Consider the following 57,538-nt stretch of genomic DNA (forward strand, 5'->3'; position numbering starts at 1 on the left):
GTTCCTACTCGCAATAATGCTTCATTGATTGAAGAGATGGTTTTAGTGCCACCAAAGTGGGCAGAATTTGCCATGCGGAGCAGGCGGGCACTTAACACCTGATCCATCGCGATTTTATTGGTTAACTCGCCAAAATTTACATCATCCTGATTCACCATATCTAACAGCTCTTGCAGTACTTTCTGAATTCTGGGTAATTCGTTTAGACGAGAAATTAAGTCCGGGTGACTCATAATAATCTCCATTCTGATGCTGTGTTTAGGGTCTTAAATATGGGTAAATAAACTATAGGTAGGAAATGAAATTAATACAAAAGCATCAGAAAGGTTAATTGTTTAGCTGGCTATGACGCTGCTAACGTATGATGAATTTGCTGCTCTATCGTGTGGAACCGATTCGGTAATTGACGGTGATTTTTTTGAATCAGATATAAAGCTTCGACGACAGGATCGGTCGGTTGGTGAACGGTTAGATCTGCTTTATCAGAAAAGTTTTCTAGGACACTTTGTGGCAGTACCGTGAATCCTAATCCTTTTGAGATAGGCAATAAGATTTGGCTCAGTTGATTGATATAACTTCGAGTGGGTATCGCATCGACGTCAGTATTCATAAGATTTTCATCACGACACTGTGCAAAATAGCGAGTGAGATAATGGTGGGCGTCGGGATGACGAATAAGCCCAAGTTCTCTCAATTTTTCTGGTGTGATAGCGGTTGCGTTGCAGTGTGGTGGCAAAATCAAGCATAAGGGTTCGTTGGCTAGAAAGACGACTTTCAATCTTGCATCGTCAGGCTTGTGCGTGACGACTCCCATATCCAAACTGCCTTCAATGATCCCCTTGATGATTTTATGATTGGGCGCAGCCTCTAACTCTATGATCAGATTGGGGTATTTACATTGTAAATCCAATAACGGGGCATAGAGTGATAATGCGACGGCGCCAGAACTTGCGAGTTTACACACTCCAGCGAATGGGTCATCAAAGGCAAGCTGGGTAAATAAGGCGTGTTCAGACGCTTCGCACTGCTTGGCGTATTGATAGACTAACTTGCCTTGTTCTGTCAGCTCAAAACGTTTCTTTTCACGCTGAATCAACAGGTGGCCGCAAGCTTGTTCTAGTTTTTGGATATGTTGACTGACGCCTGGCTGCGTCATGTGTAGAGTGTCAGCGGTTTTCGTAAAATGGCCAACATCGATTAGGGTTTTAAATGTGTTAAGCCAGAGTGGATTTAGCATCGGATTTTTGATAACAAAAAATTATTAAAATAAGAATATATGATAATTTCCTGTTTGTTAACGTCTTATCTAACATAAACCTCATTCAAGGGGCAATGTCGCCCGCTTTTGAACGAGGTTAAATATGTCTACAGCATACCCAAGAGCATTTTCCCACATTGGCATTTCGGTGCCGGATTTAGAGGCTGCGGTTAAGTTTTATTCAGAGGTGTTAGGTTGGTACGTGATTATGCAGCCAACAGAAATTACTGAAGACGATTCAGCGATTGGTGAAATGTGCACTGATGTTTTTGGTGCAGGTTGGCAACGTTTTCGAATTGCACACCTTTCTACCGGGGATCGCATTGGTGTGGAGCTTTTTGAATTTAAAAATCAGGAAAACCCAGAGAATAATTTTGAATATTGGAAAACCGGTGTTTTTCATTTCTGTGTTCAAGATCCTGATGTCGAAGGTCTGGCGGAAAAAATTGTAGCTGCAGGGGGTAAAAAGCGCATGAAAGCTCCGCGTTACTATTACCCAGGGGAAAAGCCATATCGCATGATTTATATGGAAGACCCGTTTGGCAATATTCTTGAAATTTATAGCCACAGTTACGAGTTGCATTACGCAGCTGGCGCATACTAAGGGCGAGCTATCTTTGTTAGCATTTTAAAATAGTGTGCCTCTAGCGAGCATTTACTGATACTATCGAGCACGAATAGTCGGGGAGCCAACTGACCATGTCATTGGCTGAGATCGCATTGCGAGACCCGTTGAACCTGATTCAGTTAGCACTGACGTAGGGAACTATTGACGCGACTTTGTGTTGCGAAGTGCTTGTCATTGTTGGCGAGCCATCAGTTCTTTACGTCTTGTTGTAGGAGTAATTATGCTGCCACAAGACATGACCCCCATAGTTCTTACCATTGCCGGATCCGATAGCGGAGGTGGTGCGGGCATTCAAGCCGACATTAAAGCGATTTCTGCCTCTGGAGGGTACGCTTGTTCTGTGATCACCGCCATTACCTCACAAAATACTCAAGGGGTGACGGCGATTCTACCAATTCCTGTTGAGCATGTTGCGAGCCAGTTAGACGCGGTATTTCAAGACTTAAATATCGTTGCTGTGAAAGTGGGCATGTTGGCCGATGCGGATATTATTCGTGTGGTGGCAAACAAAATCACTCAATATCAGCCTCACTTTGTTGTTGTTGACCCGGTGATGGTTGCGACCAGTGGCGATATGTTATTGCATGATTCGGCTATCGACACTTTGAAAAAAGAGTTGTTACCACTGGCTGATCTGATCACGCCGAATTTGCCAGAAGCCGCTGCTTTAACAGGCCTCGCTTTACCTGATAATGAAGAACAAATTGGTGAAATGATTGTGCCGCTTCGCCAACTGGGTGCGAAAGCCATTTTGCTCAAGGGCGGCCACTTTGAGCAAGATGAAAGCAGTAATGATGTGTTGATTGAGGGAGAGGCGATAGACGTACTGCGCTGCAAACGGGTTGCAACCAAAAATACCCACGGAACCGGGTGTACACTCTCTTCCGCCATCGCTTCCTATTTGGCTCAGGGAAACCGGCTACATAAAGCCGTGTATTTGGGTAAGCAGTACATCACACAAGCGATTACGCATGCGGATGAACTGAGAGTAGGGCAGGGACATGGCCCTGTAAACCATTTCTTTACTGGACATATCAATGTTCGTTGATTCAGTTGTAGCGCTGGTTCACAGCGCTATGAAACCTATTCTGATCTTGTTTTGGCAATCGCTTACTCGTTTTACTTATAAGTGTTTTGATCTTTCCGCGAATTGACATCGAGTTGATAATTACCTTAATACCATCCACTACCATTCGCTAATGGTTCTACTGGTGAACGTACAAGTGTAAATTCGGTTGGTGTAACGTGAATACTCTGATTAATAATAAGCGACATGGTCTGATATTACTGGGCTGTTTTCTGACATTGATAGGGCCATTGGCTCTGACTGTCAGCCACATTGATTTGCTCGATCCCGTTTCTGATTCAACCGGTTTTCTTTTTACGCTTCTTACGGATTCGGCGGGCAGTAAAGGCTTTTTGTTGACACTGGTTGTCCTGTGCACACTTTGTTTACGCTTAAACCTAACCAAACGAGAAATCTTAAGTAAGTTACTTCAACTGGGTGTGATTTTAGTGCTGTGTTTTGCGAGCAAAACTGGCCTTAAAATGGCGACGGAGAGCCCACGTCCATACACTCAATTGTTAGTGAACCAGCTCCTTATTCCTCAGGCTTCGCACTTCTACAACCTAAGCTCGGATCAACAGAACGAAGTGATTCAAACGGTGTCGACCAAAGTGAGTCCATGGCGTACTCATCATTGGTTAGGTGAAACGGATTACTCATTCCCATCAGGCCATACGATTTTTGCATCCATTTGCGTGGCTTTCTTCGCGGGACTATTTTTGCAGCATAAACGTTATGCGAGTGCTGGTGTGATCTTGTTGTGGGCATTAGGCGTTGCGTATAGCCGTTTATGGTTAGGGATGCATCGACCGGTTGACCTCGTCGGTTCCGCAATGTTTGTGGCTTTGGTGTATGCGCTAGTGCCGGAATTCAACTTGTTAGCCGACCGAGTCATGCAAAAACTACCCAAAAACTGGTTGCATGGTCTATAAGTAGTATTAATGTCACTTTGAGATAGAATTCGATAATGAAGACAAGAGCTTCCCAAACTGGAATCACAGCCTTTTTCTGCGGGGTTCTTGCGGCATGTGCCCCCGATGTAGAGCAATCGGGACCAAAACATGAGATATGTGAATCATATCAACAGGGTAGGCCCATTGCGATACTGGGACACAGCCCTAAGTTTGATGGTGAATGGTACGCCGACTGGTCTTATCAAATTAACCGCTTCAACCAACGCCACTCTGATATTCCCATCATCCCTGCCAACGAACTTTCCTCACTCGATATCAAAGATTACACCTTAGTTCTTGCTAAGAAAGGTGTGGGAGAATATCGCTTACAAGATAGATTAGAGACGCCATATTATGATTTTGTTATGGCAAAACTTGATGGTGAGCCGATTGAAGGGACGTTGCAGTACTTTACCTTAGAAAAAGAAAATCCCAGCCCCCTTGAAAGATACTGCCGACAGTAGCTTTCAAGGCTGAGCTTTTATCCGGTACATGATCACGTACCGATATTGTTTCCGCTTGCGATTACAAATCGCGTAATAAGGTTTCTAACTCTTCATTTGCTTCGTGGATAAGGTGGCTGAGTTCAAGCGCATCGTGATCGCTGAGCATCACCTCCCACTGAGTCGAATTTCCCTGTCCTCTTAAGCGCGTTTTGTTCGCAATGGATTCAAATTGTAAATCGTCAAAACTAGAGCTGTGATGAACGTGGTTCTCTTTGATTTCGATATCAATGATCCCCACAGGGTTCACGGCAACGTGTGCATGCCAATGCTTGGCATTTTGAAGCAGATAGTTTCTGTGAACGGCTATCATAGCGTCCTCCTGAGTTGCAGCCACTGAAATTCATTTATTAGTGTAGAACAGCCGTATGAAATGCGGCGCGAAATAACAAGGAAGATTGATCTTTATTAATTGTGGTGGTTCTTGTAGACATTTCTTAGATTGAAAGCTTGGTGGAATTGACTTTTATTTTTGCTATATATTCGAAAATTTATTTTTATCCGCTCAAAATACAATGGAACAACACCTTTGCGACATCGCAAGAAGCACAACGAGTAATGTATTGCTAAAAACGATGTTTTAGTCTGAATCGAACTTTGCAATTCAATTTCGTTATTATCTTAATTACACCAATTCATTTCTTTCATTGAACATAAATCGATAAGGTTAAGTTATCCCTTAACGATGATATAAAGGTATGTGATATGAAAAAGACCATCTTAGTGACTCTCCTTACCATCACCTCAATGCAGACAACGGCTGCTGTTAAAGTGACCGATAAGAACTTTGCTCTCGCAGAAACTGATCTGTATTTCAGTCAACAACTAGAGCGTCAGCCAATTAATGTGTTTGACCACAACCGCGATAGTGTTACCGTCGAGAACCAGATGATTATTCGTTCTAATACGGATTTGTTGTACTCAACTGCGGTGGTTGATGTGTCTAAAGGGGCGACTTTCCGTTTGGCAAAAGGTGATGCCTACCAAATTATGCATTTCTTCAATAATAACCATGACAACCACATGGCGATTTATGGTGGCGAAGAGATTTATATCGATTCAAAAATCGCAGGATCGGATTATATCTACATCCTAATGCGAACGGCAACAACTGCAGGTATGGATGAGGCACATCGCTTACAAGATGCAGCTGTGATTGATGCAAAGTCCGCAATTCCATTTAAGCCAGCTGAAGATTGGGACAGTGCTTCACGTGATGAAATTCGAGCAAAATGGGAGAAACAAGTAACAAGCATTAATACCGCAAAAGCTTTTACAACGGGTATTACTGCGAGTTCAGATAACAAGGATTTTATGATAGGTACCGCGTCAGGTTGGGCAGGGTTACCTGCGGATTACGCAATATATGCAACTCGTGCGGGAATAGGCAAAGTCGGGTGTTCTAGTGTTACCTTTAAACAACCATCACTGAGTTATGACAAAGGAGGTTACTGGTCCATTACTGCTTATTCTGGAGAAGGCTGGCTTATGACCAATCAAAACAGCGTAGATTCAACCTCGGTAAGACAAAATAAAGATGGCTCTTACACTATTCATTTTGTACCAGAAGGTGAAATTTGTGGTGCAAAGAGCAATGTAATTGAAGTGAATGATGAAGGCTGGAACTTCGTATTGCGTGCATATCGCCCAATCGACAAGACAAAAGCTGTCGAAGAAATGCAAAACTTTCCAAACGCTATCGCTAAGTAACTGCGTTGAACTAAGCCTCTCTCGATTGAGAGGCTTATTGTTTTTTTTGGAAGGTATCTTGAAATGTGGCAATGATTTTGTGCTTGATCCATTGATGCATCGGGTGCATACGCTTGTTGTGCGACTCAATCAAAACAATATTCTTCAGCTCTTTTGGTGTGTGATTAGGGAAGGAGACAAAATCAAATTCACCACTAAGATAATGAGCAAGCTGCTTAGAGCATGGTAAGATCATATCGCTCTGTTTGATCACATCTAACAAGGTATGCAGGTAGGAACTTCGTGCCTTCACTTTTAGTACTTCATTTGATAAATGCTTAACAATAAATGGTTGAGTATCATTCCAACTTGGTATCACTAAGCTGGCGTATTCAGCAGAATTCACCTCGCTTTTAACCAGCACTTTCCCTGCTAACGGATGGTCTTTTCTTACCAGACCAACAAAATCATCGTTTCCAATTACCTGATGAGTAAACTGTTTACTGGTTTCTATTGGTGAGTAGTTAACGGCTGCTTGAATCTCGCCATCAAGTAACTTTTTGAACGTTTGAGAGCTCCAGTTCACAATGTTGACTTGTGCGTTGGGAGCTTCTTTATTCAAAGCTAAACACAAGCGCGCACCAAGCCAGTTAGAAATAAAACCGTTAATCGCAATGGTGATGTTGCCATGATATTCCGCAGGGTTAAAGCTTGGCGAATCTAGAATTACTTCGTCCAAGCTTTCCATTACTTCGGGGAGTTTCTCACCCAGCTCAAGCGCACGAGGGGTTGGCTTTAAGCCAGAATGAATCCGGGTAAACAGTTCATCATCAAAATAATCGCGTAGTCTTCCTAGTGCCTTACTAACGGCAGGTTGACTTAGTGCCAGTTGCTCACTTGCTATACGGGTGTTTTGGGTTTCTAGTAATACTAGAAAAATACGAAGTAAGTTGAGATCCAATTGTTTCATAACAAGGTGTTGTCTAAATCCGTAGTGCACTTGGCATCTATATAGGAGTTACTGGTGATGTTCATTCAGCCGTTAATAAAGATACAGTTGCCCAAGTGCTTACATTTTCATATGTAATACTGGTTAGGCGTTTCGGTATTACAATAGCATATTTTTTTCGATGGACATGCGAGATCCTATCGTAGAAAGATGCACCAGATATAGCTTCTGTAAGTGGCTATCGTATGAGCCTTGCAAATCATATTTTTCAAAATTCCGCGCTGAATAAAAAATATACTGATAAAACTCACATTTCTGTTTTTATCCGCTTTCTTGTTGATAAATTTACCACTAATATATCTTCAAAATATTGAAGATTAGAATTGTTATGCAATACATCAGCCGTGAAGGCTCTGCTGTGATTAATGTTGCTAAGTACTTACTTTCGGCCAACGTGGGTGAGCGAGTCAAAACCATTGATGCTCTGTCATCGGAGTTTGGGGTTTCGATAGGCTTTATTCAAAAAGCACTGACTACAATTGAGGAGCGTGATGCCGTACGGCTACGTCGTCAGGGGCGCAATGGCACCATTATCGAAGCATTAAATGAACCCAAGTTAGTTCAGTTAGCGGGTATTGCTCATATGGTGTGTGCGATGCCACTACCTTACACCAAGCACTATGAAGGCTTGGCCAGTGGAATTAAGGCGCAGATGAATGACTTTCCTGTTTTCTTTGCCCATATGCGTGGTGCGAATGTGCGTGCTGAGTGCTTGAAATTAGGAACCTATGATGTCGCGATCATGTCGCGGCTGGCTGCTAAAGAATATGCCAATGGGCTGGTTACGGCCTTGGACTTTGGCCCCTATTCTTACTCTAATCCGCATCGGTTGATCTTTCGTCAGGGCGAGTATGAAAAGATACAACGAGTCGGGGTCGACTTTGATTCTCCAGACCAAAAAGTCCTAACCGAGTTAGCGTTTGCTGGAAAAGACATCGAGTTGGTGGAAATCAGCTATAGCGAAGGTATCAACCTACTGCAAAGTAAGGCAATTGATGCAGTGGTTTGGCTTACAGAAGCCACAGATATGCAACGGCTTAAGTTAGAAGAAAAGTCATTGGATGAGTTTGAGCAGTGTGCACAGGCGTCGGAAGCGGTGATGTTAGTGAATAGTGACAGCCCACATATTCGTATTCTTTTGCGCAAGTTACTCAATATTGATGTCCTTCGTCGTCACCAACAAGCGGTGATCGATGGAGAGATCTCCCCAAGTTATTAGGTGCAACAATAATGGAACAACGATTAACCCTCTTGATGCAGAGCAAGGTGATTAGCGAACACAGCTATCAAGCGACGCTAAAAGTACTACCCGTACTGGTATCACGCTTTGGCGTGAATGAAGAAAATCAACAGTACCAGATGTTAGTGACTCACTTGGCACGGGCGGCGGACAGAGTCCTCAACAATGAGCAAATCGAAGCGGGTTTGGATGAAGAGACTTGGTTGGAGATCCAGCAAGAAGAGGGGTTTTCGGAGTTAATGGTACTCAATCGTGAACTATTGGCGCTATATGGCATTGAAGCGGCGAATTCAGCAGAGACCAGTTTTCTGGTGAGTAATTTGTTTTCTTTGCAATGCGCAACCGACAGTGAGGCAGCGTCATGTTGATCGACCCGACCGGCTATACCTATTGCCATGAGCATCTGCACATCGACCTTTCACCTCAGAAAGGGGATGTTGATTGTCGGCTTGATCAATATGCGTTGATTGCCTCGGAAATGCGTGAGTTGGTGGCGTTGGGGGTTTCGAACATTATTGAAGTCACCAATTCTTTTATGGGGAGAAATCCTCAATTTATTGAAGATTTAATAAATGATACCGGGATAAATGTCCTGCTATCAACGGGTCACTACATTGAAGGTTTTTTTCCTCCGGAAGTTGAACGAGACAGCGCAAAGCAATTGGCGGCACAGATGGTGCGTGAATTAGAGCAAGGGCTAGAAGGCAGCAAACTCAAAGCCAGTGTCATTGGTGAAGTTGGCAGCAGTGAGAATACCTTTACAGACCTTGAAAAGAAGGTCTTTGAAGCCGCCATTATTGCGCATAAAGAAACAGGAAGACCGATTTCTACGCATCAATCAATGAGCACGATGGGGCGTGAACAGGTTGCGTTTTTCCGTCGTCATCACGTTGATTTAGAGCGCGTCACTATCGGTCATTGCGATTTGAAAAGTAACTTGCAAGAGATTTTGTGGTTGATCGATCAGGGCTGCTACGTCCAGTTCGATACCATCGGGAAGAACAGCTATTTCCCGGATGAACAACGAATAGCCATGCTGGTGGAACTGTCCCAGCGTGGCCTTCTTGAACGGGTGATGCTCTCTATGGACATTACCCGACGCTCTCACCTCAAAGCCAATGGTGGCCTTGGATTTAGTTATCTGATCACTGACTTTTTACCAAGGCTTCGCAACGCAGGCATCAGTGAGAGAGAAATAGACATCATGATGAAACAAAACCCCTACCAATTATTCAAATAGGCACGGTTATGAAACGAATCGGAATCGCTGGGCTTCAGCGAGAACAAATTAAACAGCAGATTGAACAGACGGCCCCCGGCCAGTTTGAGCTGCATATTCTCAATGATATGGATGCGGCAATGCAGGTCAAAGCGGGGCAGCTCGATTATTACATCGGTTGTTGCAACACCGGGGCTGGTGCAGCGCTTTCGATTGCCATTGCCATCATCGGTTTTGATAAGAGCTGCACCATTGCTAAACCTGCGATTCAAGCGAAGCAAGATGAGGTGACTCGTTTTATCGAAGAAGGTCGAGTGGCCTTTGGTTTGTCGGTGGAGCATGTTGAGCATGCGATCCCAATGCTAACTCAGTCTTTGCTCAGAGCGTAAGGATTTATTATGGACATCATGAACTTAGGATTAGTTGCTGTACTTTGTGCAATGACAGCACTGATAGCCAATATGAGTGCGGCCGTTTTCCACGATGGCATTCGCCCTATTTTACCTCAACTATTTGAGGGCAATATGACCCGCCGCGACGCAGGCTCTGTCGCTTTTGGTCTCTCCATTGGCTTTGTTGCCTCTGTCGGGATCTCATTTACCCTTTCTACCGGCCTGCTGAATCCGTGGTTGTTGTTTTTGCCCACCGACATTATCGGTGTGCTGGTTGGTAGTCGCATACTTGCCGCTGTCGGCGGTGCCATATGGGGTATTCTGGTCGTAACCTCATTGACGGCTGTAAATACGGTGCTGACAGGGCTACCGATTGACGCACTTGGTGCACTTGGTGAACTGGGCACGCCAGTGATGTCTGCCTTTGCTCTGTTTCCTCTGCTGGCTATTTTGTACCAGTTTGGTTGGAGAGCAGGTGCCGTTGCAGCTGCCGTCGTCTTGCTATCACGTCTACTGGTCATCAAATTTACAGGTATTTACCCTGAATCAATCCAGATCTTTGTTGGTATGTTGATGCTGATTCTTATCGCAGTGCGTAAAGATCTCAGTGATCGTAAGAATGGCATTGAGCCACCTGATATGTCAGGCATGCACAGCATTTTTGATGAGCGCACCAAACGAATTGTGAAACACTTGCCATTTTTGGCGGTAACTGGCGCTTTGATTGCCGCTGTTTCTAACGCAGGTATTTTTGCTGGCTCTGAAGTATCGATCTACTCATTGGCAGACGCGTACAAAATGACTGATCCGGCAGAACAAGATGCAGCTCTTCAACAGGTTGCTTTGTCTGAGTTTATGCGTGGCCTTGGCTTTATTCCTTTGATCGCCACTACGGCACTGGCAACCGGTGTTTATGGTGTGGTCGGAATGACGTTTGTATTTGTCGTGGGTTACTTGTCACCAAATATCGCGGTCGCTGCAACATTGGGCGCGGTCACCATTTGTATTGAAGTTATGCTACTGCGTAGCGTGGGTCGTGTGCTGGAGCAATTTCCATCTATTCGTAATGCGTCCGACAACATTCGTAATTCAATGAATACCCTGATGGAGTTTGCTCTGTTGATTGGTGGTGTCTTGGCAGTAATGAAGATGGGTTCAACCACCGGCTTCACCATTTTTGCCATGCTCTACTTCCTCAATGAAGTGATGGGCCGCCCGGTACTTAAGATAGCAGCACCCGCTGTCGCCGCAATTTTGACCGGTATTGTGCTCAATCTACTTCATGTCGTTGGACTGTTCTCCGTTTAGATTTATCTGGCGTCGGCTTCCTCCCCCTAATTTGGAGCTGACGCCCTTTTCATTGGAATGTCGTTATGTTTGTAAACGCTTTACAAAAGCACAATCCAGCCTTGATTGATGCCGCGTTAGCTTTGCACAAGCAAGGTAAAATATTGCCAGACAGTTATGTATTGGATCTGGATGCATTTATTAACAATGCCAGAGCCATTAAAGCCAAAGCTGACAAGCACGGCATTGCGCTTTATGCCATGACCAAACAGATTGGACGAAACCCATATCTGGGACGCTTGTTGGTCGATGAGCTTGGCTATGAAGGCATTGTTTGTGTGGATTTTAAAGAAGTGCGATTGTTTGCGCGTCACGGAATTAAAATCGTCCACGTTGGTCACTTAGTGCAGCCACCGCAGGCAATGCTGGACCAACTGATGAATGAAGTCCAACCTGACGTAGTAACGGTCGTAAGCATAGAAAAAGCTCAGGCACTCTCGCAAACGGCGCAAAAGGTCGGCCGAGTTCAGAATATCTTACTGAAATTTTATGCTCCGGGAGACATGCTTTATACCAATCAGGAAACAGGCTTTCCCCTAGATGATATTGAGTCAGTAGTTGCAACCATTCAAGCCTTACCGGGGGTGAAGATCACCGGTTTAACCCATTTCCCTTGCTTGCTGGCGGAGTATGATCAAGTTGTGCCCACATCCAATGCTCATACGGTGGCAAATGCGGCAAAACAATGTGAAGCATTGGGAATTGACCTGCAGCAGATTAACCTGCCGTCACTGACTTGTAGTGCATCGATGGCGACGTTGGCTCAACTCGGCGCAACCCATGTGGAGCCGGGCCACGCGCTCACAGGAACAACGCCACTGCATCAGTTTGAAACCGCCCAGCCAGAGCGTATCGCGATGCTCTATCTAAGTGAGATCTCCCATCACTATGAAGGGCAAAGCTATTGCTTTGGTGGTGGCTACTATCGGCGTGGTCATGCTGAGCACGCATTGATATGGCCAAAGTCCGGAGCTCCAGCTCAGAAATGCCATGTGCGAAATGATGAGCAGGCCAGTATTGACTACCACTTGCGCTTGACTGCACTGGCACCGGTTGGTTCGCCAGTCATCATGGCGTTTCGGACTCAGGTGTTTGTTACTCGCAGCGATATTGCCATTGTCGCGGGTATTCAAACTGGCCAGCCGCATTTAGTTGGGGTTTGGGATGCATTAGGTAACGAGGTGTAGCATGGCAAGGTTCATTGTAGTGGTTCTCGATGGTTTTGGTGTTGGAGAAATGCCAGATGTGGCGATGGTTCGTCCACAAGACCGTGGTGCCCATACCGCAGCTAAACTGCTGGAACATTTCCCGCTGAAACGGCTGCCAACGTTAGAGCGTTTAGGGTTAATGAACCTGGTACCCGGTACCAGCAATAAGATGCAACCTAACCCAAATGCCAATATCGGTATGGCGCAGTTAGCCCATCATGGTGGTGATACCTTCATGGGGCATCAAGAGATCATGGGAACTCGTCCTGAAAAACCACTTGAAATGCCGTTTCAACAAGCGATTGAGCCTATTGAAGAGGCGCTGACGCGAGCAGGATTTATCCATCAACGTGTATGGCGTGATGGCTTAGCAGCATTGATGGTGCAAGAAGCTGCAGTTATTGGTGATAACCTTGAAGCCGATCTAGGGCAAGTTTTTAATCTGTGCGCCAATTTTGACCAACTCAGCTTTGATAAGGTTAAACAGATCGGTGCAGTCGTACGCGGTGCCAATCCTGTTGGGCGTAATATCGTCTTTGGTGGCCATATCGGTGGTGTTGAACCTATTCTCAATGCTCTGGAAACCCGCTGTGACGCGAGCGGGAACCCCGCTTTTATTGGTACCAATACGCCGGATACCGGTGTGTATGAGAATGGGTTTGAAGTGGTACACCTTGGATATGGGGTCGATCGCCTAACGCAGGTGCCGTATCTGCTCAAGCAACAGAATGTGGACACTTGGTTGTATGGCAAGGTGGCTGATATCGTGCAAAACCCAGATGGCACATCATATTGTTCATTGGTGGATACCAACACCTTGTTTGATTTGCTGACTCAGGATTTAGCCAAACATCAACATGGATTTTTTTGTCTCAATGTACAAGAGACCGATCTCTCAGGGCACCAACAAGACCCAAGGCAGTATTGGAAAGTCTTGGAACGTGCAGATGCAAGGTTGGCTCAAGTGCTGGAGCAAATGAATCAAGAGGATGTTCTGGTGGTGATGGCTGACCACGGGAATGACCCATTTATTGGTCACACGCGTCATACTCGTGAACAGGTGCCCTTGTTGGTAGCTCGTCATGGCCTTAATGGGCGACGTTTAGGCCTTCGGTCAACGTTGTCGGATGTCGGTGCCAGCGTCGCTGATTTCTTTGGTACCAAATCCCCACAAAATGGCCAGTCATTTATGCAACAGATCATGCCATAGCATAGGTTTAGTTGCGCGAATCTGCTTGCGATGGATACAAAAATTTAACCTTTGGTACTTCTGGCTATAGGCTGAGCTGGTTAAAAATGCCACTATGTTTCTTTTACGGAGGGCCAGTGGATGACGAAACCTGTTCAAAGTTTTCTTGCACCAGAAATTCCTAACGCATCGTTTGTCGATAGCTTTTATCGCGTGATGGAATTACCAGAAAAGGTAGAAGCGGTGGATGTGTACTTGCAATTGATGATTCGAACACCTGAGTGGGTTGAAACACTGATGTCTTGGCGTAATAGCATCGTGTCGAAGATAGGGTTAAAGCACTTAGGGAACTTGAGCGATTTTACGCCAGATTTGACCAAGTCAGAGTATCAAACTGGCGATAAAATGGGCATCTTCACCCTGCGTCACATCGCCCCTCAAGAAGTAGTGGTCGAAGACAGAGATAAGCATTTGAACGTGTCGATATCACTTTATCTTGAACCACTTTTAGATGGAAAAACTCGCATTTACGTGACGACAGTGGTGCAGGTGAACAACTTGCTGGGTCACATTTACATGTTATTTGTCGCACCAATGCATAAATTGATTGTGCCAGCTTCACTGCGGCAACTGCCTTATTTTCCATTGCCCTAAGAGTACTTTGTTAAACATAGACTTATAAGTATGGATCGACATTGAGCTGAGAAGCTTTATGAATAGACAATATTACGATTAGTCGCTTATCGGTGTGTTGGGCCGCTAAACAATCTCTCTCTGTGTAGCGGCATGTCGGCTGAGTTTGGCTATGATAATACTTCTTCAAATAACACTTGTATCAGCTTTCTACCATTGTGGCTGTTCCAGTCTTGTGCAAGCTCTGCAATTAACTGATTCGTAGAGGTTAATGTAACGCCATGACTTTCCATTCGTCTTAGCGCTGTTTCATCCGCTAACGTTGTTGGAGAACCAGAGCCATCGACAACAACTTGTACGTTGTAGCCGTTCTGTACCGCTGTAATTGCAGGATAAACCACACATACGTCAGTGGTGATACCTGCTATGATGAGGTTTTTTCGACCAGTGGCCTGAACCGCTTGTGCAAAGTTGTGGTCTTTCATGCTATCGACAATACCAGCACGAAGAATTCGGTTCTCATACGCTTCTGGCACAGCTTGAATTAATTCATCAAACAAAGGTCCTTGAGCTTGGTCTTCCATGCTTGAGGTCAAAATCAACGGCATTTCTGTCGCCTGAGCTGCACGCGCCAAAGCAACGGTGTTTTTTTTAATAGCTTCAAGGCTTGTCGAGCCAACCCAGCCCATCGTTCCTATTTGGTGGTCGATTAATAGCATGGCTGAGTTTTCTGGAGTAAAGGTCGTTGTATTCATAATTAACTTCTCTTTTAAGGGTGAGTGGTTTGTACTTTTTGCAAGTGCAGTTGCTTAATTCTTTGAACACCTGCGATTAAGTTCTTTGTACTGCTGTGAATGGAAGAGCCATTGCTGACGAATGCTTGTTGTAACGGTGTGCCAGAGATAAAGAGGAACTCCGCTTTTTGCTGTGTTGCTTTGATATCGATTGGTTCCATATTTTTTTCGAAAATACCGAGTTCACCTGCTGATATTTGTTTATTGCCTATTTCTATAGAGCCATGGCGTACAAAAACAAATGCAGTCGTTTGTGAACTGTTTTCGCTATGTTGCCATGTGTCTTCTTCATCAATGTTGATGTGTAAATACGTCATATCGACAGGCGCTTGAGCGGTACTGTGTACCCCGTTATGTGTTCCAACTAATACCTTGGTCGTGGAAGTTGGTGTTTCAACAATAGGGATGCCATTTTGGGGTAGCGTCGAATAAGTCACTGGCCCCATCTCTTGTTTTTCTGCTGGCAGAGCAACCCAAAGCTGAAATGCGTCAGCTACATGGTGAGTGGGATGAATGATCTCTTTATGGAGTACGCCTACACCAGCCGACATAATTTGAATTCCCCCCGCTTCTAGAAAGCCAGAGTGCCCCCCTGTATCTTCATGGGCAATCCCCCCCTTTTGTGGATAGCTGATGGTTGCTACCCCTGAATGACCGTGAAAACCGAAGCCAGTAGCTTGTTCAATATGCGGAATATAGAAATGATCCCAAAGGACGAAAGGGTTGAGATCTGCAACATTAGCGGAGGTCATATAACTATGTACGGGGCCATGCTTAAGCCCACCTCTTATTGCTTGGATTTGTCTACTCATATCATACATTCAGAATTTAAATATCTTAGATGCATGGTATGACAGAGCCTATTATTTGATTAGATGGTATATTTAATTTTCTTAATCCCATTTTTGTAAGCAATAAAATGAACTTGAATGACATTAAGGTGTTTATCTATGTTGTTGAAGCCGGTAGTTTTGCCGCTGCTAGTAAAACTTTGGAGATGCCCTCGACAACAGTAAGCCGAAAGGTACAGATGCTTGAAGCTGCACTCGGTGTAAAACTGCTCCATAGAAGTACTCGAAAGCTATCATTGACTGAAGAGGGGCTGCTTTACTTTCAGCGTTGCCGCCAACATCTTGCTGCGTTAGAAGAGGCGAATGAATGGATACAAGAAACTCAACAGGAGCCTAAAGGAAAAATTCGTATCACATCGCCAGTGGATTTTGCCATCAAATATGTTCATCCGTGGATTGTCGATTTTATTGATAGGTATCCGAATGTCGCTGTTGAGCTGGATACATCGGATGAATATGTAAACATGATTGAGGATCGAGTAGATATTGCATTTCGTTCGGGAACACTGTCTGACTCATCACTAATTGCGCGAAGACTTGGACCAAAACAAAATGTGTGTTGTGCAAGTCCGGAATTTCTAAAAACGATAGGAAACATTGTTGTACCAGAAGATCTTGAGCAGGTTGGCTGTATCGTTTACGGAAAGTCTTTAGCTCAGGCTCGCTGGCATTTCATCAAAGGTGGGCAATCCATTCATATACCAGTATCAGGTAAGTATGCGACGAATAGTATGAAATTAGTGGTAGAAGCTGCGTTAGAAGGGGTGGGGATAGCTTACGTACCGATTACATTAATAAATGCTTATCTGAAAAGTGGTCAATTAGTTCAGGTGCTAGCAGATTACGATACACCTAAATCCAACATGTTTATTATTTATCAATCCCATCGATATATGGCTAAACCAGTTCGGCTCTTCATTGACCATGTAATGAATAAAGTTACTCAAGCAGACTTTATGGAATTACCAAATTCATAGTGAATATTCTTCATGATGTTTGATTGGAGATTGTCATTACTGGAAAACAAAAAGAGCGCATCATAGTGATGCGCTCTTTTTGTTAGTTAAGCGAATGTGGTTTAGCCGAAGATAAAGCTATACAAGAAACCAGCACCAATCGCCATGCTCAGGATGACAGTGACAAAAGCAATGATCATTTGGTTTTTGAAAATTGACTTCAACAAAATGACTTCCGTTAAGCTCGCGCCAGCACTACCAATGATGAGCGCCATGACAGAGCCAAGTGCCATGCCTTTTTTCACCAATGCCGCACTCAGTGGGATCACTGCTTCTGCACGAATATACAGAGGAATACCAATCACCGCGGCCACTGGAATGGCATACCACTTACCTGCGCCTGCGTATTGAGCAATGAGGTCCGTAGGGACAAAACCGTAGATAAAGGCACCAATTGCAATACCCAGCATGAGATATGGGAATACTTGTTTAAAATCTTTCCATGTAGATAGCCAGATCTTCATCCAACGAGAAGGTGCTTTTGGTGTTGCGACCAAGGTGGCCTCCCCAGCCGTTGAGCAACAAGATACTTCAACTGTCGGCTCTGGTTTTGCTGAGCAGCAACTGGTTTGAGGCGCAGGTTTAGTGTCGCCACAGCTGGTTGGCGCGCAAGAAGATGTTTGTTTTGGTTTGCTGTCACCGCATGATGATGTGCCGCAACTGCTGGCGGAAGCCGCTTCATAGGCTTCTGGTTTAACGTAGCGTTCAAAGCCCAGCTTTTCTAGCAAGATTCCCGCAGAAATAGAAACGCCTAGTGCAACCAAGAAGTAGAATAGGGCGACTTGCCAGCCAAATGTGACCACAAAGAGCCCGATGATCACCGGGTTGAGTAGTGGGCTGGCAAACAAAAACACCATCATTGGGCCAAAGCCAGCTCTGGCACGCAATAGTCCTTTAAGGAATGGAATCGTTGAGCAAGAACAAAATGGCGTAATTGACCCCAAAAGTGCAGCCACGAAATAGCCTTTGCCGTTACGCGAGCTCAGGATAGATTGGATTTTCTCAGCGGTCAGAAACTCCTGCAATACGCCCACAATATAGCTAATGGCTAAAAACAAAATGATCAGCTCAGTGGCAAGGAATGCGAACATGCCTGCCGCTTCTTTTGCCATCAGAATAAATTCGTTACTCATAACATAACTCCAAAACTTGAGGTTCAGAATGAGCATGTTGCTCATTTCTATTATTCTCGAATTATAGAAATTATAAGATAATGATCAACTGATATTTCGATTTTTTTCGAAATGATTTTGTTTTTATATAAGTTTCAAATAGTTAACTATGATTAAAGTGGCAATTGAAAATATATTATATTTCCACTACTATCGAATTATTCTTTGTTGAGGATTTTCACTATGGAATTAGAAGCCGTTGCAAAAGCGCTGAAAGAGTTAGGGCACCCAACCCGGCTCTCCATTTATAAAAGTGTGGTGAAGGCAGGTTATCAAGGTATTGCTGTGGGGGGGTTACAAGATAGCCTTAGCATTCCAGGGTCTACGCTATCACATCATATTTCGAGCTTGGCATCGGCGGGTTTGATCACCCAGCGTCGTGAAGGGCGAACCTTATATTGTGTTGCTGAATATCAGTGTCTCGATAACGTGATTGGTTTCCTACAAGATGAGTGTTGTAGCGATGAAAAATGTCAATGAATCTGTCGATTTTGATTCGATCTGGAAACAATATCAGAACAACCTAAAACGATTTCTTCATTCTAAAGTCAGTAATAGCAGTGATGTGGATGATCTGTTTCAAGACATCATGCTCAAAACCCACCAGAACTTGGTAACGGTGAAAGACACAACCAGCATCAAACCTTGGCTGTACCAGATCGCCAACCGTACCATTATTGATTTTTACCGTAAGAACGCGAGGCAACAGCGTCTTGCAGATGTTGATGCATCAGAGCTGTGGTTTGAGCAAGAGCCCGAAAGCATAGAACAAGCGATGTCAGAATGTGTTGCGCCGTTTGTTCAGGCATTACCGACCCAAAGCCGTGAGTTAATGAAAGCCATAGAACTGAAAGGGCAGAGTCAAAAGCAGCTGGCAGACAGCCAAGGTATTCGCTATTCCACATTGAAATCACGGGTACAAAAAAGCCGCAATGAACTTAAGCAACTGTTTGAGGATTGCTGCTCGTTCTCGTTTGATCGCCAAGGAAATATGATTGAATGTAACGAAAAATCAAAGGGTTGCTCAAAGTGCTAAATTTATTTTTAAAAAAGTGATGCTTTTTTTCGTCTTTCTTTTTTGTTGTTCGTCTTAAGTGATGTAACCAAGGTAAAGTTGCCGAGCGGCCTTTACTGTATTCACAGAATAACAATGAGAAACCGTCATGATTAAAATTGTAAGTTTTAAAATTTGCCCATTCGTCCAACGCGTTACTGCTGCATTAGAAAGCAAACAGATCCCGTATGAAATCGAATACATTAGCCTGAGCGATAAACCGCAATGGTTCCTTGATGTGTCACCCAATGGGCAAGTGCCTCTGCTACTGACGGAGTCTGGACAAGCGCTTTTCGAATCCGATGCCATTATTGAATACATTGATGATGAATTTGGACCGCTAGAGCAGCTCAGTAACGAGCAAAAAGCGTTGGATAGAGCTTGGGCTTACTTGGGTGCTAAGCAGTATATGCCTCAATGTGGCACCATGCGTTCTAAAACCAAAGACACATTGACTGAAAAGGTCGCCAATCTTGGTAAAGCTTTTGCGAAAGCCGAAGCTCAATTAACAACTGGCCCTTTCTTTAAAGGTGAGCAGTTAAGTAAAGTGGATATCGCTTGGTTACCTGTACTACACCGCGCACACATTATTAAAGCGCATACTTGTTTTGACATGTTAGCGGGTTTCCCTAAGGTGCAGGCGTGGCAACAAGCGTTACTTGCAACTGGACTTGTTGAGAAGTCGGTAGCAGACGATTTTGAAGCGGCGTTTACGGGTTTTTATTTGTCAGATGAAACCTACCTAGGCAAAGGTGAGGACTGCAAAGAAAATCAAAGCTGTGGCACCAACTGCTGCTAATCCCCTCTTTTGCAACCAACTGATTTTATCGAGAAGTCAGTTGGTTGTTCTCGTGTGTTGTTATCATAAGTTCAAAACCCGCCAGCCCATTGATCAAATGCGCAGATATTATCAAGCTCTTGCTGGCTTCTTGGTGCCGGGTAGTACGGCAGCCTCAATAACTCGTCACTTGGCAGCAATTGCCAGTCTGGGCTAATTTTCATTCGTTTTAGTTTGTTGTCGATCTTTAAATACATATAGTAGCCATCAGTGTTGGTGTTGGCGTAGCTTGCAATAGTTGCAGTGTTGCCACAAGGCAGTTTTACACGACGCCCTAGCGGAAAAAGTTGATGGAGGGCGAAGCTGACTTGTGCATCTTCCAATAAGCCTTGTTTGAATCTTGCCAACCCAATTGCGGTTGAGGTCGCTCTTGGTGACCAACCCGTTATGGCTAACCCTTTTAGTGAATCTTGAAACGGCTTCCCTTTGGCAACACCTTCATTGCTAATGAATTGGACGGTGACAATATCGTCAGTTTGTTGAAGGATTTGCAAAAATTGTTCGCCAGTTTTGTCAGCCAGTAGACGCATAATAAGAGTATGAATTATCTGATGGGGGGTGTAGTGAAACGGATTTTTATACTAAGGGGATTGATCTTCGTTAACTTGCCCTGAGATCGCAGAATCAATATTAGGTCAATCGCAACAATGAATCACTTACATTCATAGATGTCTCACTAAAACTTGCAGTCGAATTGTGAGCGAATCACATTTTGACAACTTACTCAGAATCCATGCTGTGGTGGGCTAGCGGATAGTTCATTGGCTGCTAGATTGAAACAATAACGTTTGTTGGAGCAAATCAAAGGAAGGATTTGTGAGTCAGTGATGACGTTCGGGTAAGGAGAATACAATGAATGATTTCTTTAAACAGGCACGCGGTAAGCGAAAGAAGCATCAACAACAAGAAAAACCAATCAATCTTCAGCTACAAGCGGATTGCCAAGAGCTTGATTCAACATTTGAGGCCACTCTAACAGGGCGACGGCTTGAGAAAGAGCTAAAAACCAAACGGCGTCAAATTGAACAACTTAAACAGAGCCACCAAGAGCGAGAGCAAAAGTATTTTAAGTAGTGGCAATAAAAAAGGGGCTGCTCGGACAGCCCCATTGGGTAACACCTATAGGGGGTTGGTGTTAAAAACTAAAGCTTGCCTTCACTGCCACACATATTGATTTTGTCGATCACCACTTGTTTCATCGCGGCTTTTCCTGGCGTGATGTACTTACGTGGGTCGTTGGCACTTGGGTGCTCGGCAAAGTGTTGCTTCACCGCATCAGAAAATGCGATTTTGAGCTCGGTGGCGACATTCACTTTACACACACCCAAATCAATACAACGTTTGACCATGTCATCGGGAACGCCGGATGCTCCGTGCAACACCAATGGAATATCAACCACCTGACGAATTTTTTCTAAACGATCAAAGTCGAGCCTTGGTTCTGCTTTGTAGAGCCCATGCGCAGTACCAATAGCAACAGCAAGTGAATCAATGTTGGTGCGACGAACAAACTCAGCCGCCGAGGCTGGGTCTGTCAAAAGTGCATCGGCAGCGTCGACAATCAAATCATCCTCTTGCCCGCCGAGGCGACCTAACTCAGCTTCAACGCTCACATCAAAACGATGACAGAAGTCCGTCACAGAGCGAACGATTTCAATATTTTGCTCAAAGGCATGATGTGAGCCATCAATCATGACTGAGCGAATGCCGTGCTCTACCTTATTTTGAATATCGCTAAGTTCTTCGTGGTGATCTAAATGCAGCACTAGCGGCATGGAATGTTTGTGAGCCGCCTCTTTACAGATACTGACCAGATAGTCAGTGCCGGCATAGTCGTAAGTGCCCGGTGTGCCAGCCAAAATGACAGGAGAGCCCATTTCAGATGCGGTTTCGACAATAACTTGAACCGTTTCAAGATTATGGATGTTAAAAGCAGGAACAGCGTAACCGCCTACCTGAGCACGTTTAAGCATTTCACGAGAAGAAATCAGATACATACAGCCTCCTGGCTTAGCGTATGGTCAGCGTCGAATACAAGATTGCCGCCCACCCAAGTTTTTAAAACAGAAAATTCAGAATTCAAGGCCACCATGGAAGCGTGTTTACCCACTTCCAAAGTACCGTATTGATGCTCTAGCCCAAGAGATTGAGCCGGTGTCAACGATGCCAGCAACCATGCATCTTTAAGCGATAAACGCAGCCAGTCACGAACATTGGTCACTGCGTTGTTTAGGGTAAGGGTGCTGCCTGCTAGGCTACCCGTGTCAGTCCGGGCAATACCGTCGTGTACCTTGACCATATATTCGCCGAGAGGGTACTCGCCATCAGGCATATGAGTGGCACACATGGAATCGGTAATGAGCGTTAAGCGGTCTTGGCAGCAGCGATAAGCCACGTCGATTGCCGCTGGATGGACGTGATGACCGTCCGCAATCATTTCGACGTAACTATTGGGGTGGCATAATCCCGCGCCCACCACTCCGGGATCTCGATGGTGTAATCCGCGCATGCCGTTATAGCAATGCACAATGCCATCGGCGCCAGCATCCAGTGCTTGCGTGACTTGGTTGTAGCTGGCATCACTGTGGCCGAGCATGACCTTAATACCGCGTTGCTTGAGGTGCGAAATAGCTTCGAGCGCTCCAGGTTTTTCTGGAGCGAGTGCGACAGTAAGCAATTGGTCATCACAATAAGAAATCCAGTTATCCAGCTCTTCTGTGGACAGCTCTCTAAACCATTCTGTTGGATGTGCGCCACGATTTTTTTCGGTGAAGTAAGGGCCTTCTAAGTAAGCGCCGAGTAACTCAGCGCCATCAACGCCCTCTGCTTTGCTTTTCGCTACTTGTTGAAGTGCCGCTTTGATCTTCGCAACCGGTGCGGTAACGGTTGTTGCAACAAACGCTGTTACTCCTCGGGTTGCAAAAAAGCACGACATGGCATTGAGGCTTTGATGGCTGGCGTCCATCACATCACAACCGACAGCACCGTGGACGTGGGTATCAATCATACCGGGTAGTAGTGATACGTCGCCAAGATCAATGATGTGTTGGTGACGAGAAGTACAATAGGGCTCTATCGCAGCGATGATGCCATTACTTCCCACACTCAAGATGGCATCTTGCAACCAGCGCCTACCATGTAAGATGCGAGAAGCCCGATAGTGTTTCATGTTAGATGCCATCGTCGCAGGTTTCCTGTGTCTTGCTTTGCTGCAATTCGTCGGCGAGCGAGGTCATCCCTCGGTGGCCACATTCGAGGGCTTGTTGACGAAACTCAAGTAAGTTGAGCTCATCTCGTTCAAGCAGCATTTCAGCAACCATTTGTAAATTTGTACCAGTCACGACTTCGATGTCATTTCGCTCTTGGCTGAGCAAAGAAGCGGTGCGAAAAGGCGTACCACCGAGCAGATCGGTTAAAAATACGATTCCTTCACCGTTATCATGCAATGAAATGGCATCACGCATTGCACTTTCTAACTGTGGTGTGGTCATGTCGACCGGAAAATCGATGGCCTGAAATTGCGGTTGCTCACCGATGACTTGATGAATTGCCTTTTCGATGCCAGATGCAAACCCACCGTGGCCTGAAAGAATGACTGCAATCATATGTTTTCTCCCAAATACGGGGCCGACATTCCGGCCCCAGAATCTTGCTGTTTAATTAGGCGTTAAAGAAAGCCAGCAAAGCGGCCAACAATGCCTAACGCCACAGTGATACCGATGAGACGAAGTGGGCTCCAGCCACGCTTAACTAGTGCATACATGCACAAGGTGTAAACCAGTGGTAAGAAGGCTGGCATCAGCTTGTCGATCACGTCAGCTTGCAACTTAACCACGGCATCACCTGCGGTGATTTCAGCGGTGGTGGATAGGCGAACATAGGTCGCGACCAAAGCGCCAATGACAGTCATACCTACCATTGAAGCGGCATGGCCGACTTTTTTGGTATTGGCTTTAATGACAGGGATGGCAGCCACACCCATACGGTAGGCGTAATGGGCTAAACCAAAACGCAAACCAAAGTGCACCACGTTAAACAGCACAATAAAGAACACTGCGCCCATGATGGAGCCTTGTAAGGCGAGGTCAGCACCAATACCACCACAAATCGGCAGCAGCGTGAGCCAGAACATCGCGTCACCAATACCACCCATTGGGGCACCAACGGCGATTTTGGTACTCTGGATACTGTTGATGTTCTGTTTAGAACGCTCCATCGCCAATACGATACCCATGACGAAAGTTACCAAGAATGGGTGGGTATTGAAGAAGCCCATGTGGCCCTGCATCGCTTTGGAAAGGTCCGCTTTATTGGTATGGATCTTTTTCAGTGCCGGTAGTAGGCCGTACAGCCAACCGGAAGCCTGCATACGCTCAAAGTTAAAAGAGGCTTGCAGTAACAGTGAGCGCCACGCCATGCGGTTGATGTCTGATTTAGTGAGCTCAGCACCAATCTCTTTATTTTCATATTCGTCTGCGGCTACACCTGGCGCTGGTTTTACCGTTGCGTCGTTGGCCGATACTTTTAGTGCATTACTTACATTAGATTCCATCTTCTAAGTCCTCTGCTTGAGTGGCCGCTGGGGTTGGTTCTGATTTACGCATAAAGTCGATGATTGCCATGGCAGTTGCTGCTGCCGCAATCGCAAGGATTGGAAGTTCTATCCATGCCGCTGCGACAAAGCCAAGGATGAAATATGGGATGTAGGCATTCTTCATCATGATTTTCATCAGCACAGCGAAACCGATAGCAGGCATAATGCCGCCGGCAACGCCAAGGCCATCAATCAACTCTTTTGGTAGCGCTGCCACCATGGTGCCGGCGTGCTCGGCACCCAGATAAATTGGGAGGAAAGCGCAAAGGAAGTAGAAAGTGCCGAGTACTGCCAATGCCATGTAGTTCACGCGTTCAATACCATTGGTATCGGCGGCTTGTGCATACTCGTCACACTTAGACATGACCGCAGACATCAAGGAGAACAATAGGGTGATGCCCATTTGTACGGCAACGGCAAACGGAACGGCGACCCCGACCGCCACATTCGGCTCAACCTTGGTGGTGATGGCGAACGTGGTACCAACGATGGTTCCGATGATCACGTTTGGTGGCTGAGCACCTGCCAGCGGTGCCAGACCCATCCAGATGAGTTCAAGCGTACCACCGACCAAAATGCCGGTTTCTAGATCGCCCAGTATCAGTCCGACTAACGGACCCAATACCACCGGACGGTGGAAGTGGGTCAGACCGTTAAACAGATCTAAACCAGCGAAGAAGGCAAGGATGCCAAGCATTAATGCTTGTAATAGTCCTATTTCCATAGCGGTTGTCCTTATAAATTAAATGAGTGTATAGAGGTCAGTTGCACTTTCTGTTGGCACGCCCTGAACAGAACAAGTCACGCCGAGTGCTTTTAGTTTTTCAAATTCCGCCACGTCTTCGTTGTCGACCGAAACGGTTTTGGAAATTTGCTTTTTGCCGTCTGTGTAGTGCATGTTGCCAACGTTAATCTTGTCGATTGGCACGCCTGCTTCTACCAGCTTGCGAAAGTCTTCTGGGGTGCGTGCAACCAACAAGATGCGTTGTCGGTCTGCCGCCTTATGAATAGTGTCGATGGTTTTTTGTACTGACCAAAAACGGATCGCTATCCCATCAGCCAAAACCATTTCCATTAGGTGTTGTTGCATGTCGTCTTCGGCGACTTCATCGTTCACCACCACAATGATGTTGGCATCGGCAAAGCCGACCCATTGCACACCAACTTGGCCGTGAACAAGACGCTCATCAATTCGACTCAGTACAATATTTGGCATAATCGTGTTCCTTCAATTCATTCTGAAATTTGTAATGGTTATGGTTGATAAGGGTGAATGGTGACGCCTTGCACCACGCGGTTAACTTCGCCCGTAGGGCAGGGGTTATCTGGCCCGAGTCCAAGTACTAGCGATTTTTCAAAGGCCAGCATTTGGCTAAATAAGATGTATGGGAAGCACAACCAAGAATCGCCTAAATTCAGTTGGCTGAGTTCAAAGACCAATTCGCCTTCCATCGCCCCTTCGCTTAAAGCGACGTGCTGAAGGGCTTGGTTGTCGCGGCGAATTTCGTGGTATAAATCGAGATCATATTGACGGGTATAGGCTTCACTCGACAGATACTGGACAACCAAAGCTCGGTTGTTGATGGCGAATTTTGGTCCATGACGAAACCCTAATGAGGAATCAAAACTGGTCATGACTTGTCCAGCGCTGAGTTCCAGAGATTTCAAGGAAGCCTCGCGAGCCAGCCCCGCAAACCCACCACTTCCTAGTGTGATTAAGCGTGAATAGGGCATTTGAGCCAGTTGCTTGGTGGCTTCATTCCATGGCAGTAACTTCTCTTCACAAAGCGCAGCAATGGTTTCAATGCTGTGTGTTGCTTCTCGGATGGATGTCTTGCTAAACAACACCAAGGTAGACATCAGCATGCAGGTAAAGCTGGATGTCATTGCAAAGCTCTTGTCATTAGACTCGGTTGGCATCAATTGGCAAAACGCGTTTTCTGCCACGTTGGCATGTTGAGATAATGCGCCTTCACCATTGCAGGTTAAAAATAGGTGGTAGTTCTCATCAACCAATTGATCGACCAGCTCCACGGCAGCCACACTTTCTGGGCTATTTCCTGAACGTGCAAAAGAGACGAGTAAGGTTGGTTGTCCCGGATAAAGGAATTGCGATGGATTAGAGACCAAATCCGTTGTTGGAATTGACTCGACGCGAAAGCCGCTGTCAATTTGGATAAAGGGTTTGGCAGCATCACCGACAAATGCAGATGTGCCTGCGCCAGTGAGAATAATGCGAAGATTACGTTTATTCAGTAATGGTGCTAAAAAGGCATTCAAATCAGATTCTGCTGAGGCCAGAATATTCGCCAGTTCGCGCCAAAGCTTCGGCTGACGTGAAATTTCTTGCGCGGTATGAATTGCATTGTGCTCTTCAAGCCAAGAGAGGGTATAGCCAAGAAATGTGCTCATTTGGTGGGCTCCTTAGAGGCAACGGTATTATTGGAATAACAGGCATGGGCATAGACGTCCGTCACTTCCATCACTTTGTGGATCACAATGTCAGTTGGAGTATTACGAATCTCTTGTTGTGTGATTGCTTTTGCTTGGTTGGGCAAAAACTGACTGAGGATGGTCACAGGGACGGGTTGGTCTCGTAAATTATCAAAGAGTGTCTGTTGGGCTCGTTGTACTTCAGGGTGAGTCCAGTAGTAGCGGATGCGATCGCTTAAGCTGTATGCGCAATCAAGATAGTGCTGGTGGCCACGACTTAGATAATGTTTTTGCCAATGCTCTGGTTCTTCGTGCATGATTTGCTCAATCGTGCCGCGAAGGTGGGAAGAATGGTGTGAGCCAAGCCATTCAAGTTCTGCACGGTCAAGTCCAAATAATGCTTCACGCAGGGCAAAGGTTAAGGCTGGGCCAACCTTTAAGATGGCGAAATGATCGCGTACTAGCTCATGATATGCGTTGTTTTTTTGGTAATCGGTTGAGTGGGCTTCAAATACCAAATAAGGTTGCATCTCGACCATTTTGGCAAGGGGTTGAGCCAACTCACTCTGATAATGATGAATTGTGTGGTGATCAAACTCGACACCGGGTTGAACAACCAGACCGATGACACGCTCCCAAACGTACCCGAGTCCCATGTCACTAAAGGCTAAATGATGGGCGTTCAATGTTTCCTGTGCTTGGCTTGGGGTTGTGACCTCAACGCCTTCTTCTTCCAAGGATTCCAGTGCGCCGCCCGGAGTCGGTACTTCTGTGCCTATTACGTATACTGGCGCTTCACCACCGATGTCTTTCCATGTCGTTTCTGCAATGGCGCATAGGCGTGCAGCACGTTCAGCCATCAGAGTTTCACTCAAAGGTAGCTCATCATCGGCACATGGCATGGAGCAATCGAGGTGAATTTTCTTAAATCCAGCAGCGACATAATCCATGATGAGACGTTCAGACAGTTGCATCGCTTCTTCTGCTGAGAACTGTTGCCAGCAGTTTGGACCTAAATGATCACCACCAAGCACCACGTTTTGTTGTGGAAAGTCATGCTTGTCTGCCAGTTTAAAAACTTGTTCTGCAAAGCGCTCTGGCGTCATTCCGGTATAGCCACCAAACTGATTGACCTGATTGGATGTGGCTTCAATCAGCACGAGTTGCTGGTCTTTTTTTGCTTGAAGAATCGCTGCTTCCAGTACGATTGGGTGTGCAGAACAAACGGAGTAAATCCCGACGTTCTGTCCTTGTTTATGGGCTTGAATAAGAGAAAGTAACAAATTCATTTTGTTGTCCTAGTTAATGATCTGATCAGCCAGCACCACGTCAACACCAAGCGATAGAAGTGCTTGATGGATATGATGGGGAATGTGGCTGTCGGTAATTAGGGTGTTGATCTGGCTGGCAGCACGGATCATGCAAAAACTTTTACGGCCAAACTTACTTGAGTCGGTTACCGCAATGATCTGACGAGAAACGTCGCACATAACTCGGTTAATCTGCGCTTCATTTGGATCGGGTGTCGTGATCCCCGCTTCTAGATCGAAACCATCAACACCAAGGAACACTTTGTCGAATAGGTAAGCGCGTAGTTGGCCCTCGCCATGTGAGCCGGTAAGTGAACAGGAAGCGGCGCGTAAACGCCCTCCGAGTACATGCAGGTCAATGTTATCCAGTAGGCTCAATTGATAGGCGGTGTTGAGTGCATTGGTCATCACCACCAAATTGCGTTTGTCTGCAAGGTATTCAGGCATTGCGGTAATGGTGGAACCGGAGTCCAGCAAAATGGCTTCGCCATCGTTAATCATGCTGGCGGCAACTTGAGCAATACTTTGCTTGATATCTCGATTGAGCTGGCCTTTACAGTGTAAAGGCTGATCGAAAGCGAAGTTTGGGTTCAGGGTTGCGCCGCCGTAACAGCGAAAAACACACCCTTGTTTCTCCAGTATATTGAGGTCGTGACGAATGGTGACGGCCGATACGTTAAACCACTTGGCAAACTCATCAACCTTACCCATCTGTTTTTGGCGTATGTGAGTCATGATCATTTGTCTACGCTCTGAACTGGTCATAAAACCCTCGCTTTAACTACAAGAAAGTTTTCTTTCGTTTTCTTTCTTTTGTTGGTTGGAGGTATTTAATCAGGCGGAGAAAAATAAAAATGAAAGGCAGATCACGGAAGGTCGACTTTCGCTTTTAAGGCCAAAAACCTTTCACTTTGAGAAAAGTGAAAGGTTTTACAGCGAGTTTTATCAAGAGAAATGACAATAATGTCCCGTAGCAAAAGTAATTTCATCTTTGAAAGTGAAAGATTGAATAAAAACGCTGTGAAAGGTAGCTTTTGCTTTTGATGTTGATAAAGATCACAAAAATAAAAGTTGCCTGCACAAAGCGATATAAAGCGAAAGACAAGGAGAAGCAGATTAAGAGAGGGAAATAACAATTAGCGATCCATCCATCTGGATGAATCGCAAATAAACGGGAGTTTGAAGGGGGTTAGGTGTTCACACTAAGATGACAGGAATTCCAAGCTTCTTTAAGCCCTGTAAATAGTTATCGGGAATGCCACTGTCTGTAATGAGTTTGTCGATACGAGAGGACTCGATGATTTTGTGCAAGCTGACTTTGCCGAACTTGGATGAGTCAGTCACCACGATGATTTCATCGGCTATTTCACACATTTTACGGTTTAACCGAGCTTCTTTCTCATTGTGTGTGGTAATGCCTCGCTCTAGGTTAAAGCCGTCGACACCGAGGAATAGCTTATTAAAGTGGTAGTTGTCTAATAAGGTTTCAGCTTGAGCACCAAAGAAAGACATCGATTTACGCCTTAACTCACCACCGACTAACATGACTTCGACCCCTTCTGCTGGGAACAGTGTATTGGCAATATTTAAGCCATTGGTCATAACCACCAGATCGGTAAAGTCTTGCATCGCCTCGGCTATCTGGCAGGTTGTGGTGCCAGAATCGAGGATCACCGTATCACCACTGTCGATAAACTCGATCGCTGCCTGAGCAATTTTTTGCTTGATGTTTTGGTGGTGCAGATTTTTGTCAGTAACAGAATGTTCGGTAGGTCGGACAACGTTGTCTTGTAAATAAGCCCCCCCGTATGCACGGGTGACAATACCCTGCTTTTCAAGGGCAGCTAAGTCGTTTCGAATCGTCACGGCAGATACAGAAAAGCGCTGTGACAAATCGCTGACTTGGACACTACCATGGCTTTTTAGCAAAGCGATAGTTTGCTCACGTCTTTCACTAGTGTTTTTCACGCATTACAGTCTCTCGTTCTTTTATCTTGTTGAATTATATCGTTATAAATAATAAATGAAAGTTAATTTCTTTCGTTACGTTTTGAAATGCTGTTTCTTTTTATATTTTAGCTATTCTTTATTTACGATTGCTTTCTGTTTTGTTCTGCGTCTGGTCGTTTATGAAGCATTTGGTACTTACATTTCGTTATTATTGGTACTTTTCATTCGAATAAATGTATGTTCAGAATCTATTATTACCACTACTTGAATCATAATTAAGTATCATTGTTGGTTTTTTTTAGTTTTCTTTTGCTTTATTTTTAATCAGTTTGGTTTTGTTGTGTGATCTTTGTGCTTCCTTGTTCTTTCGTTTCGTTTTATTTGTGTTTTTGTACTCACAAAATACAACGGAGTGAAACCGTGAAACAAAAAATACATAAACCCTTACTACTAGCTTCTTTGATCTCAGCGGCTTTATTCAGTGGCTCGATATCCGCAGCACCGTTGGCGGCTTTGGATGTTGCTTCCTTAGAGCATGAGGGAAAGCAGTTACGAATGGTGACTGAGAGTGGTCAGCATGTCCGAATTGATATGGTTAGTTCGGCAGTATTTCGTATTCAGGCCAGTAATAATGATCAGTTCCAAAGTATCAAAGTTGATGCCCTGAGAGATCAGTGCCACAAACATGCCTTCCACTGTGATGCGAAAGGTGAGCCACAAAACTTACCCGATATTGTTATTGGGGATGAACAAGGGGATATTGACTATACCGTAAGCAACCAGGGTGATTACCACTTAATACAAACCAGTAAGTTAGCGCTGCGTATTTATCATTCTCCGCTGACTTTTGCACTCTACAAGGCTGACAATCAGACCCAACTATGGCAGGAGGTGAAACCGATTGAGATTGGTGCTGCTGTCGATGGATTTGAACGTGGAGAGCTAAAACTTACTGAAGACGATAAAAAAACAGTTCAGACACTAACCAGTGATCCTAAAGAACATTTCTATGGTGGTGGCCAGCAAAATGGTGAGTTTGAGTTTAACGGAAAAATACTCAAAGCTTCTTACTCGGGCGGTTGGGAAGAATTTGATCGACCAAGCCCAGCACCGTTTTATATGTCAGATAAAGGTTATGGTGTTATGCACCATACTTGGCGTAATGGTGCTCATGACTTTCGAGCCCTTGATCAACTGGTTTCCAGTTACAATGAAGACCGTTTCGATGCCTATTACTTCGTCGGTGATTCCTTGGGTGACATCGTCAACGAATACACTAAACTTACTGGACGACCACACTTGCTCTCTCGTTGGGCTTACTACCTTGGTGATGCCGACTGTTACGAAAATAAAGTGGGTTCATACCCTGAAGGGTGGCCTGCCGACCCGGGCAGCACCATTGATGTAGTGAAGCAAGTGGGGGTTCCATATAAAACTCACGATATGCCGGTAGGTTGGATTTTGCCAAATGATGGCTACGGCTGTGGTTACTCCGACTTAAAAGGCACAATTGACGAGCTAGACGAGCTTGGAATTAAAACGGGCTTATGGACTGAAAAGTCACTAAATAAAATAGATCAAGAAGTCACTGATGGTATCGGTGTTTATAAGTTGGACGTGGCATGGACTGGCTCTGGAAAATTATATGCCCTAGCCGCCAATGATAGTGCTCATGACGGTTTAATGAGGAACTCCGAGACTCGCGGTATGATTTGGACCGTAAGGGGCTGGGCTGGGATTCAACGCTATGCCGTGACTTGGACTGGTGACCAGGCCGCGAGTTGGGATTACATTCGTTGGCATATTCCAACCTTTATTGGCTCGGGCTTATCTGGGCAAGCCTATGCGTCTTCCGATGTGAACGGTATCTTTGGCCATGGGGTAGAAACTTTCACTCGTGATGTTCAGTTCAAAGCCTTTACCCCGGTGCTGATCTCGATGTCGGGTTGGGCGAAAGAAGAGCGTAAGCATGCCTGGTGGCACGATGGGGAATATAACGGTAAAAAGTATCGTGATATCAACCGTAAGTTTCTTATGCTGAAATCACAGTTGATGCCTTATATGTACACCTACGCTTATGAAGCAGACCAGACAGGTGCACCATTGATGCGCGCGATGATTTGGGAGTTCCCTGATGACCCACGCCTAAAGAGCGAAGAGTTCAAGTATCAGTATATGTATGGTGAGTCGCTGTTGGTGGCACCTGTGTATCAACCGATGGCTCAAAATAATGGCTGGTATAAAGGACTTTATTTACCAGAAGGTGAATGGGTCGATTTCTGGGATGGTACTCGTACAACTTCACCTGAAGGCGGTATGGAGTTAGCGCATTACCCAATTACCATTGATAAAATTCCAGTATTGGTCAGAGCGGGAGCGATTATCCCAATGTACCAAGGGGCTCGCTCTGATGCGCTGCAAGCGAAAGATCATCTGATTGTTCAGCTTTATCCTCACGGCGAATCTTCATTTACCCTATTTGAAGATGATGGTGAAACCCGTGCCTACAAAGAGAATAATGCCTACGCTGAAACACAAATTACTGCAACTGCTCCAGTGACTGGTGAAAATGGTGACATTTCTATCACCATAAACCCAGCCACAGTTCACAAAGATTATGATGGGTTAGTGACAGAGCGCAGCTATCACTTCCAAGTGTTCTCTTTAGTAAAACCGTTGGGCGTTGATGCGGGAGGTGCGACGTTAACAGAGCTTGACTCATTGGAAGCATTAGAATCAGCGCAAGAAGGCTGGTATTTCGATGCCACCGACCGTCATGGTCTAGTGCACGTTAAAGTGGGTAAGCAATCGGTTTATCAAACCTATTCAGTCACGCTTGATATTGATGAAGGCGCTGATGTTCCACAGACTGCTGGGTACCCAGAACCAAGCTATGTGACGGAGTTTGATAAGAGCCAAGTGACGGTAGTGAAGCCGTTACCTGAGCAGGAAAATCATGAGTTTACTCATGCATTGGATGGCGATGTTGAGAGCTTATACCACTCACCTTGGGAGCAAGAAGGTGATGAAGATAAAGTTCCAATGGATTTTGTTCTTCAATTAGGCGGGTCATTTAATGTTAGTGGGCTGACTTACTTACCACGTGAAAATGCAGGTAATGGCACCATCACCGAATATCGTGTTTACCTCTCTTCTACCAATGGTGATTGGGGAGAGCCAGTTGCTGAAGGTGAGTGGCAGAAGAATAAAGAGCTCAAAATTGCCCAGTTTGCTGAGCAGGAAGCGAGCTTCGTCAAATTTGAGGTGGTCAAAGCGGTTGGCGATTTTGTGTCTGCCAGAGAATTTGACCTCATTGCGACTAAGAAAAGAACACCAACCAAAAAAGTGGTGCTGACAGAGGACAGAGTTAATACTCAAGGCGATGTGGTCGTCGGGAGCGCTGTCAATGGCGGTGAGATGACCATGAATGGTGTGACATTCGAGTCCGGTATTGGTATGGAAGCGCCAGCTACGGCTGAGTTTAGCCTTGATGGATCTTGGACTCGATTAAACGCGGACGTTGGCATTGATGATAGCTGTAAGGTTGCTGACAACAAGGTCAAGGCTCTTATTTACGCTGATGGTGCAAAAATTTGGGAGTTTGAACTAAGTGGCCCTGCGGTGGTGAAACCAGATATTGACCTATTTAATATCAGAAAAGTGTCGTTACAGGTTGTAAATAGCGATGACAGTGATGTTGGGGATTGTGTCAACTGGGCCAACTTAAAACTCACTGGGCCAGAAACTGCATCATTCAATGATTTTGATCGCTACCTGATTACATTTGTTGAAAAACCAAAAGCACAGCCGAGTGAGGAAATAGAAAAAGCCTTTGATGGTGATGTGAATACTATGTATCACTCTCCTTGGAAGCCTAAAGATGATTCTGAAAAGGCGCCGCAACACTTTGTCATTGAACTTGGCCAGGACTACATGGTGAATGGTTTTACCTATCAAGCACGACCTGGAGCTGGTAATGGTGCTATTGGTGACTACCGTTTATCGCTTTCTGAAGACGGTGATAATTTCAGTGAAGTCGCTTCGGGCGAGTTTGAAAAACGTGATGGTGTACAAGCAGTTCAATTTGAAAAGACTAAAGCACGCTACCTGAAATTTGAAGCACTAAATGGTACGGGTGGTTTTATTTCCGCTGCTGAGTTTGGAGTGATTGCTGAGCGTGTTATATCAGTTGAGCCGGATCTTCCAACCAACCCTGAAACTCCAACCAACCCAGATGCGCCAAGCGCGCCGGTACCTCCAGTGAAACCAATCAGTGGGGATACCAGTACCACAACACAAGCAGATGGCGGTAGTGCGGGTGGCTTTGGCATTCTTGCATTGGCAGTGATGGGATGGTTGCGTCGTCGTCGTTAAACATGCTTCACTCATACTTGGCGCCCGCAAGGGCGTCCTTTTTAACTTAGAGCTAAGCCCACCGCAAACAGCGGTGGGCTTGTTCGTTATTAAGGAATTACAGTGAGATATTGGTGAGGCGAGGTTGGATTCTGCTATCGCTCTCTTCACCTGCTGCTTTCACCGTCAGGACTTCACCGTTGGCAGGCACGTTCATCACGTATTTGGTTTTGCTGCCATCTTGATAGCGGCTGACCAGTTTGTCACCTTCCCAGAACCACTTCTGGTTCAGTGACTGGTTACATGATTCGACCGCAACGATCAGATCGTCACGCACTGCCATACACTGGTTGGGACCAACACGGCTACGGTAACGCTCGTCGGTGTCTAACCCCCAAATCTGTGACCAGTTTCGTTCTAGGCATCCTTGCGCCGTGACGGTAGGACCGCTTGCTGTTGCACAGGTGTTGTTGGCGTCAAGCGACTGAAGAACCACGTGTGCTTGTGCTTCAAAAGAAGGGTGCGACCAATCGATTTCAACATTTTCGACAAAGCGATAGGGTATCCAGCGTTGGCCATTTGCCATCCCAGCTTGCAGTAAACCTGGTGGGATCACTTTTCCGTACAATACTTGTGGTTCAAACGCGGCTTCGAGTTTGAAAACAGTGGTTCCTGTTTGCTCTACTGGTGCTTCATACAGCGCTTCACCATTGGGTGTAAAGTTGGCGTAGGCAATCGGGTTGATCTTTTGTTTGTCATACACAAAACTGTTGCCCCAAAGTGCATCGTTCCAACCACAGCCATAGACGCCAGAAGCACCAGTTCCCGAGTTACAAGGATTGCGATCAAACTCAAAGGAAACGTCGAAATCTGGACCAGAAGTTCGGTTCACGATCTTGTAGTCTTTTGTGTCATACACCAGAGTACGAGAACGGGTATAAGTATAGGAAGCACTGACTTCTGCTTTTCCCTTTGGCCCTTTGTCTCCACTCTCAACACCCGCTGTGCCGGAGACACCAATATCAAATCCATCGGTATCTCGGTGTTGGTATTCACGGTTTTCGTTGTGCGGCAAGTTACGTAGCATCACAGGTTTATACCCAGCGATGGGTGAGATTTTAATTTGATAGCTTCTGGCAAAACCACCTAAATAATCGTAACGATTTGCCCAGCTTTGGAACCAGGAATGCCCTTGTTTAAGGTTATCGCTTATGTGAAAACCTGCACCGGGCTGGTCGTTGTCTATTGTAAAGTGAACGTATTTTTTGTTTCCGGTAACTTTGCCGCCAGATGAGGACGGAACGGAACGCATCTGAGCCAGATTAAAACGAATATCAACGGAACCTTTACCATCGCAAAAATCGAGTTTTTCTGAATCTTCTTCGTATGCTTTTTGGATATTACAGGTTAAACCTGATCGGGTAATATAAATGCCTTTGGTGACGATAGGAACATACTGTTCGGCGACAGCTTGAGAGGTGATCAAAGCTAAGGCTAATGGGAGTAGTGTTGTTTTCATGATTATTTATCTCCAAAACCAAAACGTTTGAGTACATAGATAAACGAACGAAGCGTACTTTCTTTGATCTGTTCTTCACCCATATTTTCGCTTTCCACTTGGGTTAAAATGACATTCACGACGGATTCGCCATTTAACTGACCAGAAACTAAATATTCTGACGTCATACCCACTCCGGTAAGCTGTTTGCTCAATTCAGTTCGTTGTTCCTCTGCCGGAATTGAAGATAAATCAAGTACGGCCAGTTTGTTTGTTACGAGTGCTTGTCGAAGCGTGGCGATGTCGTCATCATTCATTAAGCCGATATTGGCGTAAATGAGATCACCCGGATTAGATTGTTCTCTGTAAACCTCAATATCCTGATTTAAATAAGTGGCAAGTTCAGTAGAAATTGTATTTTCACCACCCATAATTAATATTTGAGAATGAACAGACATAGAGAATAAACATAGTCCAATAGAGATGGTTTTTATTGTTTTAGGAAAATGTAAAAATTGACTTTTATTAAAAATATGCATAAGGGTACCTTCCCAACTGATAGGTTATTTTTAGAATAAATAAACCCTATAAGTAATATGAGAATATAAATGTTAAATTGTTTTTAATATAAAACTCACCTTGATATACAGGGAGCCTGACGTTTAATAACAAGGATCTATTTGAGTTGCGATTCCTTCTAGTTGGTTGATTTGAAAGCAGTCTATCGGATTGGATAATAATGAATTGAGATGTGTGTCACATAAAAATGTCGCATAAGCTATTGGTTAAACAATAAAATTTAATTTAGATCTTGTTAATATTTCATGAAGCATTGCTACTCTTAGATAAATCTCTGTATTTTTATTTTCTTAGACAAAAATAAATTTATTAAATAGTTTCTATTTCTTGGACTAAGTTCAACTTTTTAGTCTTAGATATATCCTTATATATATTAAGTATTTAATTGAAGGTTCATAACAAGCTAACGCTAATATTAGCTGCTATTAACTAGGCCATTATTTTAGATTTAAAGTGGCTGGATTATATTCTAGATTATGGTTGGCTATTGATTTGGGGGAAGTGAACGAGGAATGATTACGTGGGATTGGGAGGAAGCGCTGAGTGCCTAACACTCAGCACGAGTCATGTGGTTAAGCCCTTTGTTCAAAGTAACGCTTAGCATTGTTGAAACAGATATTTTCAATCAGCGGACCGAGAAGAGACATATCATTGGGGACTTCTCCATTTTCAGCCCAATGACCGACCATATCACACAGAATACGGCGGAAATATTCATGACGGGTGTAAGACAAGAAGCTTCTAGAGTCGGTCAACATGCCGATAAATTGGCTCAGTAATCCTAACTGAGAAAGCTGTAGTAACTGTCGTTGCATGCCGTCTTTCTGATCGTTAAACCACCAACCCGATCCGAATTGGATTTTACCTGCGATTCCACCACCTTGAAAATTACCAATCATGGTCGCGATCATCTCATTATCACTAGGATTCAGGCAGTAAAGGATAGTACGAGGCAGTTGGTTGGACTGATCCATTTCATCGAGCAGGTGGGCAAGCTCAAAGGCAAACGAGCGGTCATCAATTGAATCAAATCCGGTGTTGGGTCCTATGAGCTGGTGCATGCGAGTGTTGTTATCTCGTAGCGCACCAATATGTAGCTGCATCACCCATCCAAGCTGAGCATAACGCTGACCTAACCACACTTGTACAGCCGTTGAAAACTGGGCTTGTTCATATTCTGTGAGCGGTTGATGGTTTAAACGGCGGGAGAGAATCGCATAAATCTTCGTCTGAGGGAATGGGTGCGTAGCGCACGACTTCAATACCGTGGTCTGCACAGCGGCAACCATGTAGATTGAAGTGCAGGAGGCGTTTGTCTAAGGCCTGCCGTAAATCGTCAAACTGACGGATCTCAATATCAGCGAGTTCACCAAGCTTGTGTAGGTACTCGACAAAGCCAGCTAACTCTATTTTAAACGCGTTATCGGGCCGCCAACTTGGCAATACTTGTATGTCAAAGGTGTCATCTTGAGCAATGGCACGATGATGTTCGAGTGAGTCCAATGGATCATCGGTTGTACCAGCCATCACCACATTCATCTGCTGCATGATGCCGCGCGCACCAAATTCTGATGTGGCGAGTTGTTCATTGCACTGGTGCCAAATGTGCTCGGCAGTTTGTGGATTGAGCAAGGTGTTTGTGATGCCAAACGGTCTGCGCAGCTCTAGGTGTGTCCAGTGGTATAGCGGATTTCCTAATGTCTGAGGGACGGTTTTCGCCCACGCGCAGAACTTGTCGTAATCACTTGCTTGGCCTGTTATGAAATGTTCCTCAATCCCGGCAGAGCGCATACCACGCCATTTATAGTGATCCCCTTCGAGCCAGATCTGTGTCAGGTTGCCAAATTGGCGATTTTGCGCCACATCAGCAGGGTTTAGATGGCAATGGTAGTCGTAAATGGGTTGGTGACTGGCATGCTCATGATATAAGCGTTGAGCTGTTTTCGTTGAAAGCAAAAAATCTTCGCATAAAAACCGTTTCATTCTATTTTCCTTATGCCTGTGCCAAACAAAGCGTGTCGTTTTGATGGATGTATTCAGTGCTTATTGTTAGCCATATGCCAAGTTAGGGAGGAATAGCACCACATCTGGCAGGAGGATCAGCACCAGAATCAGTAAGAAAATGGCTAATAAGAAAGGCACAGACTCTTTGATATAGCTTTTTGTCGGGCAATCTAAAATTGAACAGGCGGTAAACATGGCCACACCGACTGGCGGAGTCATGCCACCAAGCGTGACGATGGTCATCATCAGAATGCCGAAATGCACCGGATCGACTCCCACACCCTGAACGATTGGCAGGAAAATTGGCGTTAGAAGTAATACGTTGACGGTGGCTTCCATAAACATGCCGATGATCGCTAAGAAGGTTAATATCACGATCAGGAGAAAATACTTGTGTGTGGTGATACTTAAGATTTCTTGCGACAGATATTGGGGTATTTGATTGTTGACGATGATGTAGCCGAAAATGCCAGAAAAGGAAATGATCAACATGATCACGGCATTGTCGACAACGGTTTGTTGCAGCACTTCAACGATTTTTTGGTAATTCAGTTCCTTGTAAACAAATAACCCAATGAAAAAGGCGTAAAAAACAGCAAAAGAGCCAGCTTCTGACGGTGTGAAAATGCCAAAACGAATCGTGATGATCAGTAAGACAGGAAAGAGCAGCGCCCAGAAGCATTGAATGAAGGTTTCGAAGATTTTTTTCGGTGGTGTTCTTTCTTCCTGCTCACGGGCGTAGCCTCGTTTGTTCGCCACAATACTCACGGTGACCATCAGAAAGAGTGTCATCAGAATGCCGGGAACAATGCCAGCTAAAAATAGACGGCCAATGGAGACTTCTCCGACAAACCCATACAGAATGAGTCCAATACTTGGGGGAATGGTTGCGGTGATAAGGCCACTTAGGCCGATGGATGCCGCAACAAACCCTTTTGAGTATTTGCGCTTGAGCATGGCGGGGCCAAGGATTTTGGATTGCATCGCGACGTCAGCAACGGCTGAGCCGGACACGCCACCCATGATGGCACTCAACAATACCGTGACATGGGCAAGTCCACCAACAAGGTGAGCGGTGAGTGTGGAGCAAAACGCAATAAGGCGTCGGGTAATGCCTGCCGCATTCATTAAGTTACCGGCTAACACAAAAAATGGCACGGCGAGTAACGCAGGGTTTTGCGAAGCCAGTACCATCTTTTGTACCGGGATGATCAATGATGAACGGCCATCCATCACGAAAAACAGCAGGCTGGCAATCGCAATGGCAAATGCCAATGGCATTCTGAGGATCAGAAATAACGCAAAGCTGATAATCAAGGCTCCCATAGGAGAGATGATTGAGCTGATGAAATCCATCATTGTTTGTTACTCCACTTAGCGATCATATGGGTCAGTTCAGTTCGAATCATCAATAGGCAACCGACAGGAACGGAGGCGATTAAAAAGGCATAACTTAACGGCTCTGACGTTCTGCTTAGCTCTACGTTAAGTAAGGTAAAAATAAATATGAGGATGATGAAGAGTGCTAAAGTCAGATAAGTCCAAATATGTTGTTTGCCGTGACGAAGAAAATCAAACAGGATGAATAGAAGTGCCGCTAGGGTTAGGCCGATAGTGAGGTTGAATTCGCTGACGATGAGGGAATCAAATTCTCTTCGGCTTCGCTGCATTAAATACCAACCATAGTAGGTAATGAAGCCTAAAAACCCGACGATGACCACTGACCAAATGTCGGCGATAGCACGTCGCCAAGTATCCGGTAATTTCTCTTCAAAAAATTCGACGCCAATGTGACGTTTGTAACTGAGCGCTAAATCGCTACCCAGAAAAATAACCCAGCCAAATAGCAGTTGGCTTAAATCGGACATCCACGCCTGTGGATGCCCGACAACACGTAATAACGCAGCAGAGAAGACTAGGAAGGCAATCAAGAACAGCGCCAGACAAGCAATGTTTCCCTCCCATCTCAGTACTTTCTGATTGAGTTTTTTTAGATACCACATACTTCCTAACCTTCTACTGGTACTACTTCAGTGCTTCTTGAAGCTGCTGATACTCTTTTTCATAGCCTAGTTTTTTAAACACGGACTTTGCGTTGTTGATAAATGGTGTTTTGTCCACGGCAATGAACTTCACTTTGTAGTCTTGTTGCAGTGTGCGTTTGTAGTTTTCAATCTGTTCATTAACCATGTTCGAAGCGTAAGCGCCGGCTTTGACAGACTCTTCTTTTAAGATCATTTGGTAGTCTTTTGGCAGCGATTTGTACCACTCTTCACTGACTACAAGGGCCGTCATCAACTGAAAGTGTTCGGTTTCAGCGACATACTTAATGGTTTCTTGCAGGCTGCTAGAAATCACCGCAGGTAACTGCGCTTCGAAACCATCTACCGTACCTTGCTGCATGGCTGGGTAGGTTTCTGCCCATGGTAATGCCGTCGGAGTGGCGCCGAGTGAGCGAATGGATTCTGACCAAACAGCTGCACCGGGAGTTCGGATGAGTAGGCCATTTAGGTCTTCAGGTTTGTTCACTTCCTTATTAGTAAAGAAGCTGCGGCTGCCTTGGAACCAGTTAAATGAAAGAACGTGTAGTCCTTCTTTTTCCAGTTTCTTTTCCCAGCTCTTGAAGAGATCTGTTTCAACAATGCGCTTCATTTGTTCATAGTCTTTGGCGGCATAAGCAATACCAATGACGCCAATTTCCTTAGAAAAGACACTTAAACGACCGCTATCTGTAATAGCCGCAACGTTTTCACCGAACATAGCCTGTTCTTGAACGTCTTCCATCGAACCAAGCTGACCACTTGGGTAAATTTCAATTTTGAGCTTGCCATCGGTTCTGGATTCAACGGCTTTTTTGAGTTCGACGCTTCCAGCGTAAAGGGGATCTTTTTCACCCACTGACATCGAAATTTTTAACGTATAGTCTTTTGCCATCGTGGAGAATGGCATAGCGGCAGCAAGCAAAAAGATGCCGAGTTTCTTATTTAATCTCATGGTCCAATACCCTTTGTTTCACTTTTATTTGTGGAGCTCTGCTCATTGAGCCTACCCATGAGCCAAATGACTTCTGGGATGTACCGAATGCAGAACGTTTCCATTAGTTCTGAATTGATTGAAAACACCGCAGGCGGTGACTAGCCTTTCGATGCTTGATAGAGCCAAGGTGCTTCAACCAACTCATTCACTCTTTAGTCTTCTTATAATGAGTTGGTGATATTTTAATCAGAGTGTTGGTTTGGTTCTAAGATCGAGATCTCATACCAAAAAATAATATTGGTATGGTCAATTTTTTGTGAAAGAGAATAATTGGTGTGAATCGAAACAAGATGCTGTTCTTAAATAAGGTGAATACTCGTTTGTTTTATGTTTTTTGTCTTTAAAATCAATTTATTACTATTGATTTGTTATGAGGGTTTGAAGGTTTTACACTAGATATATCGGTGTTATTGAAAGGAATGGTGTTGAATTTTGGCTGTGATGAAGCACTCTCTACATATCTACTAATTTATCAGTAGTGATGTTTGCTGAGTTGCAAAATGAATTGGATATCAAATTGGTCTGTACAATATTTGCGGTTAAGCATCAACTAAATGGATGTCGATGCCTGCTTGTGTTAACGCGTGATAGTAATCTTGAGGAATGCCACTGTCGGTGATCAGAATGTCGATTTCCTGAGTGCCAGCAATGACGCAAAAGCTTTGACGATTGAATTTTGATGAGTCGGTAACGGCAATTACCTGTTGCGCAGCTTGTACCATTTTCCGGTTGATTGCGGCTTCACTGGCATGTGGTGTCGTGATGCCTGCAAGTTTGTCAAAACCATCCACGCCAAGAAACAGTTTCTGATAGCGGTAGTTACCGAGGAAGTGCTCACCTGTTTGGCCATTTAAGGAGTACGAGTTTTCACGAATGGTGCCGCCGGAAACCATGACTTGTATATCTGGTTGATTGGCAAGTTGATAAGCAATGTGGATACCATTGGTCATCACAATCAGATTCTTTTTCCCTTTTAGATTTAAAGCAATTTGTTCTGTGGTTGAGCCTGAATCGAGAATAAGGGCGTCACCCGTTTCAATGAGGCTGGCTGCGTAGCGGCCAATGGCAGCTTTAATATCTGTGTTTAATTGTTTCTTATCTTTAAGTGGTTGTTCAAAGGCAAATTTATGATTGAGCCTTGCCCCTCCGTAGCAGCGCGTGACGCAGCCTTGCTTTTCTAGATGGTTGAGATCACTGCGAATGGTCACCGCTGAGATCTGAAACTCTCTGGCAAACGCTGTTACTTCGCCAACACCGTGCGTTTGGATGTATTTGAGAATGGCGGCACGGCGTTGTTTGGTCGGGTTCATGATGACAACTCTGAATCGTGATAGATAACTGAACTAATAATTACTTATAAAATAGACTGATTTTATAAGATGAAAAGCGGTTCTGGTTGAAAATCATGGTGTGGTAACAAAAGGATTAATCGGTAGACCAAACATTGCGGATGTCGGGCCAACCCCAGTTAGTGAGGGCGACATCTTTCAGCACATCGTGAAAGCGTAGGGTCTGACGGTGATGAAACAGTGGAATTAACCAATGATGGCTAACCATGGCTGTTGCGATGGGCTCTAGAGTGTCTAAATACTGTTCGAGTTCGGTCGTGCTGCGTAGCTGCTCTAAGCTTTTACGTAGCCATCGATGTGCCGATGCGCCAATACAATGATGGAGCACTGGGTTATTGTACAAACTATTAAATGCAGAAGCCTGCCGAGTATCGTCTAGATTGATATTGGTGATCACCAAGTCCTGTTCCAACTCGCCATTTCTTGCGAGTTCGGTGAGCTCTCGGTAGCTGTAATTGTGGATAGTAACGGAGACACCTAAGCCCTGCAGAAGTGCTTGAATCGCAGTGGCGCAATGTACCAGTGCTGAATAGTCATACACTGCAATTGAAAGCTCAGCGGGTAATGGCACGGGTTCAATATCCGGCATTCTAATGGGGCTCCAACCAGGTAGTAGGTTATTGGCATCGACACAACTAAACAGGTTTTGTTGTTTTGTTAGCAACACGCGCACGTTACTGGGGGACAGTAGCTGAGTCATCGAGTGGCGCTGACTGGCCGTTAATGCGTTAGTTTTGCTTTGGTTAAATAGCGCAAACAGGCATCCTTCCTCAACACGACATTGCTGGATGGCACTATTGGGATTGTCGCCCCCTGATTGTGACAAGTAATAATTGCACTCATTGCTGGGTTGGCCATGTGGATGATTAGTTTCGATCTTTTTTGACAGTGAATCGGGTTGTTGTAAGTGCCAGATGGTGACTTTGTCGGTGAGTGCGCGGCAAGCGTAGTATCGTTCAAAAGCCTGTAGACACAAACGCGCTTCGGAGTGCTCAATCACTTCAAACACACCGCTGCCGATAACATTGTGATCGCTGTCTTGCTCAATGACTTGGGTGCTGGGTTGAATGGAGTATTTTACGCTCGTGAGCAGCCCGCCAAATCCTTTGTCTGGCATTGATAAGTGAAATACCACTTGATTAGGGCTAGGAGCACTGATTGTGGCTAAATGGGCCAGCTCATCACAATAGTTGGGTAAATCTTTCAGTTTATTAAATAGTGCGACGATGCTTTGAGCGTCTATCAAAGTGCCGTCGTGAAAGGTGAGCCCCGGCCTGAGATAAAAGCTCCATTGCCAGTTTTCGTTATCGTAAAACCAATGGTGCGCCAATTCTGGTTGTAATTGCCCCTGTTCATTGCAGCTGATGAGGCAACAGTAGACTTGACGCAGTAAGTAACGCTCACTGGAGCGGTGCCATAAGTGCGGTACCAAACGTTCAAATGGGCGTTTATAAGTGAGCTGTATATGCAGCTGTCCTTCTCGTATTGATGCACCTGATGTGCTTTGCAGCAGACGGCCAAAAATGCGTTTGTCTTGATCAAGGAGAGTCAGTGCTTTCTCATATTGCCCCGCGCGAATTCGTTCGGAAGCTAACTGCTCTTTTAAACGAGCCAGCTCAACATGCAATACCAATGTGGAGCGTTGATTTCGGCCTACTTTGGGTTGCCAGCTCAACCAGTTAAGGTACTGCATTTCATGTAACAGGTTTCGTGCGTGGCGTGGGCTGGTAAATAATGTCTCGGCTAATTCAGATAGCGCGGTTTTGATCTCTTGGTCTACGCCTAATGGACTGAGTCTGGCGTAGTAACGCAGCAGTTTGAGATCAGACATATCAGGGCTCCATAAACGGTCAATCTTTGATTTTATAATAAGTCATGAAGCGTAACGGAGAAAAATGTTATAAATTTTGTTCCTGTTTTACTGGATTTTATGCATATATCGGTGCTATTTGGATAAGAACAGCTTAAATAGGGTTAAGAACTGTAAAAATCTGACTGTTTTTCGCTTCCGGTTTTGACGAGATACTATGACTACCAGCTCTTAAAATGCATTTTGATTTGATATTGAAGTGGTTGTTTTAAGAATGGTGCTAAGACAGCAGCATCTTTCTGGTTCATGCTCCATAACACCCCCGCGAACATTCCTGTTAGATGCTGCTTTTCAAACAAAAAAAAGCCAACCCGAAGGTTGGCAAAAGTAACTATGTAGCAAGTATTGTACAAAGTTAAGGACTAATTTATTTACGCTCGGTTCGTTGCCACACTGGATGGCCATCTTTAATGGTTGTCATGACCTGAATATTTTTAATTTCCATCGGGTCAACTTTCAGTGGATTTCTATTAAGAATGACCAAATCAGCATCTTTTCCTGTGGATATACTGCCTTTATGGTTTTCTTCAAAATTTTGGTATGCCGCATTGGTGGTGATCGCTTGTAACGCCTGATAAGGCGTAACTTTTTGTTCTTCGCCAATGGTTTTGCCATTGCGAGTCACTCGGTTTACACCAGCCCAAACCGTCATCATCATATCGGGGATAACAACAGGCGAATCTGTATGGAACGTAAATGGCATTTGACGACGTGCCGCTGAGCCTGCTGGGTTATTGCGTTCGCCTCGCGCTTTACCCAATACCGAGCCGATGTAATAGTCACCAAACAGGTATGGGTGTGTCATTTCAAACGATGGAATGACATTGAGCTTTTTCATCTCATCTAATTGATCTTCACGAACTGTTTGCGCGTGGATCATCACTGGGCGCCAGTCTTTAGAAGAGATATCGCCAAGTTGCTCAATCGCATTCAACATCTGATCGCCTGCGGCATCACCGTTACAATGCACAAGCAACTGCCAGTCGTTCTCCCATGCCACTTGAACCAAGTGGTTGACGGTTTTATCGTCAAATGCTGGGTATCCAGTAAACTTGCTGTCATGACCGTGAGGCGGCACATAGTAATGCTCTGAAAGGTGCGCCGTTTTCCCGGGTAATGAACCGTCTAAGCTTAGTTTTACCCCACCAATACGTAGGTGGTTCTGGTAACGACTGTATTGCTCAAATTTAGGTAGCCACTCACGGTTAACCATTTCAATTGCAGGGTAGGCGACTACATCGAGATACAAACGCTCATTTTCCTGCGCAAGGTGCAGTAACTCAAAGTCCATCGGCGTGGTACGGCCATCCTGAGTTGTAGTAACTCCGAAACTAGCGTAAGAGCGCTGGGCCTCGTCTAACTGCTTCAGGCGTTCCATATTGTCTGGTTGTGGCAATTTAAGCATGACTGGCCACATAGCTGACTCTTCCAAAACGCCGTTTGGTTCGCCGCGAACACCACGTTGAATTACGCCGCCTTTAGGATTTTTACTGGCGTTAGTAATGCCAGCTAATGCCATCGCTTTCGAGTTAACGACACCAATATGACCCGAAGAATGAATGATCAAAATTGGGTTTTCAGTCGAGACTTCATCCAACAATTCTTTATGTGGATGGTTAGGCAAAATCGAGGTGTCATAACCTGTGCCGACCACCCATTCACCCGGTTTGATGTGGTTGTTTTTGATGTAGTCTTTGAGTGTTTGTTTTAAGTTTTCAAAAGTGTCAGACGTACCATAAGGTGGCGCAGCAAGGTTAGCGTTTGATAATGACACCGCTAACTGCGAGATATGTCCGTGTGCGTCAATGAACCCTGGCATCAGGGTCTGACCTTTTAAGTTGACCAGGTTTGTTTGGCCAAATTTATAAGGCATGACGTCATCTTTCGAACCAGCAAAGAGGATCTTGCCATTTAAGGTGGCTACCGCTTCAACATAGTTTGGAGTTTCTCCATCCATGGTTAAAATATCACCACCGAAGTAAATGGTATCGGCTGCCGTTACCTGTGCAGGCGCTGCTATCGGTTTTACTGGTGGCTCGGCGTTACATCCAGCCAACAAGCCGGTAGCAATGCTTAATGCAATGATTTTTTTGTGCATTGGGTATGGCTCCTCTCTACTTTCGGGAGGCATACTTTAGGAAACAGGATGTAATTTCACCTAGTTCAAAAGTGAGACACCTTCTGGCTCAGACATAAATCTGACAATACTGACGTTGTTCGGACGGTTTGTAGGACAGCGACTACAATAACTGTTAAGTTGCTTTAGATATTATAAAAATTATCACGGAAACCGATATGGAAAGAGTCATTGATTTGAACCGTTGGCAAAGGGAACACGTAAAGAGTGAGCAAGAGCTACAACAAGTCTTTTTCGATGTTCGTTCACTGTACTATTCAGAACCATATTCAGATTATTCCTCACGGGTAAAACGTCTCAATCGATTGAAAAAGGCATTACTGGAGTATCAAGATGATCTGGTGGAGGCGCTGACGTTAGATTACGGTTTCCGTAGTGAGTTTGACTCGCTGATTTGCGATATTCTTCCTGCCGTTAGCCACATTAACTACACCCTCAAACATTTGCGGAAGTGGATGAAGCCAAACCGTCGCCATGCCGGGTTACTGCTTGCACCATCACGCGTCAAGGTAGAGTTCCAGCCACTGGGGGTCGTTGGGGTGATTGTCCCATGGAATTTTCCCATCGTGCTGAGTATTGCTCCGGTTGTGACGGCGATTGCGGCAGGTAACCGAGTCATGGTGAAGTTAAGTGAGTACACTCCTCGGACAAACCAAGTATTAAGTCAGATCTTTAAAGTGATTGAGCAGCATGTTCATACCATTGAAGGAGAAACTGAAATTGCGGAGTATTTTAGTCGACTGCCGTTCAATCACCTTATTTTTACAGGGTCGACCAAAGTCGGGCGTTTGGTTGCCCAAGCCGCCGCAAATAACCTAACTCCAGTCACCTTAGAATTAGGTGGTAAATCTCCCGTTATTGTCGGGAATGATGCGGAAATTGATAAAGCCGTGGATGCTGTGATGCTCGGTAAAGCGGTAAATGCAGGGCAGATTTGTGTGGCGCCGGATTACGTGATGGTGCCCCAAGGTAAAGAACTGACTTTTATTCATTCTTACTTGCGCCGCTATAAGGAGCACTTTGTTAAACACGACAAAGCTCATGGTGTTACCCATATCATCAATGATATCCAGTGGGCTCGGCTGCAAAACTTATTGCAAGATGCCAGAAGCAAAGGCGCCAGTATTCATACCTTGGATGATGTGATTGTTGAAGGGCGCCAAATGATGCCTCACCTTGTCACTGGCGTAACAGAAGACATGTTAGTGATGCAGGAAGAAATATTCGGCCCAATTTTGCCTGTGATGGGATATCGACAGCTAAATGAGGCGTACAACTACATCAATTTACGTCCGCATCCTTTGGCGCTTTACCTGATCAGTGATGACAAAATTACTCAGCGCCAAATCATCGAGCAAACGCACAGTGGCGGCGTGGCGATCAATGACACCTTGCTGCAGGTGGCGGCAGAAGACGCTCCGTTTGGTGGGGTCGGTGAATCGGGTATTGGTCGTTACCATGGCATTGAGGGTTTCCAAACCTTTTCTCATGCAAAGACGGTGCTGGTGACACCAAGTTGGTTGCCCCGTTCAAAATGGCTGCTGCGCTTTAAAGAGTGGGCAGTTAAGGCACTCGATATCTTTTTTATTCGTTAATGCCTTGCATAAATAGCCAGAGAGTCGCTCCTCTGGCTATTTTTTTGTGAGCTCGTTTAAATATCTGGCAAATGGTTGTTTGAAGTCAGATGAAGCACTAGCGTTATCTATTCATCTTTACAGCAAGGTTACGCCATAAAAATCAAATCGTGATCGTCTTGAAGTTGAGAGCGAGCAGCAAGGAACACCGGTTGTAACGGCAAAGCGAAAGCGCAGTATTGCGCCAGTCGATAATCATTCAGGGTGTGAATCTATGATGAGGGATTGGTTAAATATGCATGACGACGTTATGTGATCATCTGCGCAACAGCTGATAGACGCTTTGGTTAACCTCTTGATGTTACTTAGGTATGGTCAATTTGACAGAAAGGAAGCCTTATGAAAACACGATTTACCTTAACGCCTTTAGCTCTCATCACTCTCAGTCTTTCTGGATGTGGTGCATTGCAACTCTCCGACTCCAATCATGAACGGCTGTATGGCTTGTTTGACTCTTATCAACAAGAGCTCAGTACGCTTGATGGCAGCGAGTTTGGTTTGATTAATGATCAAATGGCGCTGGCGATCCAAACGCTTGATCGTGTTTATCTTGGCAAATTGGAAGAGATTAATCGCAATGCTTTGAATGATGAAGAAAAAGTGTATTACGATATTTTCCGCTTTGATCGTAAATTAGGCATCCAGGGCGCAGCTTTCCCCAATGCACGTTTCGGCAATTTTGATGTTCCGGTGACGCATTTCTATAACTACTTGGAATGGAACGCAGAAGAGGCAGGGAAGAAAATTGAGCCTAAAGAAGGTGAAGAACGAAGTCTTGCTGAGCTATATCAGTCGCAGTTGGACATTGTGCAAGAATATACGTCTTGGACGCGTAACTTACATACCCAGTACATGCAAGGGGCGCAAGAGGGGATCGAGCTGCCGAAAGTACTCATTGCTCGTTTTGTCGATAGCAGCCGAGATACTATTGCAGCAAATGATTATGCGCTGCTAAAACAAGGGTTGAAGGACGTTCAGTCACACGCGGATCTTCCTGCTCAATTGGTGACCGATTACCAACAAGCGGTAGAGCAAGCGCAAGCTGCAACGCAATCGTTGCTCGAATATGTTGCAGGTGCGTACATGAAAACGGCCCGAGGTAGCGGTGAAAAAGGACAATTGGCCGATACCCACATTGGTTGGGGAGATTTACCCAATGGCAAAAACTGGTACCAATGGCACCTTGACCGAAACAGCACCACAGGCAAGTCTGCGGCAGAGCTCAGTGCAATGGGCGAGCAATTAGTGGCAGATGCGAAAGCGGAGATGATCCGTGTGGCAGAGCTGGTGGTTAGCAAGCGTGGCTCTACAGTCACTGCGGATTATCGCGATCCTGTGACACGTAAAGTTGCGCCGCGCACATTCAAACTAACCCATGTGAATGGCAATATTAATCTCAATGAGTTTTTTGCTTTCCTCAATAGTGAAGCCTTCTTCTATGGCCGCGATGGGGCAAACATAACCGGAACTCAATATGAAGAGACGTGCAAAGCGGCGTCGAATCCTTCTGCCTGCGAGGCGGCACTTGGTGATTACTACTTGTTTAAAGACAATGCGAATCAGGTTGTTGGGCAATACTTTAAAGCCATAAAAACAGATTACCGCATTGAGCCATCGCCAGCAGGGAGGGAAAAATACGATGGGGTAGCGTCCTATGATGACAACGTCTTCACACTCAATACCCATCCAGATTACAGCCTACAGAAATGGAATGTCTCCACGTTACTCTTGCACGAAGCGGCTCCGGGCCATCATTTCCAAAATGCCTACGCATTAGAGTACCCACCAGAGAACAAGCCAGCTTACATCGAAGATGTATGGTACACCGCTTATGGAGAAGGCTGGGCACTGTATACAGAATGGCTTGGTAATGAGATGGGGATTTATGGTGAATTAGATGCTCATGGTCGCCCAACCTTTAAGCAAGGCACGGGCATGTGTCTAGAAAGTAATGATTACCATACGTTTCAAGGTGGGATCTACATGGATGCAGAAGAATGTAATGCCTTACAGTACTTTGGTAGTCTGAATGAAGCGCAGCTAAGGAACATGCGTTTGGCGGTTGATACGGGCATTCATGCCAAAGGTTGGAGTATTCAGCAAGCGCGTGATTACATGAAAGCCAACTCCGCGTTAGGTGAAGGAGACATCGAGTCTGAAAGCTATCGTTACGCGGCCCATGTCGGGCAGGCGGTGTCTTATAAATCAGGCTATCTGGTGATTAAAGAGATGCTGCACAAAGCGCAACAAGAACTGGGTGATGACTTTGACTATGCGGAATTTCATGATCAACTACTGAAATATGGCCAGCAACCGATGGAAGTAGTGCGAGAAAACGTCAGTAATTGGATTGCATCGAAGCAATCGTAACCTAACCCATCCATCTTTTTTCAGGATAAGGAGGAGCGCTTGCTCCTCCTTTGTCATTAGAAAGCGACTGCTTTTGCACTTGGCAAGCCGACAGGCCACCACTCCCGTGGCTCAGTCATGGTGGATACGCCTTCGTGATCCGTTTTAAACAAGGTGATTTTGTTTTTGTAATGACAAACAAATCGATATTGATGGCCGAGTATAAAGTGTTTTCTATCCTGATATACCTTGTGTTTGATGCCGCAACAATCACATGGGACGATAAAAATATAATATAGCATTCCTAATTAACCATTTAATAAATAAAGGGAAATCCTATTGGCTACATTTAGTGAAAATGTCACGAAATCATCATAAGACGATTGGTTAAGTTAGTTTGAGAGTAGTTTGGCATTATTTATTGCTTTTATACTTAACTTTCACTGTAATTCATTCTGTTTATAGTAAATGTAATTGAGTGAGTTTTGACTTGGTCGGTGAAGTCTCTAACAAGTTTCAAAGTTCTGGATAAAAATGATGGCAAACCGATCGTATTAAATACAAACTGTTATCATTAACAATAAGGAGAAATAATGAAAACAGTCGTTATTTGGGGAGCTGCGAGCGGGCTAGGTGCGGCGATGGTTGAGCATTTTTACTCCTGTGGTTTTAACGTGATTGGCGTTGCTCGAAATCCAGATATTAACCCACGTTTGAAAGCGTTAGGGATTGAAACATTGAGTTGTGATGCGACCAACTTAGTGCAAGTTAACCAAGTGGTTCAGTCGCTATCCACGGAGTCTTATGTGATATCGACAATGGGCAGCTATCAAGCCGATGTGCCTGTTGATTATATTGGTCATCGTTATCTCATTGATGCGCTTGAAGCGCGCAATATAAAACGCTTTTTACTCGTGACGTCATTGGGGTGTGGTGATTCATGGCAGTACCTTTCACCACGTGCCAAGCAAGGGTTTGGTGCAGCGGTAAGAGAAAAGTCTCTTGCGGAAACTTGGCTTCAAAGCAGTACGTTAGATTACACTATTTTGCGTCCTGGAGGTTTGAAGGATGGTGAAGTAACTCAGCAAGGTGAGCTCTCCCAGCACAAGGAAGTTCATGGGCTGATTTATCGTGAGGAAGTTGCTCGGCTTGCCTATGAATTGTTGCAAGATGAAGCTTCTATTGGTCAGGTTTTTCAGTGTGTTGATCCATCAATAAATTATTAGGGTTTGTTGATCTTTCGCGGTTAAATTTTGTTCGAATTCTATGTCTTTTAATCGCGACGCAAGGTGTGATGCCTAGTCATTCTAAGCAAATACCTTGCAACAAAGAGTAAAAGGCATAGAAACGAACCCTTTGGGCAGCATTTGTGGCTTATTTCTACTGCGTTATCGCTCATTGATGTAGAGCGACTACACCGAATAAGCTCTGCCTTGCATAAAGAACCCACAAATTGCTGCAAAAATCATCTCGAAAGATCAACAGACCCTAGTGTCCGTATAAAGCAATAAACCCAGCGTTGGCTGGGTTTATTGCTACTAGTCTGACTCTGGTTAATCAGGCTATCGAAACGGTAACCAATCTGGTTAAACCACCAGTTTGTCTTCGTCTTGTGAGGCGTTCTCTTTCGGATTTGCGCCGTACTCATTCGCACCAGGCACGCTGTCTTGAACAGTAAAGTAAAGCAGCACAAGGATCCCAATAAGTGGGATCAAGCCAATTAGGATCCACCAACCAGAACGTCCGGTATCGTGTAATCGTCTTGCGAGCACTGCCAAGCTTGGGATCAGTATGGCAAGGCTGTAAAGGAAGCCAATAAAAGCGGTGCCGAGTAAGCCATCGATGATCCCGAGAACAAAAGAGATGATCAGGTTAACTAGGAAGAACATCCAATATTCCTGACGTCGTGCTCGGCCAGAAAATACCGCGTATTGTTTCAAGACCGCTAAATACCACTCCATATATTTTTCCTTCTAATATTTATTTAGGTAAATGATGATTATCGTAATTGCGTGAGTTTGTTGTGATCAAGCTCGGGTTTATAGTCAATAGCACAATCCTATTTAGTCTATTACCTGCTTACGAGCGCTAGTGAGATAAACCTCTAGGGACATCACAGTCTTGATACACAAAAAAAGAGAGACAAAACATAGGGGGCGTTTTGTCTCTCTGGCAGCGCACGAAGGTGCGAAACTGATTAGTTTTTTGTTGTGGCGTCGATAAACCAGCGAGTGGCAACTTCTAAACGAGTCAATGCGGAACCGACAGTCACACACAGAGCACCACAGTCGATGGCTTCTTTGCACAGCTGTGGTGTATTAAATCGTCCCTCTGCCATGGTGTTGAAACCTAGATTGACAAAGGCTTTGAGCAATGAGAAGTCGGGTTCAATTGGAGTCTCGGCACTGGTATAACCGGACAGTGTTGTTCCAATCAACTCAATACCATGGTGGTTAGCCCAAATTCCATCTTCTAAGGTGGCGCAGTCTGCCATGCCAATGCATCGAGAGTTTTTGATTGCGTGAGCGATAGCATTGCGTTCTTCTGGCCGAACTCTGTCTGTTGCGTCGAAGGCAATGATGGTAGCACCTGCCTCTTCAAGTGCTTGGACATCTTTGACATAAGGAGTGATCCTGACGGGGCTGTCTTCTAGGTCGCGTTTTACAATACCGATAACGGGAATACATACTGCTTGGCACACTTTGGTTACGCGTTCTATACCTTCTATACGTAGAGCAGGTGCTCCTGCATTTTCTGCCGCTTTTGCCATAGCGACGATGATGTTGTCGTCATCAAGCGGGCTTCCTACCACAGGTTGTATGGAAACGACGATGTTATTTGCCAACTGTTTTTTGAGCTCAGAAAGATCCCACTTTTTCATGTTTCGCCTCTATACGCTATACACGTTATTAGATGTTTTTATCTCTGAGGCTAGTTATACATATAAAAATTAACTTCATCTATTTTGAAAATAATTTTTTAGTCATTGATCACAGATTTTCTCCATCTGATTTGAAGGAAATTTTTATTTGTGGTGATAATTAAATCAACAAAGGGACGTATTCATCTGTGAATGCAAATTAACACTATAAAAAACATAAGGTTATAGGGGGATACATGAACGGTATCTTTTCTGTGTTACAAAAAATTGGGCGCGCGTTTATGTTGCCAATCGCCGTCCTTCCAATGGCTGGTATTTTGCTCGGTGTAGGCGGAGCTTTTACCAGTGGACCATTAATTGAGACGTACAATCTCACCTTCCTTGCTCCGGGGACTCTCGCTAATCAATTTTTAATTCTCTGTTTTAAAGCGGGTCTGTTTGTTTTCTTGAACTTGCCGTTGCTGTTTGCCGTCGGGGTGGCGATTGGTATGGCAAACCAAAATAAAGAAACCGCAGCACTTTCGGCAGTACTGGGCTTTTTGCTGTTTCATACCGTGATTGGCGCAGTGTTGGGCTTTCAAGGACTTACGCCAGATACAACAACAGTAGAGGCGTTGATTGCTGCGGGCGCGCAAGCCGATGAAGCGGTTGGTTTAGCTTCCTTATACACCAAAGAATTGGGTATCTTTACCCTGCAAACTGGGGTATTTGGTGGTATCGCTTGTGGTTTGTTGTCTGCATTTGTGACCAACCGTTATTCCAATGTTCAGTTGCCTGACTACTTAGCGTTCTTTAGTGGTAACCGCCTAGTTCCTGTGATGACGATGCTATTCTTCATCCCACTGGCGTTTGCATTTCCATTCTTCTGGCCACCGGTATTCAAATCGATTGTATTTGCAGGTGAAGCTTTCTCTGCAATGGGCTACATCGGTACGTTTTTCTATGGCTCTTTGATGCGCTTGCTGAACGTTTTCGGTCTGCACCATGCGATTTATCCGCTATTCTGGTACACCGAGTTGGGTGGTGTTCAGGAAGTGGCTGGGCAAATGGTGTCTGGTGGACAAAAAATCTTCTTTGCTCAACTGGCGGATCCAACAACAACACACTTCAGTTCTGAAGCAACACGTACCATGACGGGTGGCTTCTTACCTATGATGTTTGGCTTACCTGCGGCGGCGTTGGCGATGTATCGCTGTGCAGATGACAAGAACAAGGCGAAAGTGAAAGGGATTCTATTCTCGGCAGCATTGACCTCTTTCTTAACAGGGATCACGGAACCGCTAGAGTTTACTTTCCTATTTGTTGCTCCTGTCTTGTACGCGATTCATGCAGTCCTTGAAGGTGTTGCTTATATGCTGATGCATATGTTGGATGTGGCAGTTGGGATCACGTTCTCACGCGGTATTATCGACTTTACATTCTTCGGTTTACTGCAAGGAACTGCGAAAACGTCGTATCAATGGATTCTGATTCTAGGTCCTGTTTATGCAGTGGTGTACTACTTCGTATTCAGCTTTATGATCCGCAAGTTTAACTACTCAACACCGGGTCGAAATGATGCTGAAAGCAAACTGTACACACGTAAGGATTACGACGGAAAAGAAAATCCATTAATCGATGAGATTGTGCAGAACTTAGGTGGTAAAGAGAACATCGCTTCGATTGATGCCTGTATTACTCGCCTAAGAATTACCGTAGTTGATGAGGCAAAACCAGCAGCAGATGACGTTTGGAAGTCACTGGGAGCCAAAGGCGTGATTCGCTCTGGTACGGGGATTCAGCTTATCTACGGTACACAAGCTGAAATTTACAAAAATCAGATTATAGAAAAATATCAATTGTAGTTAGGGTACTTGTATCACTCTTCTGTTTGGGGCCTGTCCGGCCCCTTTTTTACATTGTAAATTAAGGGCTGTTGATCTTTATCGGTTGAATTTTGTTCGAATTTAAGCTCTGCCTTGTATAAAGAGCCCACAAATGGCTACAAAAATCATCTCGAAAGATCAACAGACCCTAGTCAATGCTTGAGCACTTTTCCGCTTGATTTTGACGGAAAAGCGTCTCTGTTTTGGTTTTACGTATCACTGACTTCGGATTTTAGCTGACGTAAGTAGTGATACATAAAATCAGTGCGATGGTCTGCTTCTTCGCGCGCCGATTTCGTATTCATGGCTAACGCAAGTTTAAGTAGCTTGGTGTACATATGGTCGAGAATAAATGTGCTGTCATCGGGCTCGCGCTCGGCGCAGAAGGTATCCTCCGTGTTGTACAGAGCGCGGTTTAGGGTTGCACCTACTTGAATACAGCGTGCAATACCTATGGCACCTAAAGCATCAAGCCGATCAGCGTCTTGTACGATTTTAGCTTCCAAGGTGCGTGTCGGGACCTGTGCGCTGTAGCTGTGGGCAACAATCGCATGACGAATACCATCGAGGTACTCTTCTGGGTAGTTGATTTTTTGCAAAAACTGAATGGCTTTATTTGCGGCGATAGTTGAACTTTGGTTTCTTTCTGGATGATCTTTTTCATAGGAAAAGCAGTCATGAAGATAAGCGGCTGGCACTACGACTTCCTCAATTGCGCCTTCTTTTTCGCAGAGCATTTTAGCGGCTTTAACCACTCTCAGTACATGGTTGATGTCATGGGCTAAATCTTGAGCCATCTCGGCTTGAATGAATTCGATAAATTGGGCTTCAAACTGTTCAGTTATTTTCACTCGCATCTCCTCAGGGGGTTGCCGTTTTGAACATCTTTTACTTGATACTACTGAGGCAAATCAGGCGCTTCAATGCCTAAAATCAGGGGATGTGGATACATTCAAAATTTGAAAAATAAACGATGACTCATGCTATATGTTGGTTTTCTTAACCAAAAAGATCATGGTTTAGTGTTGAGTTATATTGGCTTGGATAGTGATAATTTGTGAGTTTTTGATGTTATCGAATTCAACCAGAAGTCGCTATCCAGTGAAGTCGTCATCAGGCGCTTTAGCTATCTGGTTTGTGGCATTTTCCTGCGATAAACCTTTTTAAGTTAGCTTAATCTCAATTCAATAGATCTTGCCTCTTGTCAGCAAGAGAGAGGTTCAATATGGATGGCTTTTCAAGTCGTCATTGGGCTATTTTCCAAGATTATTGGAAAAGGAATACAAGTTTGAATGGGGAAAGTGACTGCATTAATGAATGTAGTTCGCTTGGCAGGTAGTGGCTAGTTAAGTCTTGAACCAGAGCTGTTTTGTGATGTGTCAGCCAGTTGAGAGTAGAGGCGTTATTACCGTTCTTGATTTAACTGACGAGTTAAGGGCTTTGCTTTAACTTGTTGTAAATAATGGGTATTTTTCTTTTGTTGTGGATGGTTATCTTACTGTGGACGGTGTTTGGATAATAGCGCTTGGCTTTATCTTTGCGGTTAGAGCTTTGCCAGTATCGATTTCCGCAATTGGCGCTTAGCAAATATGATCGCTTGTCTAGATTTGTCCGAACTTAACAAGGAGCCAAGGTTG

Annotated in this window: 53 protein-coding genes, 1 pseudogene and 1 riboswitch (1 of these 55 running past the window's edge); of the genes and pseudogenes, 23 read left to right on the forward strand and 31 right to left on the reverse strand. The window is 44.9% G+C overall.

The features are described 5' to 3' along the window. Both ACQEXS_RS08020 and ACQEXS_RS08025 read right to left on the reverse strand, forming a co-directional pair. A protein-coding gene (locus ACQEXS_RS08020) for an HDOD domain-containing protein (protein WP_427013437.1) crosses the window boundary here: on the reverse strand, positions 1 to 233 show its start. Its footprint begins 598 nt before the window's first position; 233 of the gene's 831 nt are visible here — the first part of the coding sequence; it begins with the start codon at positions 231 to 233; the stop codon falls past the left edge of the window. Positions 234 to 343: 110 nt separating this feature from the next. Continuing rightward, positions 344 to 1,237 carry a LysR family transcriptional regulator gene (locus ACQEXS_RS08025; RefSeq protein WP_427013438.1) on the reverse strand — a complete coding sequence of 298 codons (894 nt, stop codon included), beginning with the start codon at positions 1,235 to 1,237 and terminating at the stop codon, positions 344 to 346. A 124-nt stretch (positions 1,238 to 1,361) separates the two neighbouring features. Here ACQEXS_RS08025 and ACQEXS_RS08030 point away from each other — a divergent pair, with 124 nt between their 5' ends. The 4 genes from ACQEXS_RS08030 (at position 1,362) to ACQEXS_RS08045 (ending at position 4,369) form a co-directional block, all read left to right on the forward strand. Then, a complete protein-coding gene (locus tag ACQEXS_RS08030) occupies positions 1,362 to 1,862 on the forward strand; it encodes a lactoylglutathione lyase family protein (protein ID WP_427010548.1) in 501 nt (166 codons plus the stop codon). Between the two features lie 68 nt (positions 1,863 to 1,930). Further along, a riboswitch (TPP riboswitch) is annotated at positions 1,931 to 2,040 on the forward strand. 66 nt (positions 2,041 to 2,106) lie between these two features. After that, on the forward strand, positions 2,107 to 2,934 hold the full coding sequence (gene thiD, locus ACQEXS_RS08035) for a bifunctional hydroxymethylpyrimidine kinase/phosphomethylpyrimidine kinase (RefSeq protein ID WP_427013439.1): 828 nt from the start codon (positions 2,107 to 2,109) through the stop codon (positions 2,932 to 2,934). 197 nt (positions 2,935 to 3,131) lie between these two features. Next, complete coding sequence (locus tag ACQEXS_RS08040) at positions 3,132 to 3,884, forward strand: phosphatase PAP2 family protein (protein WP_367990544.1); 753 nt, start codon at positions 3,132 to 3,134, stop codon at positions 3,882 to 3,884. A 35-nt stretch (positions 3,885 to 3,919) separates the two neighbouring features. Then, the gene (locus ACQEXS_RS08045) at positions 3,920 to 4,369 is read left to right on the forward strand and encodes a hypothetical protein (protein ID WP_427013440.1); all 450 of its coding nucleotides are present in this window, start codon (positions 3,920 to 3,922) and stop codon (positions 4,367 to 4,369) included. A 61-nt stretch (positions 4,370 to 4,430) separates the two neighbouring features. On the opposite strand, the gene ACQEXS_RS08050 is transcribed toward ACQEXS_RS08045, so the two are convergent. After that, positions 4,431 to 4,721 carry a hypothetical protein gene (locus ACQEXS_RS08050; protein WP_367990548.1) on the reverse strand — a complete coding sequence of 97 codons (291 nt, stop codon included), beginning with the start codon at positions 4,719 to 4,721 and terminating at the stop codon, positions 4,431 to 4,433. Between the two features lie 392 nt (positions 4,722 to 5,113). Here ACQEXS_RS08050 and ACQEXS_RS08055 point away from each other — a divergent pair, with 392 nt between their 5' ends. After that, positions 5,114 to 6,118, forward strand: a complete 1,005-nt coding sequence (locus tag ACQEXS_RS08055; protein ID WP_427013441.1) for a DUF1214 domain-containing protein — start codon at positions 5,114 to 5,116, stop codon at positions 6,116 to 6,118. A gap of 34 nt (positions 6,119 to 6,152) precedes the next feature. On the opposite strand, the gene ACQEXS_RS08060 is transcribed toward ACQEXS_RS08055, so the two are convergent. Next, positions 6,153 to 7,067, reverse strand: a complete 915-nt coding sequence (locus ACQEXS_RS08060; RefSeq protein WP_427013442.1) for a LysR family transcriptional regulator — start codon at positions 7,065 to 7,067, stop codon at positions 6,153 to 6,155. 367 nt (positions 7,068 to 7,434) lie between these two features. On the opposite strand from ACQEXS_RS08060, the gene yhfZ reads away from it, so the two are divergent. The 8 genes from yhfZ (at position 7,435) to ACQEXS_RS08100 (ending at position 14,355) form a co-directional block, all read left to right on the forward strand. Continuing rightward, entirely contained in the window at positions 7,435 to 8,325 is an 891-nt protein-coding gene (gene yhfZ, locus ACQEXS_RS08065) for a GntR family transcriptional regulator YhfZ (RefSeq protein ID WP_427013443.1), read from the forward strand. A gap of 11 nt (positions 8,326 to 8,336) precedes the next feature. Beyond that, positions 8,337 to 8,714, forward strand: a complete 378-nt coding sequence (locus ACQEXS_RS08070) for a hypothetical protein (RefSeq protein ID WP_427013444.1) — start codon at positions 8,337 to 8,339, stop codon at positions 8,712 to 8,714. Then, positions 8,708 to 9,586, forward strand: coding sequence for a phosphotriesterase-related protein (locus ACQEXS_RS08075; protein ID WP_427013445.1), 879 nt, complete (start codon positions 8,708 to 8,710; stop codon positions 9,584 to 9,586). Before ACQEXS_RS08070 ends, ACQEXS_RS08075 begins: the two co-directional genes overlap by 7 nt. Positions 9,587 to 9,594: 8 nt before the next feature. Then, entirely contained in the window at positions 9,595 to 9,954 is a 360-nt protein-coding gene (locus ACQEXS_RS08080; protein ID WP_367990558.1) for a DUF2620 domain-containing protein, read from the forward strand. Between the two features lie 9 nt (positions 9,955 to 9,963). Beyond that, positions 9,964 to 11,265 (forward strand): YhfT family protein, encoded by a 1,302-nt coding sequence (locus tag ACQEXS_RS08085; protein ID WP_367990560.1) that lies wholly within the window; start codon positions 9,964 to 9,966, stop codon positions 11,263 to 11,265. Positions 11,266 to 11,330: 65 nt separating this feature from the next. Next, positions 11,331 to 12,491 (forward strand): YhfX family PLP-dependent enzyme, encoded by a 1,161-nt coding sequence (locus tag ACQEXS_RS08090; RefSeq protein WP_427013446.1) that lies wholly within the window; start codon positions 11,331 to 11,333, stop codon positions 12,489 to 12,491. A gap of 1 nt (position 12,492) precedes the next feature. Then, a complete protein-coding gene (locus tag ACQEXS_RS08095) occupies positions 12,493 to 13,722 on the forward strand; it encodes a phosphopentomutase (protein ID WP_427013447.1) in 1,230 nt (409 codons plus the stop codon). Between the two features lie 120 nt (positions 13,723 to 13,842). Next, the gene (locus tag ACQEXS_RS08100; RefSeq protein ID WP_427013448.1) at positions 13,843 to 14,355 is read left to right on the forward strand and encodes a DUF2867 domain-containing protein; all 513 of its coding nucleotides are present in this window, start codon (positions 13,843 to 13,845) and stop codon (positions 14,353 to 14,355) included. Between the two features lie 149 nt (positions 14,356 to 14,504). Here ACQEXS_RS08100 and ACQEXS_RS08105 read toward each other — a convergent pair whose 3' ends face one another. Together ACQEXS_RS08105 and ACQEXS_RS08110 are read right to left on the reverse strand one after the other, a co-directional pair. Continuing rightward, positions 14,505 to 15,089 carry an isochorismatase family protein gene (locus ACQEXS_RS08105; RefSeq protein ID WP_427013449.1) on the reverse strand — a complete coding sequence of 195 codons (585 nt, stop codon included), beginning with the start codon at positions 15,087 to 15,089 and terminating at the stop codon, positions 14,505 to 14,507. A gap of 14 nt (positions 15,090 to 15,103) precedes the next feature. Then, positions 15,104 to 15,940, reverse strand: a complete 837-nt coding sequence (locus tag ACQEXS_RS08110; RefSeq protein ID WP_427013450.1) for a pirin family protein — start codon at positions 15,938 to 15,940, stop codon at positions 15,104 to 15,106. A 107-nt stretch (positions 15,941 to 16,047) separates the two neighbouring features. On the opposite strand from ACQEXS_RS08110, the gene ACQEXS_RS08115 reads away from it, so the two are divergent. Continuing rightward, positions 16,048 to 16,956, forward strand: coding sequence for a LysR substrate-binding domain-containing protein (locus ACQEXS_RS08115; protein WP_427013451.1), 909 nt, complete (start codon positions 16,048 to 16,050; stop codon positions 16,954 to 16,956). 101 nt (positions 16,957 to 17,057) lie between these two features. Here ACQEXS_RS08115 and ACQEXS_RS08120 read toward each other — a convergent pair whose 3' ends face one another. Beyond that, positions 17,058 to 18,128 carry a permease gene (locus ACQEXS_RS08120; protein ID WP_427013452.1) on the reverse strand — a complete coding sequence of 357 codons (1,071 nt, stop codon included), beginning with the start codon at positions 18,126 to 18,128 and terminating at the stop codon, positions 17,058 to 17,060. 222 nt (positions 18,129 to 18,350) lie between these two features. Here ACQEXS_RS08120 and ACQEXS_RS08125 point away from each other — a divergent pair, with 222 nt between their 5' ends. From ACQEXS_RS08125 to ACQEXS_RS08135, 3 genes are all read left to right on the forward strand, one after another. Further along, entirely contained in the window at positions 18,351 to 18,647 is a 297-nt protein-coding gene (locus ACQEXS_RS08125) for an ArsR/SmtB family transcription factor (RefSeq protein ID WP_367990574.1), read from the forward strand. After that, on the forward strand, positions 18,631 to 19,203 hold the full coding sequence (gene sigZ / locus ACQEXS_RS08130; protein ID WP_427013453.1) for an RNA polymerase sigma factor SigZ: 573 nt from the start codon (positions 18,631 to 18,633) through the stop codon (positions 19,201 to 19,203). Before ACQEXS_RS08125 ends, sigZ begins: the two co-directional genes overlap by 17 nt. 127 nt (positions 19,204 to 19,330) lie before the next feature. Next, complete coding sequence (locus tag ACQEXS_RS08135) at positions 19,331 to 20,020, forward strand: glutathione S-transferase family protein (RefSeq protein WP_367990578.1); 690 nt, start codon at positions 19,331 to 19,333, stop codon at positions 20,018 to 20,020. Between the two features lie 71 nt (positions 20,021 to 20,091). On the opposite strand, the gene ACQEXS_RS08140 is transcribed toward ACQEXS_RS08135, so the two are convergent. Next, positions 20,092 to 20,589, reverse strand: coding sequence for a hypothetical protein (locus tag ACQEXS_RS08140; RefSeq protein WP_427013454.1), 498 nt, complete (start codon positions 20,587 to 20,589; stop codon positions 20,092 to 20,094). A gap of 322 nt (positions 20,590 to 20,911) precedes the next feature. On the opposite strand from ACQEXS_RS08140, the gene ACQEXS_RS08145 reads away from it, so the two are divergent. Next, positions 20,912 to 21,133, forward strand: a complete 222-nt coding sequence (locus ACQEXS_RS08145) for a hypothetical protein (protein ID WP_427013455.1) — start codon at positions 20,912 to 20,914, stop codon at positions 21,131 to 21,133. Positions 21,134 to 21,201: 68 nt separating this feature from the next. On the opposite strand, the gene ACQEXS_RS08150 is transcribed toward ACQEXS_RS08145, so the two are convergent. The 10 genes from ACQEXS_RS08150 to agaR (ACQEXS_RS08195) all read right to left on the reverse strand — a co-directional run bounded on the left by ACQEXS_RS08150 (position 21,202) and on the right by agaR (ACQEXS_RS08195) (position 30,364). Then, complete coding sequence (locus ACQEXS_RS08150; RefSeq protein ID WP_367990592.1) at positions 21,202 to 22,056, reverse strand: tagatose bisphosphate family class II aldolase; 855 nt, start codon at positions 22,054 to 22,056, stop codon at positions 21,202 to 21,204. After that, positions 22,047 to 23,240 (reverse strand): N-acetylglucosamine-6-phosphate deacetylase, encoded by a 1,194-nt coding sequence (gene nagA, locus ACQEXS_RS08155; protein ID WP_427013456.1) that lies wholly within the window; start codon positions 23,238 to 23,240, stop codon positions 22,047 to 22,049. Before nagA ends, ACQEXS_RS08150 begins: the two co-directional genes overlap by 10 nt. After that, positions 23,230 to 23,664 carry a PTS galactosamine/N-acetylgalactosamine transporter subunit IIA gene (gene agaF, locus ACQEXS_RS08160; protein ID WP_367990596.1) on the reverse strand — a complete coding sequence of 145 codons (435 nt, stop codon included), beginning with the start codon at positions 23,662 to 23,664 and terminating at the stop codon, positions 23,230 to 23,232. Before agaF ends, nagA begins: the two co-directional genes overlap by 11 nt. A gap of 62 nt (positions 23,665 to 23,726) precedes the next feature. Continuing rightward, positions 23,727 to 24,611, reverse strand: a complete 885-nt coding sequence (gene agaE, locus ACQEXS_RS08165; RefSeq protein WP_367990598.1) for a PTS N-acetylgalactosamine transporter subunit IID — start codon at positions 24,609 to 24,611, stop codon at positions 23,727 to 23,729. Beyond that, positions 24,601 to 25,377: a PTS N-acetylgalactosamine transporter subunit IIC gene (gene agaW, locus ACQEXS_RS08170; protein ID WP_427013457.1), complete on the reverse strand. Its 777-nt coding sequence runs from the start codon at positions 25,375 to 25,377 to the stop codon at positions 24,601 to 24,603. Before agaW ends, agaE begins: the two co-directional genes overlap by 11 nt. 18 nt (positions 25,378 to 25,395) lie before the next feature. Then, positions 25,396 to 25,869, reverse strand: a complete 474-nt coding sequence (gene agaV / locus ACQEXS_RS08175) for a PTS N-acetylgalactosamine transporter subunit IIB (RefSeq protein WP_367990602.1) — start codon at positions 25,867 to 25,869, stop codon at positions 25,396 to 25,398. A 38-nt stretch (positions 25,870 to 25,907) separates the two neighbouring features. Then, positions 25,908 to 27,065, reverse strand: a complete 1,158-nt coding sequence (locus tag ACQEXS_RS08180) for an SIS domain-containing protein (RefSeq protein WP_427013458.1) — start codon at positions 27,063 to 27,065, stop codon at positions 25,908 to 25,910. After that, positions 27,062 to 28,375, reverse strand: coding sequence for a D-tagatose-bisphosphate aldolase, class II, non-catalytic subunit (locus ACQEXS_RS08185; protein WP_427010523.1), 1,314 nt, complete (start codon positions 28,373 to 28,375; stop codon positions 27,062 to 27,064). Before ACQEXS_RS08185 ends, ACQEXS_RS08180 begins: the two co-directional genes overlap by 4 nt. Before the next feature lie 9 nt (positions 28,376 to 28,384). Further along, positions 28,385 to 29,161, reverse strand: coding sequence for a transcriptional repressor AgaR (gene agaR / locus ACQEXS_RS08190; protein WP_367990608.1), 777 nt, complete (start codon positions 29,159 to 29,161; stop codon positions 28,385 to 28,387). Positions 29,162 to 29,593: 432 nt separating this feature from the next. Continuing rightward, positions 29,594 to 30,364 carry a transcriptional repressor AgaR gene (agaR, locus tag ACQEXS_RS08195; RefSeq protein ID WP_367990610.1) on the reverse strand — a complete coding sequence of 257 codons (771 nt, stop codon included), beginning with the start codon at positions 30,362 to 30,364 and terminating at the stop codon, positions 29,594 to 29,596. A gap of 537 nt (positions 30,365 to 30,901) precedes the next feature. Between agaR (ACQEXS_RS08195) and ACQEXS_RS08200 the strand changes: the two genes are divergently transcribed. Continuing rightward, complete coding sequence (locus ACQEXS_RS08200; protein WP_427013643.1) at positions 30,902 to 34,720, forward strand: discoidin domain-containing protein; 3,819 nt, start codon at positions 30,902 to 30,904, stop codon at positions 34,718 to 34,720. A 97-nt stretch (positions 34,721 to 34,817) separates the two neighbouring features. On the opposite strand, the gene ACQEXS_RS08205 is transcribed toward ACQEXS_RS08200, so the two are convergent. From ACQEXS_RS08205 to ACQEXS_RS08245, 9 genes and pseudogenes are all read right to left on the reverse strand, one after another. Next, a complete protein-coding gene (locus tag ACQEXS_RS08205; protein ID WP_427013459.1) occupies positions 34,818 to 36,218 on the reverse strand; it encodes a leukocidin family pore-forming toxin in 1,401 nt (466 codons plus the stop codon). 2 nt (positions 36,219 to 36,220) lie between these two features. Beyond that, positions 36,221 to 36,736, reverse strand: a complete 516-nt coding sequence (locus tag ACQEXS_RS08210) for a hypothetical protein (protein ID WP_427013460.1) — start codon at positions 36,734 to 36,736, stop codon at positions 36,221 to 36,223. A 612-nt stretch (positions 36,737 to 37,348) separates the two neighbouring features. After that, a pseudogene (gene uxaC, locus ACQEXS_RS08215) lies at positions 37,349 to 38,759 on the reverse strand (glucuronate isomerase). 66 nt (positions 38,760 to 38,825) lie between these two features. After that, positions 38,826 to 40,139, reverse strand: coding sequence for a TRAP transporter large permease (locus tag ACQEXS_RS08220; RefSeq protein ID WP_427013461.1), 1,314 nt, complete (start codon positions 40,137 to 40,139; stop codon positions 38,826 to 38,828). Further along, positions 40,136 to 40,783 (reverse strand): TRAP transporter small permease, encoded by a 648-nt coding sequence (locus tag ACQEXS_RS08225; protein ID WP_427013462.1) that lies wholly within the window; start codon positions 40,781 to 40,783, stop codon positions 40,136 to 40,138. Before ACQEXS_RS08225 ends, ACQEXS_RS08220 begins: the two co-directional genes overlap by 4 nt. A gap of 22 nt (positions 40,784 to 40,805) precedes the next feature. Beyond that, on the reverse strand, positions 40,806 to 41,774 hold the full coding sequence (locus tag ACQEXS_RS08230) for a C4-dicarboxylate TRAP transporter substrate-binding protein (RefSeq protein ID WP_427010516.1): 969 nt from the start codon (positions 41,772 to 41,774) through the stop codon (positions 40,806 to 40,808). A gap of 581 nt (positions 41,775 to 42,355) precedes the next feature. After that, complete coding sequence (agaR, locus tag ACQEXS_RS08235; protein WP_427013463.1) at positions 42,356 to 43,126, reverse strand: transcriptional repressor AgaR; 771 nt, start codon at positions 43,124 to 43,126, stop codon at positions 42,356 to 42,358. A gap of 115 nt (positions 43,127 to 43,241) precedes the next feature. After that, positions 43,242 to 44,996 carry an SgrR family transcriptional regulator gene (locus ACQEXS_RS08240; protein ID WP_427013464.1) on the reverse strand — a complete coding sequence of 585 codons (1,755 nt, stop codon included), beginning with the start codon at positions 44,994 to 44,996 and terminating at the stop codon, positions 43,242 to 43,244. A gap of 406 nt (positions 44,997 to 45,402) precedes the next feature. After that, complete coding sequence (locus ACQEXS_RS08245) at positions 45,403 to 47,133, reverse strand: amidohydrolase (RefSeq protein WP_427013465.1); 1,731 nt, start codon at positions 47,131 to 47,133, stop codon at positions 45,403 to 45,405. Positions 47,134 to 47,330: 197 nt separating this feature from the next. Between ACQEXS_RS08245 and ACQEXS_RS08250 the strand changes: the two genes are divergently transcribed. Together ACQEXS_RS08250 and ACQEXS_RS08255 are read left to right on the forward strand one after the other, a co-directional pair. Then, on the forward strand, positions 47,331 to 48,767 hold the full coding sequence (locus tag ACQEXS_RS08250; RefSeq protein WP_427013466.1) for a coniferyl aldehyde dehydrogenase: 1,437 nt from the start codon (positions 47,331 to 47,333) through the stop codon (positions 48,765 to 48,767). 378 nt (positions 48,768 to 49,145) lie between these two features. After that, on the forward strand, positions 49,146 to 51,176 hold the full coding sequence (locus ACQEXS_RS08255; protein ID WP_427013467.1) for a DUF885 domain-containing protein: 2,031 nt from the start codon (positions 49,146 to 49,148) through the stop codon (positions 51,174 to 51,176). A gap of 56 nt (positions 51,177 to 51,232) precedes the next feature. On the opposite strand, the gene ACQEXS_RS08260 is transcribed toward ACQEXS_RS08255, so the two are convergent. After that, entirely contained in the window at positions 51,233 to 51,457 is a 225-nt protein-coding gene (locus ACQEXS_RS08260) for a hypothetical protein (RefSeq protein WP_367990636.1), read from the reverse strand. A 291-nt stretch (positions 51,458 to 51,748) separates the two neighbouring features. Between ACQEXS_RS08260 and ACQEXS_RS08265 the strand changes: the two genes are divergently transcribed. Beyond that, positions 51,749 to 52,381 (forward strand): SDR family NAD(P)-dependent oxidoreductase, encoded by a 633-nt coding sequence (locus ACQEXS_RS08265; RefSeq protein ID WP_427013468.1) that lies wholly within the window; start codon positions 51,749 to 51,751, stop codon positions 52,379 to 52,381. A 360-nt stretch (positions 52,382 to 52,741) separates the two neighbouring features. Here the strand turns inward: ACQEXS_RS08265 and ACQEXS_RS08270 are convergent, their stop codons facing one another. Next, the gene (locus ACQEXS_RS08270) at positions 52,742 to 53,116 is read right to left on the reverse strand and encodes a DUF805 domain-containing protein (protein ID WP_427013469.1); all 375 of its coding nucleotides are present in this window, start codon (positions 53,114 to 53,116) and stop codon (positions 52,742 to 52,744) included. 236 nt (positions 53,117 to 53,352) lie between these two features. Continuing rightward, positions 53,353 to 54,036, reverse strand: a complete 684-nt coding sequence (locus ACQEXS_RS08275) for an N-acetylmannosamine-6-phosphate 2-epimerase (RefSeq protein ID WP_427013470.1) — start codon at positions 54,034 to 54,036, stop codon at positions 53,353 to 53,355. A gap of 236 nt (positions 54,037 to 54,272) precedes the next feature. On the opposite strand from ACQEXS_RS08275, the gene ACQEXS_RS08280 reads away from it, so the two are divergent. Further along, complete coding sequence (locus ACQEXS_RS08280) at positions 54,273 to 55,880, forward strand: PTS transporter subunit EIIC (protein ID WP_367989245.1); 1,608 nt, start codon at positions 54,273 to 54,275, stop codon at positions 55,878 to 55,880. A 230-nt stretch (positions 55,881 to 56,110) separates the two neighbouring features. Here ACQEXS_RS08280 and ACQEXS_RS08285 read toward each other — a convergent pair whose 3' ends face one another. Then, positions 56,111 to 56,752 carry an HD domain-containing protein gene (locus ACQEXS_RS08285; protein WP_427013471.1) on the reverse strand — a complete coding sequence of 214 codons (642 nt, stop codon included), beginning with the start codon at positions 56,750 to 56,752 and terminating at the stop codon, positions 56,111 to 56,113. Between the last annotated feature and the right edge of the window lie 786 nt (positions 56,753 to 57,538).

Source organism: Vibrio sp. TRT 17S01, assembly GCF_050113695.1.
Lineage (GTDB): Bacteria > Pseudomonadota > Gammaproteobacteria > Enterobacterales > Vibrionaceae > Vibrio.

Excerpts from the sequence above, each read along its gene's own strand:
- ACQEXS_RS08030 (WP_427010548.1), top strand. The coding sequence starts at position 1,362 with ATGTCTACAGCATACCCAAGAGCATTTTCCCACATTGGCATTTCGGTG.
- ACQEXS_RS08120 (WP_427013452.1), bottom strand. The coding sequence starts at position 18,128 with ATGAGTAACGAATTTATTCTGATGGCAAAAGAAGCGGCAGGCATGTTC.
- thiD (WP_427013439.1), top strand. The coding sequence starts at position 2,107 with ATGCTGCCACAAGACATGACCCCCATAGTTCTTACCATTGCCGGATCC.
- ACQEXS_RS08250 (WP_427013466.1), top strand. The coding sequence starts at position 47,331 with ATGGAAAGAGTCATTGATTTGAACCGTTGGCAAAGGGAACACGTAAAG.
- ACQEXS_RS08270 (WP_427013469.1), bottom strand. The coding sequence starts at position 53,116 with ATGGAGTGGTATTTAGCGGTCTTGAAACAATACGCGGTATTTTCTGGC.
- ACQEXS_RS08115 (WP_427013451.1), top strand. The coding sequence starts at position 16,048 with ATGAACTTGAATGACATTAAGGTGTTTATCTATGTTGTTGAAGCCGGT.
- yhfZ (WP_427013443.1), top strand. The coding sequence starts at position 7,435 with ATGCAATACATCAGCCGTGAAGGCTCTGCTGTGATTAATGTTGCTAAG.
- ACQEXS_RS08060 (WP_427013442.1), bottom strand. The coding sequence starts at position 7,067 with ATGAAACAATTGGATCTCAACTTACTTCGTATTTTTCTAGTATTACTA.
- ACQEXS_RS08105 (WP_427013449.1), bottom strand. The coding sequence starts at position 15,089 with ATGAATACAACGACCTTTACTCCAGAAAACTCAGCCATGCTATTAATC.
- ACQEXS_RS08055 (WP_427013441.1), top strand. The coding sequence starts at position 5,114 with ATGAAAAAGACCATCTTAGTGACTCTCCTTACCATCACCTCAATGCAG.
- ACQEXS_RS08225 (WP_427013462.1), bottom strand. The coding sequence starts at position 40,783 with ATGTGGTATCTAAAAAAACTCAATCAGAAAGTACTGAGATGGGAGGGA.
- ACQEXS_RS08095 (WP_427013447.1), top strand. The coding sequence starts at position 12,493 with ATGGCAAGGTTCATTGTAGTGGTTCTCGATGGTTTTGGTGTTGGAGAA.
- ACQEXS_RS08140 (WP_427013454.1), bottom strand. The coding sequence starts at position 20,589 with ATGCGTCTACTGGCTGACAAAACTGGCGAACAATTTTTGCAAATCCTT.
- ACQEXS_RS08275 (WP_427013470.1), bottom strand. The coding sequence starts at position 54,036 with ATGAAAAAGTGGGATCTTTCTGAGCTCAAAAAACAGTTGGCAAATAAC.
- ACQEXS_RS08080 (WP_367990558.1), top strand. The coding sequence starts at position 9,595 with ATGAAACGAATCGGAATCGCTGGGCTTCAGCGAGAACAAATTAAACAG.
- ACQEXS_RS08050 (WP_367990548.1), bottom strand. The coding sequence starts at position 4,721 with ATGATAGCCGTTCACAGAAACTATCTGCTTCAAAATGCCAAGCATTGG.
- ACQEXS_RS08150 (WP_367990592.1), bottom strand. The coding sequence starts at position 22,056 with ATGTATCTGATTTCTTCTCGTGAAATGCTTAAACGTGCTCAGGTAGGC.
- ACQEXS_RS08255 (WP_427013467.1), top strand. The coding sequence starts at position 49,146 with ATGAAAACACGATTTACCTTAACGCCTTTAGCTCTCATCACTCTCAGT.
- agaV (WP_367990602.1), bottom strand. The coding sequence starts at position 25,869 with ATGCCAAATATTGTACTGAGTCGAATTGATGAGCGTCTTGTTCACGGC.
- ACQEXS_RS08210 (WP_427013460.1), bottom strand. The coding sequence starts at position 36,736 with ATGCATATTTTTAATAAAAGTCAATTTTTACATTTTCCTAAAACAATA.
- nagA (WP_427013456.1), bottom strand. The coding sequence starts at position 23,240 with ATGGCATCTAACATGAAACACTATCGGGCTTCTCGCATCTTACATGGT.
- agaR (WP_367990608.1), bottom strand. The coding sequence starts at position 29,161 with ATGACCAGTTCAGAGCGTAGACAAATGATCATGACTCACATACGCCAA.
- ACQEXS_RS08245 (WP_427013465.1), bottom strand. The coding sequence starts at position 47,133 with ATGCACAAAAAAATCATTGCATTAAGCATTGCTACCGGCTTGTTGGCT.
- ACQEXS_RS08045 (WP_427013440.1), top strand. The coding sequence starts at position 3,920 with ATGAAGACAAGAGCTTCCCAAACTGGAATCACAGCCTTTTTCTGCGGG.
- ACQEXS_RS08230 (WP_427010516.1), bottom strand. The coding sequence starts at position 41,774 with ATGAGATTAAATAAGAAACTCGGCATCTTTTTGCTTGCTGCCGCTATG.
- agaF (WP_367990596.1), bottom strand. The coding sequence starts at position 23,664 with ATGATTGCAGTCATTCTTTCAGGCCACGGTGGGTTTGCATCTGGCATC.
- agaE (WP_367990598.1), bottom strand. The coding sequence starts at position 24,611 with ATGGAATCTAATGTAAGTAATGCACTAAAAGTATCGGCCAACGACGCA.
- ACQEXS_RS08110 (WP_427013450.1), bottom strand. The coding sequence starts at position 15,940 with ATGAGTAGACAAATCCAAGCAATAAGAGGTGGGCTTAAGCATGGCCCC.
- agaW (WP_427013457.1), bottom strand. The coding sequence starts at position 25,377 with ATGGAAATAGGACTATTACAAGCATTAATGCTTGGCATCCTTGCCTTC.
- ACQEXS_RS08085 (WP_367990560.1), top strand. The coding sequence starts at position 9,964 with ATGGACATCATGAACTTAGGATTAGTTGCTGTACTTTGTGCAATGACA.
- ACQEXS_RS08185 (WP_427010523.1), bottom strand. The coding sequence starts at position 28,375 with ATGAATTTGTTACTTTCTCTTATTCAAGCCCATAAACAAGGACAGAAC.
- sigZ (WP_427013453.1), top strand. The coding sequence starts at position 18,631 with ATGAAAAATGTCAATGAATCTGTCGATTTTGATTCGATCTGGAAACAA.
- ACQEXS_RS08180 (WP_427013458.1), bottom strand. The coding sequence starts at position 27,065 with ATGAGCACATTTCTTGGCTATACCCTCTCTTGGCTTGAAGAGCACAAT.
- ACQEXS_RS08280 (WP_367989245.1), top strand. The coding sequence starts at position 54,273 with ATGAACGGTATCTTTTCTGTGTTACAAAAAATTGGGCGCGCGTTTATG.
- ACQEXS_RS08070 (WP_427013444.1), top strand. The coding sequence starts at position 8,337 with ATGGAACAACGATTAACCCTCTTGATGCAGAGCAAGGTGATTAGCGAA.
- ACQEXS_RS08240 (WP_427013464.1), bottom strand. The coding sequence starts at position 44,996 with ATGTCTGATCTCAAACTGCTGCGTTACTACGCCAGACTCAGTCCATTA.
- ACQEXS_RS08100 (WP_427013448.1), top strand. The coding sequence starts at position 13,843 with ATGACGAAACCTGTTCAAAGTTTTCTTGCACCAGAAATTCCTAACGCA.
- ACQEXS_RS08025 (WP_427013438.1), bottom strand. The coding sequence starts at position 1,237 with ATGCTAAATCCACTCTGGCTTAACACATTTAAAACCCTAATCGATGTT.
- ACQEXS_RS08090 (WP_427013446.1), top strand. The coding sequence starts at position 11,331 with ATGTTTGTAAACGCTTTACAAAAGCACAATCCAGCCTTGATTGATGCC.
- ACQEXS_RS08265 (WP_427013468.1), top strand. The coding sequence starts at position 51,749 with ATGAAAACAGTCGTTATTTGGGGAGCTGCGAGCGGGCTAGGTGCGGCG.
- ACQEXS_RS08260 (WP_367990636.1), bottom strand. The coding sequence starts at position 51,457 with ATGCTATATTATATTTTTATCGTCCCATGTGATTGTTGCGGCATCAAA.
- ACQEXS_RS08135 (WP_367990578.1), top strand. The coding sequence starts at position 19,331 with ATGATTAAAATTGTAAGTTTTAAAATTTGCCCATTCGTCCAACGCGTT.
- ACQEXS_RS08075 (WP_427013445.1), top strand. The coding sequence starts at position 8,708 with ATGTTGATCGACCCGACCGGCTATACCTATTGCCATGAGCATCTGCAC.
- ACQEXS_RS08220 (WP_427013461.1), bottom strand. The coding sequence starts at position 40,139 with ATGATGGATTTCATCAGCTCAATCATCTCTCCTATGGGAGCCTTGATT.
- ACQEXS_RS08205 (WP_427013459.1), bottom strand. The coding sequence starts at position 36,218 with ATGAAAACAACACTACTCCCATTAGCCTTAGCTTTGATCACCTCTCAA.
- ACQEXS_RS08125 (WP_367990574.1), top strand. The coding sequence starts at position 18,351 with ATGGAATTAGAAGCCGTTGCAAAAGCGCTGAAAGAGTTAGGGCACCCA.
- ACQEXS_RS08200 (WP_427013643.1), top strand. The coding sequence starts at position 30,902 with ATGGTGACTGAGAGTGGTCAGCATGTCCGAATTGATATGGTTAGTTCG.
- agaR (WP_427013463.1), bottom strand. The coding sequence starts at position 43,126 with ATGAACCCGACCAAACAACGCCGTGCCGCCATTCTCAAATACATCCAA.
- ACQEXS_RS08145 (WP_427013455.1), top strand. The coding sequence starts at position 20,912 with ATGAATGATTTCTTTAAACAGGCACGCGGTAAGCGAAAGAAGCATCAA.